Raw genomic sequence first — 54,697 nt, 5'->3', positions numbered from 1 at the left:
CGGGTCCTGTCGATGGCCGGCGGGGAGATCGGCCTGCCCGTCCTGCCCGCACTGCGTGACCGGCTCGCGGCGGCGGCCGGCGAGAACGCGTACGGCTCCGTCGCCGGGAGCGCCGCCCTGCGCACCGCCGCCGCCGGGTACTGGGGGCGGCGCGGTCTCGCCGTCGACCCGGGGCTGGTCGTGGCGGGCCCGGGCAGCAAGTCCCTGCTGTTCGCGCTGCTCCTGGCCATCGGCGGGGATGTGATCGTTCCGGTGCCGAGCTGGGTGAGCTACGCGGCCCAGGCCCGGCTGGCCGGGGCGCGCCCCGTCCCCGTGCCGGTCCTGCCGGGGCAGGGCGGGGTGCCCGACCCGGACCGGCTGCGCGAGGCGGTCGCCGACGCGCGGGCCGCCGGGCAGCACCCCCGGGCCGTGGTCGTGACCGTGCCGGACAACCCGACCGGCACGGTCGCGTCGGCCGCCACGGTCCGGCGGCTGGCGCGGGCGGCCCGCGAACTGGACCTGGTCATCGTCTCCGACGAGATCTACGGCGACCTGGTGTACGACGGCTCGGAGCCGGCCGTCTCCCCCGCCCTGCACGCGCCGGAGCGGACGGTCCTCACCACCGGGCTCACCAAGAACCTGGCGCTCGGCGGCTGGCGCACCGGCGTGGCCCGGCTGCCCGACAGCGAGCTGGGGCGCGCCCTGCACACCCGGCTCGTGGCGGTCGCCAGCCAGATCTGGTCGAGCCCGCCCGTGCCGGTGCAGACGGCCGCCGCGTACGCGTTCGGGGAGCCGCCCGAGGTCGTCGAGCGTGTCACGGCGAGCCGGCGGCTGCACGAGAGGGTGGTGCGCGCGGTCGCCGCCCGCTTCACCGCCGTGGGCGCGGAGCTGGCCCCCGTCGCCGCGACCTGCTACCTCTACCCGGACTTCGAGCCGCTGCGCGAGCACCTGGCCGCCGCTCACGGAGTGCACGACGGGGACGGGCTGGCCGGGCTGCTCTCCGAGCGGTACGGCGTCGGCGTCCTGCCCGCGAGCGCCTTCGGGGAGTCCGGACACCGCCTGCGCATCCGTGCGGCGACCAGTCACTTCTACGGCGAGAGCGACGAGCGGCGCACGACGGCGCTCCGGGCGGCGGACCCGCTCGCCCTGCCGTGGATACGGGGATCGGTCGACCGTGTCGGCGAGGTCCTGGCCGACCTGACGGGGGTCGCGGTCCCCGCTCCCGCCCCGCACGCCTGATCCACCCCACCCCACCCCACCCCACTCCACCCCACCCCACCCACCTCTCATCTCCCCTTCCCTCTCACTCACTCGCTCTCCTCACCTACGTATACGTACTCAAGGAGTCACTGATGTCCCACGCACACCTCCCCGTCCTCTTCGAGGCCCTGTACGACGGCAGACGTCACGTCGGTTTCGGCCGCCCCGAGGACGGCACGCCGCACACCCTCCACCGGGTCGAGGACGGTCAGGTGGCCGCCGCCTTCCTCGCCACCGACGGCTCGGAAGGGGCCCTGCGAGCCGCCCTCGTCGAGGGCGCGGAGACCACGGTCGTGACGGCCGGGGCCCCGGAGCTGCGCCTGTTGCCGCCGCTCCTGCCGGGGGCCTCGGGCAACGCCCTGCTGAGCGGCTTCATGGGCACGCACAAGAAGAAGTGGGGCGGCCGAACCGCCCCGGAGGGAGGCGAGTTCACCGCGCCCAAATGGTTCTTCAAGGGGTTCGGCGACTGGGTGAGGCTGCCCGGTGAGGACCTGGTCGTCCCCGCGCGCCCGGTCGCCCTCATCGAGGAGCCGGAGGTCGCGCTCGTCTACGTCAACGACGCCGACGGCACCCCGCACTACGCCGGCTACACCTTCGGCAACGACCTGTGCGACATCGGCCTGCACCGCCAGGACCCGGGCTACAACCCGTACTGCAAACTGTGCGACACCGCCCTCACCCCGTGGCTGTTCCTCGGCCCGCCGCCGCGCACGGTGACCGGCCGGGTGACGATCGTGCGGGACGGCGCGACGGCCTGGGAGGGCCCGTTCGACTGCGGCGAGGACGCCCTCTACTACCGGGTGCGGGACATGGCGGACCACCTGTTCACCTTCCCGGCCGTGCGGCGGCCCGGGCTGGTCAACTACGTCCTGCTGGGCGCCGACGAGGCCAGCTTCCACGACGGGTTCCGGATCGCCGACGGCGACCGGATCGCAATCGACGTGAAGAGCCACGGGGTCACCTTCGAGAACCGGGTGCGGTACGTCTCACCGGCCCCGTCCACCACTCCTGCGGCCGCCCCGGTGCCCGGCGCGACAGCGGCAGAGGCCCCGGCGACTGTCGCGACGGCATGAACACCGCGTGAAACAGGGGCGGTTGGCCTGTGCAGAGGCCCACCCGCGCAGGCACGCTCTGAGAGTCACCAGCCACCCCCCATCCCCGTCCCGTCCCGTCCCGTCCCGCTCCCCACCCACACACCCACCCCACCCAGCCCCGTCGCCGGACTTCGCAGGAGGAGACCGCACCGTGCCCGCCACCACCAAGAAACAGGTGCATCTCGCAGCGCAGCTGCCCGGCATCCACAACGTGACCGTCTGGTCGGACCCGCGCTCCGAGAGCCAGATCTCCATCGACTCCTTCATCCGGCTCGCGCAGACCATCGAGCGCGGCAGGTTCGACTTCTTCTTCCTCGCCGAGGGGCTGCGGCTGCGCGAGCACAAGGGGCAGGTCTACGACCTGGACATCGCGGGACGCCCGGAGAACCTGACCGTGCTGAGCGCCCTGGCCGCCACCACCACGCACCTGGGCCTCGCCGCCACGGTCAACGCCACCTTCAACGAGCCGTACGAGGTGGCGCGCCGGTTCGCCACCCTGGACCGGCTCAGCGGGGGCCGGGCCGCCTGGAACGTGGTCACCAGCTACGACGCGTTCACCGGCGAGAACTTCCGCCGGGGCGGCTTCCTCCCCGAGGCCGACCGCTACACCCGGGCCGCCGAATTCCTCACCACGGCCCGGGAACTGTGGGACAGCTGGAGCCCGGGCGACCTGAAGGCCGACGCGGCGGCGGGTGAGTTCATCGCCCCGGGGGCCGGCCGCTTCGCCCATCGGGGGCAGCATTTCGACATCTCCGGCCGGTTCACCACCCCGTCCGGGCCGCAGGGCCACCCGGTGATCATCCAGTCCGGTGAGTCCGACGCGGGCCGGGAGTTCGCCGCGTCCGACGCCGAGGTCATCTTCAGCAAACACAACCGGATCGACGTGGCCCGGGACTTCTACCGGGATGTGAAGCGGCGTCTCGCCGCGTACGGGCGCGGGCCCCAGGACCTGCTGATCCTCCCCACCGCCAACGCGGTGGTCGCGGACACCGACGAGGAGGCCGCCGCCTACGCGGAGGAGATCAGCCGCGAACTGGTCAGCCCGCAGACGGCCATCGCCCATCTGGAGGCGGTCTGGGGCCGCGACCTGTCCGCGTACGACCCCGACGGGCCGCTGCCGGACATCGAGCCCGAGGACGACGCCCACTTCCTGAAGGGCCACTCCGTCTTCCGCAAGGGCCGGGCGGAGACGGCCCGGCAGTGGCGCAAGCTCGCGGAGGAGCGGGATCTCTCCATCCGGGAGCTGGTCATCGAGGTCGGCGGACGCCAGACGTTCGTCGGCAGCCCGCGCACGGTCGCCGACGCCATGGACGACTTCGTCCAGACCGAGGGCGCGGACGGCTTCGTCCTGGTGCCCCATCTCACCCCGGGCGGCCTGGACGACTTCGTGGACCGGGTGGTGCCGATCCTCCAGGAGAAGGGCGTCCACCGCGACGCCTACACCGGCACCACGCTCCGGGACCACCTGGGGCTGTCCGGGGCGCCACGACCGGCCGGATGGGGCGGACCCGGACAGCCCCCGCGCGACGGGCACGACGACAAGGAGAGCTCCGCATGACCGGCACGACCGCCACCACGACCGGCGCCACCGGCCCCGGGGCCGCCCCCCTGCATCTGGCCGTCGCACTCGACGGGGCGGGCTGGCACCCGGCGGCCTGGCGCGAGGAGGGCGCCCGGCCGGGTGAGCTGCTCGACGCCGCGTACTGGGCCGACCTGGTCACCGAGGCCGAGCGCGGCCTGATCGACTTCGTCACCATCGAGGACGCCCTCGGCCTCCAGTCCGCTGCCTTCCATCTCCCCGATGACCGCACCGACCAGGTCAGGGGCAGCATCGACGCGGTGCTCCTCGCGGCCCACCTCGCTCCGCTCACCACGCACATCGGTCTGGTCCCGACCACCAACGTCACCCACACCGAACCGTTCCACCTGGCCATCGGCATCGCCACGCTCGACCACGCGAGCCGGGGGCGGGCCGGCTGGCGTCCGCAGATAGCGTCCCGCGCGGCGGACGCCGCCCACTTCGGCCGCCGCACCACACCCCAGCTCACCGAGGACGACGTGACCGACCCGGAGCGGATCTCCGAGCCGCTGCGCGCCCTGTTCACGGAGGGCGCCGAGGTGGTGGAGGCGGCACGCCGGCTCTGGGACAGCTGGGAGGACGATGCGGAGATACGGGACGCGGCGACGGGCCGCTTCATCGACCGGGACAAGGTCCACCCCATCGACTTCCGGGGCTCGGCCTTCAGCGTGAAGGGCCCGTCGATCACCCCGCGCACCCCCCAGGGCCAACCGCTGGTGGTGAGCCTCGCGCACGCCACCGTCCCGTACGAGTTCGCCGCGCTCGGCTCCGACGTCGTCGCCGTCACCCCGCATGACCGGGCGGGCACGGCGGCGATCCTCGCCCAGGTCGACCGGGCTGTCGAGCGCACCGGCCGGGACGTGGCGGAACGCCCACTGCGGATCTTCGCGGACCTCGTCGTCCTCCTGGACGACGAACCGGGCGCCGCGGCACGGCGCAAGGCCCGGCTGGACGAGGCGGCCGGGGCCGAACTCGCATCCGACGCCGAGATCTTCACCGGTACGCCCGCCGAGCTGGCCGACCTGCTGCTCGACCGGCGCTCCACCGGGCTGGACGGTTTCCGCCTCCGCCCGGCCGTCCTGCCGCACGACCTCACGGCGATCACCCGGGGCCTGGTCCCGGAGCTGCAGCGGCGCGGGGTGTTCCGCACGGAGTACACCTCCACCACCCTGCGCGGTCACCTGGGCCTGGCCCGCCCCGTCGGCCGCTACTCGACGGCGGGCTGACCTGGCGGCCACAGGGCATGGGCCGGTCCCGGCCGCCGCGCCCCGGTCCCGGTCAGCGGTGGCCGGGACCGGGGCCGGGACCGGGACGCGGTGGCCGGGTCAGGCCCCCGTCGTCGACCCCGGCCGGACGATCATCAGCACGACGACCGTCGCCCAGAGCAGGTTGAATATCCCGGTGGTCATGGCGAGCCGCGCCGCCGCCGACCGGCTTTCGGCGACCGGCGCGTCCATGAGCAGCTCGCGCTGGCCGGGCAGGACCATGGCCATCAGCAGGGCGGCGGCGATCGCCGTGAGCACGATCGACGCGAGCAGCCACGCATCGCCCAGCACCCCCATCTGCGCACCGGTGGCGAAGCCGAGGACGGGTACGGCGATACCGACGAGCGCGTACGCCCGGCAGATCTTGTGCAGGAACGCCGCCGTGCGGACGTCGTGGTCGTGCGGGCCCTCGCTGCCGGGCGCCGGTGGTCTGGCGTAGCGCGGAAACATCGAGGCCGCGACCGTGATCGGCCCGACCGCCAGGATCGACGCCAGAACGTGCAGCGAGAGCAGCAGCTTGGTCACGGGTCCTCCGAGGGGGCGTGCAAGGTCAACGGCAAGGTCAAGGTCAACGGCAACGGCAACGGCAACGGCAACGGCAACGGCAACGGCAACGGCAACGGATCGCGCGGCCGAGGACAGCCCGACCCATAGGTTGGCTACCAATGCATGGGGTGCCGCCCCAGGAATAGCACGATCCCGCCCTCAATAGATAGCCTGCCTACGCATCCATCCCGGACGCCGCACCTTTCATCCGGAGCGCCACCCCTTCCGTCCGTCCCCTCCATCCGGCCTTTCATCGGAACGCCGACCCTCCCGTCCGACCCTTCCGCCCGGCCTTCCATCGGAGCACTGGCCCTTCCCGGCGACCATGTGTAGCCTGCCTACGCATGAGACAGGATGCAGTACGCGGACATCTGGACGGTCTCCTCCTGGCGGTTCTCGAACCGGCCCCGCTGCACGGATACGCGATCATCACCGCGGTCCAGCGGCGCAGCGGCGGTGCGCTCGATCTGCGGACCGGCACCATCTACCCGGCGCTGAACCGGCTGGAGCGACTCGGCCTGCTGCGCAGCGACTGGGAGACGGAAGGCGGGCGCAAGCGCCGCTGTTACGCACTGACGGAGGCGGGAGCCCTCTTCCTGGCGGACGAGCGCACGGCGTGGCAGGACTTCACCGCCGCGATCGGCTCGGTCCTCAACCCCGTCACACCGCACCCGCACCCGCACCCGCACGGACAGGGCGCATGACCGCCGGCCCTCCGCGCGGCGACGGCGCCGACGACCTCGTGGAGCAGCACGTCGCCGAGCTGGACGCCCTGCTGAGCGGCCCCGCCCGGGCCAGGTCCCGCCTGGTCGAGGAGGCCCGCGACGGGCTCACCGAGACCGTGGCGGCGTACACGCGCGAGGGCGAGCCGTACGAGCGGGCGTTCCACCGGGCGGTGGCGGAGTTCGGTTCGGCGCGGGAGCTGGCCGCGAGCTTCCAGCGCGAACTGACCATCGCCCAGGCCCGGCACACCGCCCGCGCCGTCGCCCTCAGCGCCCCGTTCCTGCTGGCCTGCTGGTTCCTGGTGCGCAGCACCGGGGTCCCGCAGACCGCGGGGGTGCCCCGCGCCGCACACCTGCTCGCCACCCATCTGGCCACGGTCGCGGGGGCGGCGGTCCTGCTCTCCGCCGGGGCCCTGGCCGTCACCGGCGTACTGGCCCGCCGGTTTCCCGTTCCGCACCGGCTGCCCCTCACCGTCGCCTGGACGGGCACCGCCGCGAGCGTGTCCATGGCCGTGGCCACCCTGGCCCTCGCCACCGCGTCCGTCCTCGCCGAGAACTGGACCCTGACGGCGGCGGCCTGCGCGCTGGCCGCCGTCTCCCACGGGGTCGTCGCCGGCTCGGCCCGCGCCTGCCGCCGGTGCGCACGGCTGCCATCGGGGACGCCGGTCACCCTGTGACGGGCCGAGGCCGGGTGTGGCGGCCACCGGCAGGCCCGGCACCGGCCGGTCCGTCGCCGTGAGCGGACCGTACACGTCCACCCACCGGGACATCGACGGACGGGAGCCCGGGAGCGGCGAACCGGAGCCGTGAACGACGGACGGGAGCCCAGGCCCGACGGACGGGAGCCGTGAACGACGGACGGGAGCCCAGGCCCGACGGACGGGAGCCCAGGCACGGGCGAGCCCCGCGGCGACCGGGCCCGACCCCCGCCGCCCGACGACAGGGTGCCGTCCTCGATGTCTCCGCAATGTGAACGTTGTGAGGCGACTGGCAACTGGCGTGGCGGCCTTGACATTTCAAGGGTCGGCCGATGATAAGATCATCTTACTTCCAGTGGGCTGATGGCGTATGGGGGCATTCCGGGAGGGATGAAATCCTCGGCCCCACCTTCGGAGGGGCACCTCCCGAAGCGGCGCACGGTCGTGGCGAACCAGCCCTGACTGCGTGCCGCCTGACGGGGTGTCAAGCCGTTTCCGCCATGGCACTTGAAGTGAGTCTCATGACATTTCCACAGGGCCCAGTCATCTGGGCGCTGGTTGTCGTAGCACTGGTCGCCGCGGGTGCCGTTCTTCGGGCTCGCGCGACCAACGTCAAGCTCCGCAGACACCATGCCGAGCTGCGCCAGGAGCGCGACGCGCTCCTGCACCAACGGGACGAACTCCACGTCGTCCACAACGGTCTGCTCCAGCGTCAGTCCACCGAACTGGCGGAGGTCCGCAAGGACGCCGAGGAGGAGACCAAGGCCGTCCTCAAGGCGGCCGTCCGCACCCTCCAGGGCCTCGCGGACGAACAGCAGGTCGTGATCGAGAAGGCCCAGCGCAAGTACGGCGACGACCCCGGGATCCTCGCCGACCTGATGGCCATGGACCACGCCAACAGCCAGTTCGGCCGACGCGCCCAGGGCATCGCCGTACTCTGCGGCGGCTGGCTCGGCCGGCGCGAGACCGTGGCCTCCGTCTTCGACGTGGCCCGCAGCGCACAGGGACGGATCCGGCACTTCGACCGGGTCCGGGTCAACGGCCAGGTCAACTTCTCCGTCGTCAGCCGGGCCGTCGAACCCGTCGCCGTGGTCCTCGCCGAGCTGCTCGCCAACGCCACGAACTACTCCGCCCCCGGCACCCCGGTCGAGATCAACATCCAGGCGGTGCCCACGGGCGTCTGCCTCATCGTCGACGACGCCGGCCTCGGCATGGGCCAGGAGGAGAAGGACCGCGCGGCGACACTCCTCTCCCCCCGGGCCGCGATCAGCGTCTCCAGCCTGGGCATCCCGCCGCAGTTCGGGTTCGCCGTCTCCGGGATGCTCGCCGCCCGCTACGGCTTCCGGGTCTCGGTGGACTCCGTTTCCCCCTATGGAGGCGTACGCGCGGTGGTCCTCATCCCTGACGAACTGCTCACCACCGAGGCGCCGCCCGCCGCCGCGCCCGCCGAAACACCCGAAGCGGACCTTCCCCACACGCCGCAGGTCCGGCAGCCGGACCAGTGGCTGGCCCAGGCTCCGGCGCCCACCCCGCTCTTCCCGCCGACCCAGCAGCCCGACACCGCCACCCAGCAGCTGGCCCAGATCACCGCCACCGCCGGGGGACTGCCGAAGCGTCGCCGTAAGAGCCCGGTCTCCGCGGTGCCCTCGGCGGAACCGGAGCCCGTGCGCAGCAACGAGGAGACCGCCTCCCGACTGGGCGCGTTCCAACGCGGCACCCGGTCCGGACGCGACACGACGACGGAAGGACCCGAGTTCCAGTGAACCCCGATCTGTCCTGGGTGCTCAACGACCTGCTCCAGGTACCCGGCGCCCGGCACGCGATCCTGGTGTCCGCCGACGGCCTGCTGCTCGCCAACTCCAGCGAGATCGGCCGGGACGACGCGGAGACCGTCGCCGCGGCGATGAGCTCCATGCAGTCCCTCAGCCGGGCCGTCGCCCCCTTCATCGGAACCCGTGAGCCGGGCCGCTGGCGGCAGACGCTCCTGGAGTACGAGGACGGCTGGATCTTCCTGATCGCCGCCGGCACCGGCGCCTACCTGGCCGCCACCGCCGCCGCCGACGTGGACATGGAGGCGATGTCCTTCCGGATGCAGCAGCAGGTCCACGCACTGGGGAAGGCGATGACCACGCCGCCCCGCCAGAACGCGGGCAGCGAAATATGACGGCGCCGGGCGAGGAGCAGCAGGTCAGCAGCGGGTTCGTCCGGTCCTACGTCATCACCGGCGGGCGGGGGCTGCCCGACGCGGACGACCTCTCCCTCCTCACCCTGATCACCCTCGCCCCCGACCGCCAGCCGCCGCCCAGCCCGAGCCCCGAGGTCAAGGCGATCTGGGAGCTGTGCTCCGGCGGCTATCTGTCGGTGGCCGAGGTCGCCGGTCACCTCGGCCTGCCGGTCGGGGTGGCCCGCCTCCTGCTCCAGGATTTAAACCAGCAGGGACACCTGCTGCGCCGGAAGGCACCGCCGCCGGCCCAGCTCGTTGACAGGAAGATCCTCGAAGAGGTGTTGCATGGACTCCAAGTCCGGTTCGGCTGAGAGCATCTATGTGCCGGACGCGGTGCAGCGCGCGGCGAAGATCCTCGTTGTCGGGCATTTCGCCGTGGGCAAGACGACGCTGATCGGCACACTGTCCGAGATCACGCCACTGCGCACCGAGGAGCGGATGACCCAGGCCGCGGCCCAGGTCGACGATCTGCGTGGTGCCCCCGACAAGACGACGACGACGGTCGCCCTGGACTTCGGGCGTCTGACGCTCAGCGACGAACTGGTGCTGTACCTGTTCGGCACGCCTGGCCAGCAGCGGTTCGTGGAGCTGTGGGAGGACATGGCGCGCGGTTCGCTGGGCGCGTTGCTCCTGGTCGACCCGGCGCGGCTCGCCGACACGTTTCCCGTCATCGACCTGGTCGAGACGTACGGGCTGGAGTACGCGGTCGCCGTCAACAGCTTCGACCCGTACTCGCAGCACGCCGAGAACGAACTGCGCGAGGCGCTCGACCTGTTGCCGGACACCCCGGTCGTCTTCTGTGACGCCCGGGACCAGAACTCCTCCGCGCAGGCCCTGATCATCCTGGTCCGCCACCTTCTGGCGCACGCGGCCTGACCCACCCCCAGACGTACCCCGAGCCGGGGCCGACCGGGCCCCGCGATCACACCGAGGAAGCCGACATGGACCCGCAGCCGGGAGCCACCCCGTACAGCGCCCCCGCCGGGTGCCCCATGCGCCAGCAGCAGACGTCGCTGTACGGACCGGAGTTCGCCGCCGATCCGCACCGCTTCTACGACGAGGCCCGGGCGCACGGCCCCGCCGCGCCCATCGAGCTCGCGCCCGGGGTGGACGCCACGCTGATCGTGCAGCACGAGGCGGCGCTGCGGGTGCTGCAGAACCCGGCGCTGTTCGCCCGGGACGCGCGGCGCTGGGCGGCGCTGCGCGAGGGCGCCGTCCCCATGGACAGCCCCGTCGTGCCGATGATGGCGTACCGGCCCAACTGCCTCTTCACCGACGGCGCGGAGCACCTGCGGCTGCGCAAGGCGGTCACCGAATCGCTGTCGCGGCTCAACAGCTCCAGACTGAGCAGGGACGTCGAGCGGATCGCCGACTACCTGATCGACCAGTTCATCGAGCGCGGCACCGCCGATCTGCTCAACGAGTACGCCAAGCTCCTGCCGCTGCTGCTGTTCAACCAGCTCTTCGGCTGCCCCGGCGACATCGGCGACCGGCTGACCCGCTCGATGTCCGCCATCTTCGACGGCGAGGACGTGCTCCGTGCCAACGCCGAGCTGACCGAGTGCCTGATGGAGCTGGTCGCGATCAAGCGCCGCCAGCCCGGCGAGGACGTCACCTCCTGGCTGATCCAGCACCCGGCGGGGCTGCGGGACGAGGAGCTGAAGGATCAGCTGGTGATGCTGATGGGCGCGGGTGTGGAGCCGGAGCGCAATCTGATCGCCAACGCGCTGCTGCTGATGCTCGCGGGCCAGACGCCGGGCGGGCCCGAGCGGCGCGGTTCGGGGCTGCTCGTCGAGGACGCTCTGGACGACGTCCTGTGGAACAACCCGCCGATCGCCAACTACGCGACGCACTACCCGGTGCGGGACATCGAGCTGGACGGGGTCGTACTGAAGGCGGAGACCCCCGTACTGATCAGCTTCGCCGCCGCGAACAGCGACCCGGGGCTCACCGACGCCCGCCAGACCCTGAGCAAGGGCGCGCACCTGGCCTGGGGCGCGGGCCCGCATGTGTGCCCGGCCAAGTCGCCCGCCACACTGATCGCGCTGACCGCGATCGAGAAGATCCTCAACACCGTCCCGGACCTCGCGCTGGCCGTACCCGCCTCGGGTGTGGCCTGGCGGCCGGGCCCCTTCCACCGGGCCCTGGTGGCGTTGCCCGTACGGTTCACCCCGACGGCCGCGCGGCATACGGGGACCGGGACCCAGCCCCCGGCCCCGACCTCGGCCCAGCTGCCCGACCCGTTCCGGAACACGCCCTCCGCCTCTTCCGTGACACCCCGTCATGCACAGGAACCGGCCAAAAAGCAGAAGGGCTGGTGGAGTTCGTTCCTCGATGTGTTCCGCGTATGACCCACGGGCCGACAATTCGCCCACAGCAACGGGCATTTGGTGACGATTGCATGTGACGTGGGCAACAAGGAACGATGCTTGGCGTCGATATCCGAAGGGGTAGGTTCACTGCGGTAACCACGGGCCTAGGTCGAGGAACTCTGCGTGAGCATCACTGGCGGTACAACCAGGACGCCCGACGGACGGCGCGCGGTCATCGCTCTGCTCCGCAGACTCGGTTCCCCGGAAGGACGGGCCGAGCCGTACGGAATACTCGCGGAGCTACGGGCGATGGGTGACGTCGTCCGCGCTCCGTGGAACGGATATTTCGTCACCGGCTTCGACGCCTGCGGCCAGGTGCTCCGGGGCCGCAACTGGCTCGCCCCGGATCTCGGCTGGCAGCAGCGGCAGGACGACTCCAAGCAGTGGGACGCGATCGCGACCCGGGAGATGACCACCACGCTCGCCCGGCTCAACGCCCCCGAGCACACCTGCCAGCGGCGCTCACTGGGCAACCTCTTCGACCGTTCCACCATCGAACGCCTCGCCCCCGATGTCGAGCGCGACGCCGACCGGCTGCTGGACGAGCTGGCGGTGAAGCTCCGCGGGGGCGAGGCGGACTTCGTCTCCACCGTCAGCGAGCAGCTGCCGATCAGCACCATAGGCGGCTGGCTGGGGATACCGCCCGAGGACCGAGCGGCCATCCTGGAGATCACCCACGACCAGGTGTTCGCCCAGGAACTGCTCCCCACCAGATCGCAGCTCGCCGTCTCCGCGGAGGCGACCCTGCGGCTGCGGGCCTACTTCACCGATCTGGTGGCCCGCCGTCGGGCGGAGCCCCGCCACGACGTGCTGACCGGCTGGATCCACACGTGGGACGCGATGGAGCCGGACCGGGACCGGGCGGACGAGATCCTCTACCGGCTCACCATGTTCGTCACCATCGCCTCGCTGGAGACCACCGCGACACTGCTGTCCTCGATGACCTCCCTGCTGACCGAGCCCGGGCGGTGGGCGTGGCTGCGGAAGTACCCGGAACACATCGACGCGGCCGTCGACGAGGTCCTGCGCCACGACCCGCCCATCCAGATCAACACCCGGATCGCCGCCGAGGACACCGTCCTGGCCGGGGTCCCGATCAAGAAGGACAGCATGATCCACGTCCTGTACGGGGCGGCCAACCACGATCCGCGGCGGAACCCGGATCCGGGCCACTTCGACATTCTGCGCGGCGGCAGCCACCTCACCTTCGGCGGCGGGGTGCACTACTGCCTGGGCGCGGCGCTGGCCAAACTGGAGGCGCGGACGCTGCTGGCGCGGATGCTGGATCGTTTCCCCACCCTGCACACCGTCTCGCGGCCGGTGTACGCCCCCCGGATGGTCTTCCGACGGATCACCTCCCTGGGCGTGGCCCTGTGAGGCTCCCGCTCCCCGAGTTCCCCAGCCCGGGTGGCCGCTCGGCGACGGTACGCACCCGGCGCGAGGGACCCGTCCTCCAGGTGGAGCTGCACGCGCCGGAGACCGGCAACGCGGTGACCGAGGCGATGCTCGACGAGCTGCTGGACATCGTCGCCGCCCCGGACCCCGAGGTGCGGGTGCTGGTGCTCAGCGGCGCGGGGGACGACTTCTGCCTGGGCGGGGACCGCACCGAGTTCGCGTCGTGGCTGGAGGAGGATCCCGCCGGCCGGGGCATCCGGGTCGCCGGGGAGAAGGCCCGCCGGGTCTGCGAGGCGATCTCCGGCGGCCGGGCGGTGACCATCGCCCGGGTCCAGGGCAAGGCGGTCGGCGCTGGGTTCGCGCTGGCCCTCGCCTGCGATCTGCGGGTCGGCGCGGACACCGCCTCCTTCCGGCTGCCGGAGCTGGCGCTCGGGCTGCCGACCGCCTGGGGCGGGCTGCTGCCCCGGCTGATCCACGAGGTGGGCGCGGCCCGGGTCCGCGAGCTGATCCTCACCGGCCGGGCCTTCGGCGCCGCCGAGGCCTGCGAGCTGTCGGTGCTCCAGCGCGTGGTGCCCGAGGCGGAGCTGGACGCCGCGGTCGCCGCCTGGGCGAAGCCGGTGGTCCGCCGCCCGGAGGCCGCACTGCGGGTCACCAAGGCGCTGCTGAACTCCTACGCCGCCGCCACCCGGCTGGCCGACCCCTCGTTCCTCGACGCGGAACTGCTGGCCTCGGTCGCGGCAGCCACCCGGCGCTCTCCGGCGGGCGGCGACGGAGCGGGCGGGTCACACTCGTAGAAACCCGAGTGGGAGGACTCCGGCGTGCACGTACCGGTGTGGCTCTGGATCGTGTTCGCCGTGACCGTCGTCGTCTCGCTGACGGTCGACCTCCTGGCACACCGCAAGGCGCATGTCATCGGCTTCAAGGAGGCCGGGCTGTGGAGCGCGCTGTGGGTGGGCCTCGCGCTGGTCTTCGGCGGGGTCGTCTTCCTGACCCTCGGGAGCACCGCCGGAACGGAGTACACGACCGCCTGGTTGCTGGAGAAGAGCCTTTCGGTCGACAACCTCTTCGTCTTCGCGCTGATCTTCGCGTATTTCAAGGTGCCCCGGGAGTATCAGCACCGGGTGCTCTTCTTCGGCGTCATCGGCGCGCTGGTGTTCCGCGCGGTGTTCCTGACCCTCGGCGTCGCGGTGGTCAACCGCTTCACCTTCGTCCTGTTCCTCTTCGCCGCGATCCTTTTCTACAGCAGCTATAAAATCCTCAGCGGCCAGGAGGAGAACTTCGACCCGGGCAGAAGCTTCGCGGTGCGGCTGCTGCGGAAAATGATGCCGGTCCAGGACCACTATTCCGGGACGCACTTCGTCGTCCGCGAGGAGGGGCGGCGGGTCGCCACCCCGCTGCTGGCGGTGGTCGCCGCGATCGAGACGGCCGACCTGGTCTTCGCGGTCGACAGCGTGCCCGCGGTGCTCGCGGTCAGCGACGACCTGTTCATCGTCTACACCAGCAACGCCTTCGCGATCCTGGGGCTGCGGGCCCTGTACTTCCTGCTGGCGGGGCTGCTGGACCGGTTCCGCTACCTGAGCCACGGGCTGGCGGTCATCCTCGCCTTCATCGCGGTCAAGCTCATCCTCCAGGCCTCCCACAAGATGATCAGCACCTCGGTCCCGGAGATTCCGTCGCCGGTGAGCCTCGCGGTGATCGTCGTCATTCTGGCGGTTTCGGTGACTCTGAGCATGCGCCGTCCGGCGAAAAGCCCGGACTCCACGGACGCGTCCGACACCGATACGGGCGAGTAGGGTCACGGAAAGCAACACCATTCCCCGGCCATGCAAAGGGAAAGACTTTCCGAAATCTCCTGCGCCGCCTATCGTGAGTAAATGGCCAGCAAAGAGCGTGACACCCGGCAGCGGGCCGCTTTCATGTGCCCGACCTGCAAGGAACCCGTCCCTTCCGAGGTCCACCGCCACAAGTCCCTCGGGATCTTCGTCCCCGTCTGGCGCGCGGGGCCCTGCGAGAACCCCGACTGCGCGGACCACGTCGCCGAGGAGGTGCCCGTCCGGCACCGGACCGGCACCTCCTCGGCCGTCTCCCCTTCTCCCGGACTCCGCCCGACGCGCGGACCGGGCTCCGGCTGACTAGCGTTGGCTGTGCGGGCGGGGGCCCGTACGGGCGGGGCCGAGACAGGGACTCCAGGGAAGGACCGGGACCATGGCTGTACAACCTGAGGGCACTCCATGCTGGGCGGACGCCATGTTCGCCGACGTCGAGGGCGCCCGGAGCTTCTACGGTGACGTACTGGGCTGGACGTTCGGCGAGAGTGCGTCGGAGTTCGGCAACTACACGCAGGCGTACGCGAACGGCAAGGCGGCGGCGGCCGTCGTCCCCCCGATGCCGGGCGCGGAGGGCCAGTCGGCGTGGTGCCTGTACCTCGCGTCGCCGGACGCGGCGGCCACCGCGGAGAAGGTCCGTGCGAACGGCGGCGAAGTACTGATGGAGCCGATGCGGGTCGGCGACTTCGGCACGATGGCACTGGCCCGCGACCCCGGTGGGGCCGTCTTCGGCATCTGGCAGGCCGGGAGCCACGAGGGGTTCGAGACGGAGATGGGCGCTCCCGGCGGGTACTGCTGGGGCCAGATCTTCACCCGGGATCCGAAGAAGGTGGACACGTTCTACCCGTCGGTCTTCCCCTACACCGTGCGGAAGTTCGACGACGAGTCGATGGACTTCACCATGTTCGACGTCCAGGGGAAGACGGTCCTCGGCCGGATGGCGATGGGCGACGACTTCCCGCCGGAGGTACCCGCGTATCTGAACGTGCACTTCGCCGTGCCGGACTGCGACGCCGCCGTGGCGAAGGCGACCGAACGCGGCGGGGCGCTGCGGTACGGGCCGACGGACAGTCCGTTCGGCCGGTTCGCGACGCTCAGCGACCCGCAGGGCGCCACGTTCACCGTGATCGACGTGACCACCACCGAGGGCGAGATGCCGGCGTCGAGCCCGGCGACCTGACCCGGGGCCGTCACACCGTACGGGCCGCGACCGGAAAACGGGCGCGGCCCGTACGCGTGCCCGGCACGGCCCGTACACACACCCGCCGCGACCTCGTGGCCGCACCCGGCGCGACCTCGTGCCCGCCCCCCGTACGTTCCTCCGAGACCTCCCGCAGTTGCGATGGATCATCGTCCGGAGAATGGTAAATGCCAGCCCGATTGGCCTAGCGTGTCGCACATGCAGTCCTACACAATCGGTCAGGCAGCACGACTTCTCGGGGTCAGCCCCGACACCGCACGCCGCTGGGCGGATGCCGGCCGGGTCGCGACCCATCGCGACGAGGCCGGCCGCCGTCTGATCGACGGCCGCGCGCTGGCCGCCTTCTCGATCGAGGTCGGCCAGGGCACGGGCGGCGAGGACGAGGCCGGGTACACCTCGGCCCGCAACGCGTTCCCGGGCATCGTCACCGCGGTGAAGCTCGGCGACGTCGCGGCCCAGGTCGAGATCCAGGCCGGTCCGCACCGGCTCGTCTCGCTCCTGACCCGGGAGGCGGTGGAGGAGCTGGGGCTCGAGGTCGGCATGCGGGCGACCGCCCGGGTGAAGTCGACCAACGTGCACATCGACCGCGTCTGAGACCCGGCCGACGACGAGCATCCAAGGAGCCCACCCACATGTCCCTGTCGATCAACCGCCGCCGTGCGGCCGCCGCCGTCCTGACCACCGCCCTCCTGATCCCGCTCGCCGCCTGCGGCGACGACTCCGGCTCGGCCAAGGGCAAGAGCGAGGGCCCCGGCTCGGGGGCCGCGACGGGCACCCCCGCGGCCGACCTGACCGTGCTGGCCGCCTCCTCCCTGACCGACGTCTTCAAGGCCGCGGGAGCCGCGTACGAGAAGGAGAACCCCGGCGGCAAGGTGACGTTCTCCTTCGCGGGCTCCCAGGAACTGGCCGCACAGGTCAAGCAGGGCGCCCCCGCCGACGCGCTGGTCACCGCCGACACCAAGACGATGGACGGCCTCTCCGGCGAGACCGGGAAGCCGACCGTCATCGCCAAAAACCGCCTCGTCATCGCCACCGGTGAGGGCAATCCGGAGAAGGTCGAGAGCATCGAGGACCTCGCCGACCCGAAGCTGAAGGTCGTCCTGGCCGCCCCCGAGGTGCCGGTGGGCCGCTACAGCGCGCAGATCCTCGACGCGCAGAAGATCGAGGTGAAGCCGGTCTCCCAGGAGCCCAACGTCCGCGCGGTCCTGTCCAAGGTCTCGCTCGGCGAGGCCGACGCCGGGCTCGTCTACAAGACCGACGCCCGGGCCGCCACCGACAAGGTCGACGCGATCGAGATCCCGGACGCGGAGAACGCCATCGCCTCCTACCCGGCCGCCACCCTGAAGACCTCGAAGCACAGCGAGGCCGCCGCCGCGTTCGTCGCCTGGCTCTCCACGCCCGCCGCGCAGGAGATCCTTCGGGGGGCGGGCTTCCAGCAGCCGTGACCGCACCACCCCGGCAGGCCCGTGGCGACCGATCCGACGGGCCTGCCGGCACCGCACTCCGAGCCCGACGAGGTCACCGATGAAGCGTCCCGGCCGCCGCGCCTCCGGGGCCCGCCCACCCCTGCTGCTGACGGTGCCCGCCCTGCTGGCCGTGGCGTTCCTGATGCTGCCGCTCGCCGGGATCCTGGTCCGCACCTCCTGGGGCGAGCTCGGCGCCCACCTCACCGCCGAGGCCACCACCGAGGCGCTGCGGCTCTCGCTGCTGGTCTCCCTGTGGGCGCTCGGGCTCTCCCTGCTGCTCGGGGTGCCGCTGGCCTGGCTGCTGGCCCGGGTGCCGTTCCCCGGCAAGGCGTTTCTCCGCTCGCTGGTCCTGCTGCCGATGGTCCTGCCGCCCACGGTCGGCGGCGTCGCCCTCCTGCTGGCGTTCGGGCGGCGCGGGCTGCTCGGGCCCTGGCTGGAGGACACCTTCGGCATCACGCTCCCCTTCCACACCTCGGGGGCCGTACTGGCGGCGACGTTCGTCGCGATGCCGTTCCTGGTCATCTCGCTGGAGGGTGCCCTCGGCGGGCTGCGCCCCCGGTACGAGGAGACCGCGGCCTCGCTGGGGGCCTCGCCGGTCCGGGTGTTCCTCACCGTGACGCTGCCGATGGTCGCCCCCGGGCTGATCGCCGGAGCAGCCCTGACCTGGGCGCGGGCCCTCGGCGAGTTCGGCGCGACCATCACCTTCGCCGGGAACCTCCCCGGCACCACGCAGACCCTGCCGCTCCAGGTCTATCTGCTGCTCCAGGACTCGCCGGAGGCCGCCACCTCGGTGTCCCTGCTGCTCCTGGCCATCGCGATGGCCGTCCTGATCGCGCTCCGGGGCCGCTGGACCGGCACCCCGGGCGCCCACCGGGACCCCGACCGCCGGTCCGTTCCCGACCGCTCCGAAGGTACGGACGAGGCGACCGGCTCGTACCTGCCCGGCGGTACGGACTCGTACGGGGCCGGCGGTACGGAGAAGGCTCCCCGTACGACGAAGACGCCCGCGCCGTCCGAGACCTGGCCACTGCACGCCGACGTCACCGGCTTCACCCACCTCACGCTGGACGCCCCGGGCGGCACCACCATCGCGGTGGTCGGCCCCAACGGCGCGGGCAAGACGACGCTCCTGCGGGCCCTCCTCGGCCTCACGCCCCGCGCACACGCCGCCCTGCGCCTCGGCGACAGCGACGTCACCGGGCTCCCCCCGCACCGCCGGGGCGTCGCCTGGGTGCCCCAGGACGGGGCGCTCTTCCCGCACCTGAGCGCCCTGGCCAACACGGCGTACGGGCTCCGCGCCCACGGCGCGCCCCGGGCCGAGGCCCGACGCGAGGCCCAGGGCTGGCTGGACCGGCTCGGGGTGGGCCACCTCGCGCACCGGAAGCCCTCCCAGCTCTCCGGCGGCCAGGCCCAGCGGGTCGCCCTGGCCCGCGCGCTGGCGGCCCGCCCCCGCCTCCTGCTGCTGGACGAACCGCTCGCCGCCCTCGACCAGACGACCCGGTCCCGGGTACGCCACACCCTGCGCGGGCACCTGGCGGACTTCGGCGGGGTCTGCCTGATCGTCACCCACGACCCGGTCGAGGCCCTCTCTCTGGCCGGCCGGGTCCTGGTGCTGGAGGACGGCCGGGTCCTCCAGGACGAGCCGCCCGCCGAGGTCACCCGGCACCCGCGCTCGCCGTGGGTGGCCCGGATGCTCGGCCGCAACGCCTGGCCCGGCACCGCCACCGCCGACGGCCTGGCCCCGGAGGGCGGCGGACACCTCGTGGTCGCCGAACCCCTCCCGGCGGGCACGGACGCCCTCGCGGTCATCGCACCGGAAGCCGTCTCCGTACACCGGGAGAGGCCCACCGGCAGCCCGCGCAACGTCTGGCCCGGCACGGTCCGTGAGATCACCTCGGTCGGCAGCCGGCTGCGGCTGCTGATCACCTCCGCCGAGGCCCCGGACCTGGTCGCGGAGATCACCCCGGGGGCCGCCGCCGACCTCGGGATCGCCGACGGGAGCACCGTCTGGACCAGCGTGAAGGCCACCGAGGCGACGGTCGTCCCGCTGTAGGGCGACGGCCCTCCGCCACGGGCGCCCGAGCCCGAGGGAACCAAGATCCCGCCCCGCGCGTACTTCTGTACGTATGTACGTCCGGCCTCCGCACGTACGTTTCGCACGGCACCACTGCACCACGACACCACGAGAGACGGGGACCCATGTCGCTGTTCGGCAACGCCCACACGATCGACCCGGCCACCGCCCAGCAGGAGTACGCGCGGCTGCTGGGGCAGGGCGAGCAGATCCACGCCGCGTATCTGCTGGTCCGCGACAGCATCCTGTTCACGGACCGCCGGCTGATCCTCGTCGACAAGCAGGGCATCACGGGTAAGAAGGTGGAGTACCGCTCCGTCCCGTACCGCAGCATCACCCAGTTCTCCGTGGAGACGGCCGGGACGTTCGACCTCGAAGCCGAGCTGAACATCTGGGTCTCGGGCAACCCGGTGCCGCTCCGGAAGACGTTCACCAAGGGCGTCGACATCTACGAGGTCCAGGGGATACTCGCGCAGTTCGTCTCCCGGTAGTCCCACCCACGAGGGTCAGAAGTACGGGCGCAGCCGGGCCGTCGCCGAGTGCCCGGGGGCGGCGGCACGCAGCTTCGCGACGCGCTCGCGCAGTTCGGGCAGCAGCCCGTGGAGCGCGTCGCCCGGACAGCGGGTCTCGAAGCTGTCGCGGTGGCCGGAGATGACGTGCAGCCGGGCCACCTGGCCCTCGTCGAAGCGGCTCTCGTCGTTCGTCGAGACCAGGTCGACGGTGCCCAGCGGGTCCGCCCCGGGCCGCAGTTTCCAGGCGGCGAGCTTCACCAGCGCGTCCATCATCGGCTCGGGCACCTCGGCCCCCGCGCCGAAGTTCCCGATCGCCGCGATGCCGACCGTGTCGGTGTTGAACCCCTTGGTGTGCGCGCCGAGGACCGAGCGGCCGACCCCGCCGGCACGGCCCTCGTAGACGGTGCCGCAGCGGTCGACGAGGAAGTTGTAGCCGATGTCGTCCCAGCCGTCCTGCCGGATGTGGTCGCTCTGGACGGCCCGGATCAGGTCGGGGGCGTCCGCGCAGTCGTAGCCGCTGGGGTTGCCGGTGTGGTGGACGAACACCGCCCGCGCCGCGCCCGTGTAGTGCGGCCCCTCCCGGACCAGGTGCTCGTCCGCGTGCCACTCCCGGCGGCTGACGACGGCCGGCTGCGGCAGTCCGCGCGGCGGGCGGGGTCCGGAGGCCAGCTCCGTCCCCGGCGCGTGGAACGCCGGGCCGTCCCCGAACACCAGGAGTGCCAGGGGCAGGGCCAGAGCGCCCAGGACGAGTCGGCGGGACCACATGGACTTCACCCTGTGGCCTGACCTCCGGCTTCGCAGAGGAGCGAGCCGTTCGGGTGACGCACCACCGGGCCCCCGCAGGCCCTCTCTCGCGGCCCGAGCGTTCGGGCAGGCCTACCGGCGCGTGCCCCAGGAGGCACGGGACCTCACCACGCCTCGCCGCTCTCCGCCGTCCGGCCCGGAACGGCCCTGCCCCCGTCGCCCTCCTCCCGCCGCAGCAGCCGGAACGCCAGCAGGGGGAACACCAGCACCGACACCATCGCGGCGGCGACCAGGGCCGCGGCCTCGCCCGCCCCGATCACCTTCTCGTCCAGGCCGATCGCGGTGATCGCGACCACCAGCGGCAGACAGGTGGACGCGAACAGCCCGAGCGCCGACCGCGAGGCGCGCCCCGTCAGGTCGCGCGGGGCCAGCAGATACGCCGGAACCCCGCGCACCAGCAGGAACAGCACCAGGAAGACCGGCAGGAGCAGCAGCGGGCGTCCACCGTCCAGGAGCGCCGCGAGGTCGAAGTCGATGCCCGTGACGATGTAGAAGAACGGCACGAGGAAGCCGAAGCCGATTGCCTCGACCCGCTCCAGGATCGCGTCGCTGCGCTCGGGCACCGCCCCCTGGAGGACCAGCCGGGTCAGCATTCCCGCGGCGAACGCGCCGAGCAGGGTGTCCAGGCCGAAGACGTGGGCGAGGCCCAGCATCCCGGCGAGCAGCAGCATCACGAAGCGGACCGCGAACTGGCCGCTGGAGTGCAGCGTCACGGCGATGAGCCGGGCGAACCACGGCGGCCGGGGCCGCATCGCCCAGAACACCGCGCCCGCCGTGACGACCGCGAACACGGCCAGCACCGCGCCCGCCGCACCCGGGCTCCGGCCGCTGAACAGCAGGGCCATCGCGATGATCGGACCGAACTCCCCGACCGACCCGAACGCCATCACCACCGACCCGAACCGCCCCTCCAGCCGCCCCGAGTCCCGCAGGATCGGCAGCACCGCGCCCAGCGCCGTGCTGGTGAGCGCGGTGCCGATGACCAGGCTCTTCGCCAGGTCCGCCCCGCTGAGCAGCAGCGCGACGCCGAGCCCGGCGGCGAACGAGAGAACCCACGCCCCGCCGGCCCGGCGCAGGGTGGAGCCGCGCACCTCGGCGAACCGGATCTCGTAACCCGCCAGGAAGATCAGCATCGAGAGCCCGAGGTCGGACAGGGTGTCGATGACCTGGTCGTGATGGGCCCAGCCGAGCACATGGGGCCCGGCCAGGACGCCGAGCACGATCTCGAAGATGACGACGGGGACCGGCAGCCACCGCCCGGTCGCGTAACCGAGCAGCGGAGCGAGAACCGCCAGGGCCATGATCAGGACGAGGGTCCCGGGGTACTCCATCGCTCGTGTATAGCAAGGAACACCCCGGAATCAGCCGCTATGACACCATCCCGCACCCTCCCGCATCCCCTGGCGTCCCCCGGCGTCCCCCTGGAGTCCCCCTGGAGTCCCCTGCATCCTCCGGACCCTCCGCGCCCGGCCCGCCCGGCCCGCCCGACCGGGGTGGGGACACCCCCAGGAGAAGCCCCCATGAGCAGCCCACGGGCCAAGCCCCGAGCGGGCACCGGCCGTACCCCGGGCAGGTCTCGGACCGCACCCGTCACCCGTTCTCCCGCGTCGGCGTGCCCGGTGGCGGCCGGAGCCGTTGAATGCGAACTCCGGGGCGCCCCGGCACGGGGACGGGAAGCGTCGCTCCGGGAACGGGGCGGAAGGCAGGAGAACCGCATGCCGTCGTCACAGGCCCGCACGGACGGGACGGCCGCCCCGCGCCGCCGGGGAGCGCTGCGCCGCACCGGCGAGTGGTGCGCCCGGCACTTCGTCACCGTCCTCGTCCTGTGGGTGGCCGCACTCGCCGGGCTCCAGGTGCTCCAGCACGCGTACGGCGGCGACTACTCCGACGACTTCTCGCTGCCCGGCACCCAGTCCCAGGAAGGCCTCGACGTACTGAAGGCGCATGCGCCACAGGCGGGCGGCTACAGCGCGCAGGTGGTGCTGCACGACGCGGACAAACCGCTCACCTCCCTCTCCGACCAGGTCGCCACGGCCGTCTCCGACCTCCAGAAACTCCCCGACGTGCTGTCCGCGCAGAACCCGCTGCCGCCGGCCGGCTCCACCCCGCCCCCGGCGCCGGACCCGAACACGGGGCCGCTCTCCACGGACCAGAAGACGGCCTACATCACCGTCCGCTTCAGCGTGCAGCCCTCCACCTTCGACCCGTCCTATCTGGACGGGGTCGACAAGGCGGTGCAGCCGCTGCGGTCGGCCGGGGCGACGGTGGAGTACGGCGGGTCCCTCGGCGAGCTGGCCCGTCCCGAGCCGGGCGACCGCACCAGCGAGGCGATCGGCTTCGGGGTGGCGATCGTGGTCCTGCTGATCGGCTTCGGCAGTCTGCTGGCCGCCGTGCTGCCGCTGGTCACCGCGCTGGTCTGCGCCCTGTGCGGTCTCGCGCTGCTGGGGCTGCTGGCCGCCGCCGCGACCTTCGCGACCGTGTCCCCGACGCTCGCCACGATGATCGGTATCGGCGTCGGCATCGACTACGCCCTCTTCCTGGTCACCCGGCACCGGCAGAACCTGGTCGACGGCCAGGATCCGGTGAGAGCCGCCGGGAACGCCGCCGCCACCAGCGGGCACGCGGTACTGCTCTCCGGCTGCACGGTGATCATCGCGCTGTCGGGCCTGTGGGTCTCCGGCATCGGGTTCATCGGCAAGCTCGGCCTGGCCGCGGCGGTCACCGTCGTCACCGCGGTGATCGGCGCCCTCACCCTCGTCCCGGCGGTCCTCGGGCTGATCGGCCGCCGCATCGACCGGGTGCGCGTACGGAAACCGGTGGCCGAGACCGTCCCCGCGAAGGACGGCGAGGACGGCGAGGACGGCAAGAACGGCGCGGAGCCCGGCGGCTGGCACCGGTACGCGCAGCGGGTGGAGCGGCGGCCCTGGTGGTTCCTGGCCGGCGGGGTGGTGGTGCTGGCCGTCCTGTCCTTCCCCGTCCTCTTCATCCAGCTCGGCCACATCGGCGACGGCGCCGACCCGAAGTCGTTCACCGACCGGCGCGCCTTCGACCTGATGTCCACCGCCTTCGGCCCCGGCTCCAACGGCCCGCTGACCCTGGTCATCGACCAGAGCAAGGTGCCCTCCTCCGACCGCTCCGCCCTCGCCGACCAGGCGCAGAAGGCGCTGACGGGCGTCCAGGACGCGCAGGTGATCACCCCGCTGACCGCCACCTCGGACGGCGACGTGCTGACCGCCACCGCCTACTCGGTGGCCGCCCCGCAGGACGGGCGGACCACCTCCCTGACGAACCGGCTCACCGACGACGTGCTGCCGAAGGCCGTCGCCGGCACCGCCGCGAGCACGTACGTCACCGGCACGACCGCCGCCCAGGTCGACTTCCTGGACATCGTCTCCAGCAGGCTGCCGCTGATCATCGCGGTCGTCGTGGGCCTGGCGTTCCTGGTGATCCTCGCCGTCTTCCGGGGCCTGCTCGTCGCGGTGAAGGCCGCCGTGCTCAACGTCCTGTCGATCGCCGCCTCCTACGGGGTCGTGGTGGCCGTCTTCCAGTGGGGCTGGGGCGGCCCGGCCCTGGGGGTGTCGGGAGACGTCCCGATCGAGAGCTACGTCCCGATGATGATGTTCGCGATCGTCTTCGGGCTGAGCATGGACTACGAGATCTTCCTGCTGTCCCGGATCCACGAGGCCTGGGTGCGCACCGGGGATCCGCGCGCGAGCGTGGCTCACGCGCTGGAGATCACCGCCCGGGTCATCACCTGCGCGGCGCTCATCATGGTCAGCGTCTTCGCCGCGTTCGTCATCAGCGACAACATCGTCGTGAAGATGCTGGGACTCGGGCTGGCCGCCAGCGTGCTCATCGACGCCACCGTCGTACGGCTGCTGCTGGTCCCCGCGGTGATGACCCTGCTGGGCCGGGCCGCCTGGTGGATCCCGGGCCCGCTGGACCGGATCCTGCCGCACCTGGACGCCGAGGGGGGCGCGGAGCCGCCCGGGCGGGCCGGGCGAAAGTGACGAGCACCACAGTGGACGGAAGGAACGCCTCCGCGTTCTAGGGTGTCAGGATGCTCTCCCCCCTCACCACCGAGCAGCCGCGCCCCACCGCCGCTGCCGGCACCCCGGCGACCGGAAAAGCACCGCCCGACGGCCGTGACCACTTCTTCGACAACGCGAAGTACCTGGCGATCGTGCTGGTGGCGATCGGACACGCGTGGGAGCCCCTGCCCCCCGGCCGCCTCGTGGAAGCCGCGTACACCTTCGTCTACACGTTCCACATGCCGGTGTTCATCCTGATCGCGGGCTACTTCTCGCGGAACTTCGAACTGCGGCCGGACCGGGTGTGGAAACTGGTCACCAGTCTGCTGGTGCCCTACGTCCTGCTGGAGATCCTGTACACGCTCTTCCACCGGACCACGCGCGATCCGGACTTCGCCCTCTCGCTGCTGGAGCCCTACTGGCTGCTGTGGTTCCTGCCCGCCCTGTTCCTCTGGCGGCTGTCCACCCCGCTGTGGCAGACCGTGCGCTTCCCGGTGCTGGTCTCCCTCGCCATCGCCGCCCTGGCGACGGTGTCGCCGGCCGCTGACGGAAGCCTGCAGATCCAGCGCATCCTGCAGTTCCTGCCGTTCTACGTCCTCGGCCTGCGGCTGCGCCCGGAGCACTTCACGGCTCTCCGCTCCACCTGGGTGCGGGTCGTCTCGGTGCCGGTGTTCGTGGCCGGGATGCTGCTGGCGTACTGGCTGGTGCCCCGGACCTCGACCTCGTGGTTCTTCCGGAAGAACAGCACCGAGGAGCTGAGCGTCTCCCAGTGGACGGGCCCGACCACCACGCTCCTGCTGTTCGTGGCCGCGATCGTGCTGGGCGCGTGCTTCCTCGCCTGGGTGCCCAAGGGCCGCAGCTGGATGACCACGCTCGGCACCTGCACGCTGTACGGGTATCTGCTCCACGGCTTCGTCGCGCGGGGCCTGAGGTACGGCGGCTTCTACGACGACCCGTTCTTCGACACCACGATGGGCACGGTCGCCGTCACCCTGGGCGCGGTCGTCATCATGACCCTGCTGTGCACGCCCCCGGTCCGGTGGCTGCTGCGTCCGCTGCTGGAGCCGCGCATGGAGTGGGCCCGGCAGAGACCACCGGCCGCCCGCACGTCCTCGGACGCCGAACGGCCGGGGGGCAGGGGGAGGTTCAGTCCACGATGATGTTGTCGCCGAGGACCGAGACGTGCTCCAGGACGTCCTCCAGCGGATCGTCGATCTGGCCCGTCGAGATCAGGGCCACCTGCGGGCCGTTGTGAGCGTCGGTGTGCGTTTCGTCGGCGTGCGCGGCGGTGGCGGGCAGCGCGAACGCCACCACTGTCACGCCTAACGCGGTCAGCTTCCTCATCATGGCGGTGATCATCGCATGCCCCGCGACGCCCGAACACGGCGTCGCGGGGCCGGGAAGCAGGTCTCAGACCCCGTCGGCCCGGGGTACGGAGACCGCTCCGGGAGCCTCGCTCCGCGTCTCCGCCGGAGTGCCCAGGAGCGCGGAGGCCGTCTCCAGCGGGGTACGGGCGGGGGCCGGCGCGGGCACGGCCGACTCTGCGGTACGGCAGGTGAAGCCGAGCTTGGACAGCGCCCGGACCACCTCGGCGGAGCTGAAGTCCCGCCGGTCCTGCCGGGTGATGACCTCTCCTACCTGCTTGACGGGGTAGACACGGCGGCTGATGACCACCGCGTCGCCGGTGACGGGTTCGGGCTTGATGCCCTTCATCGAGTCCTCCACCTCGTTCTTGAACAGATCGAACGGGAAGCGGGCGATGACACAGCGCATGGTTCCTCAACTGGGGTCGAGTGCACGGGGACGTGTCGGGTGCACGGAGGGGACGTGAAGGAGCCCGGACGAGGGGCTCGGTGCACGCGCCGGAGGGTTCGCCGGGCGTGCGGGGTGGCCGGCGGCGGACCGTCGGCCGCCCGGATTCACGCGGCGCGGTTGTTCCGGCGCTGCGTGGCGGCCGCACGGGCCTCGGGCGTCGGCACACCGGGACGACGGCCACGGGCCGGAGCCCCGCTGCCGCCGCGCTTGGTGCCGCGGCCCATGAACGCGCCGCCGCGGCTGCTGCCACGCTCCTTGGCCGGGGCGGAGATGACGACCGGGACGCCGGAGGGCGCCTGCGCACCGGTGATCCGGCTCAGCTCGGCCTCGCCGGAGCGGACCTGGGCGATCTGCGGGGTGATCCCGGCATCCGCCATCAGCCGGGTCATCTCGCGGCGCTGGTTCGGCAGCACCAGCGTGACGACGCTGCCGGACTCCCCGGCGCGGGCGGTACGGCCGCCGCGGTGCAGGTAGTCCTTGTGATCGCTCGGCGGGTCCACGTTGACGACCAGGTCGAGGTTGTCGACGTGGATGCCGCGCGCCGCGACGTTGGTGGCGACCAGCACCGTGACGTGCCCGGTCTTGAAGCGCTCCAGGGTGCGGGTGCGCTGCGGCTGGGACTTGCCCCCGTGCAGCGCCGCGGCCCGGACCCCGCTGTGCAGCAGGTGGTCGGTGAGCTTGTCCACCGCGTGCTTGGTGTCCAGGAACATGATCACGCGGCCGTCGCGGGCCGCGATCTCCGTCGTGGTGGCGTACTTGTCCGCGCCCTGGACGTACAGGACGTGGTGCTCCATCGTCGTGACGGCGCCGGCGGCCGGGTCGACGGAGTGCACGACCGGGTCCTTCAGATAGGTCCGCACCAGCAGGTCGACGTTGCGGTCCAGGGTGGCCGAGAAGAGCATCCGCTGCCCGTCCGGGTTGACCTGGTCGAGCAGCTCGGTGACCTGCGGCATGAAGCCCATGTCGGCCATCTGGTCGGCCTCGTCGAGGACGGTGATGGTGACGCGGTCCAGGCGGCAGTCGCCGCGCTCGATCAGGTCCTTGAGGCGGCCCGGCGTCGCGACGACGACCTCGGAGCCACCGCGCAGCGCGCTGGCCTGGCGGCCGATGGACATGCCGCCGACGACGGTGGCGATGCGCAGCTTCAGCGACCGGGCGTACGGGGTGAGCGCGTCGGTGACCTGCTGGGCCAGCTCCCGGGTGGGGACGAGGACCAGGGCGAGCGGGCGCTTGGCGTCGGCGCGGCGGCCGGCGGTGCGGGCCAGCAGCGCGAGGCCGAAGGCGAGCGTCTTGCCCGAGCCGGTGCGGCCGCGGCCCAGGACGTCCCGGCCGGCCAGCGAGTTCGGCAGGGTGGCCGCCTGGATCGGGAAGGGCACGGTCATGCCCTCGGCGACCAGCGCCGCCTTCAGCGGTGCGGGCATCTCCAGCTCGCCGAAGGTCTCGGTGGCGGGGAGGGCCGGGGTGACGGTCACCGGCAGGGCGAACTCGCCCTTGAGGCCGGAGGCGGAGCGGCGGCCGTAGCCGCCGGACCGGCCGGAGCCGCCGGAGCGCTTGGGTCCGCCGCCGAAGCCCGCGGCGCGGCGCTCGCCGCCGCCACCGGAGTAGCGGGGGGCGCCACCGCCGGAGCGGGTGCGGGAGAATCGGTCGTTCGAGCGGGGCGTGCGTTCGCGGTTCATCCAGAACCTTTCCTCGATGGGGCACGTATCGAGGGATTCTTTTTCGGGAAGCGACCGTGAACGGCACCCAGAATCGCAAGAACGAGCCGATGAAATGACAAAAGAAAACGAAGCCCGGCCGCCGGGAAACAGTGCACCGGACGCGGCTTCGTCGGGGGGCGCGCGGAACGGGCCCCGGAAACGACAACGAGCTGGGGCCCGCACCCCAAGGTGCGGGCCCCAGCTGCGCAGTACTACCTGAGTGATCAGGCGGGGGTGATGTTCTCGGCCTGCGGGCCCTTCTGGCCCTGCGTGACGTCGAAGTTCACCTTCTGGCCCTCCTGCAGCTCGCGGAAGCCGGAGGCGGCGATGTTGGAGTAGTGGGCGAAGACGTCGGCGCCGCCGCCGTCCTGCTCGATGAAGCCGAAGCCCTTTTCTGCGTTGAACCACTTCACGGTGCCAGTAGCCATGTCATATCTCCTTAGGGGCAGAGCCCGCGGGCCCACACTGTGCGGACCCCACGTCGCCGCGATGATTACCCCGTCCGGAAGAACACCGGAAATACAAAAGTGCGCCTACCGACATCCGACCGGCAAGAGCACTTGAAGTTTTTGGGAACCACAACTGCAACTGAGATCAACAGTAGCACGATGGGGCCGGGAGAGGCGGGTGCCTAATATCACCGGCCGCGTCGGAACAGATCGGAAGAGAAAAGCCTCATCGCACATTGCGCGAAATTCTATGCTGACGAATGCAGATATCTTCGGGGCCGCGCAGGACCCGGCGCACGGAGCGGCGGAGCGGGCCGGGGTCCGGCGCGCGGTGTCGGCGCGGCGGCGCTCAGCGGTCGGCGGGACCGCCGGAGCGGGCGGACCGGCCGCGCAGCTCCTCGTTGAGGCGCAGCGCCTCCTCCAGCTGGTCCTCCAGGATGACGATGCGGCAGGCGGCCTCGATGGGCGTGCCGGCGCCTACCAGGTCGCGGGCGCGGGCGGCGATGCGCAACTGGTAGCGGGAGTAACGGCGGTGGCCGCCCTCGGACCGCAGCGGGGTGATCAGCCGGGCCTCGCCGATGGCCCGGAGGAACCCCGGCGTCGCGCCGATCATCTCCGCGGCTCGCCCCATCGTGTAGGCGGGGTAATCGTCGTCGTCGAGCCGGTCGGTGGCGTGCGAGGGGGTCTCCGGGGGCATCTGCACCTCTTCCGTCACGCGCGACCGGAGGAGCCGGGCGCCGTACGCCTGCGGGGTGCGCCTCTGCTGCGTACCACTGATTCACGTGACTGCACAAGAAAGCCTAATCGCCCGGCAAGGCCATGTCTATCGCGACTGGAACAGATTTGGGCCACCGGGAAGGGCGCGGCGGGTCCACCCCTGCGGCTCACTGACCGACCCGTCAGTTGTCGTCGGGAGGACCGCGGGGCCATAATGCACGCGTAGCCCTTCACGCATCCCCCGTCGTGAAGGGCTACACCCCTGTCCGGAGCCCTGTTCCGGGCGTCGCGGGGCACAGGATCACTCACGGGCAAGGGACTCCCCTCGCGGTCCCCTGCCCGTGTTTTTTCGAGTTAACAGTGACGTAGAGTGTTTGCGCAAGCTCAGTTCCGACTCCGAGGTGATCGTGGAGGCCCGGATGGCCATGGACGACGGCGGCGAACGCGGCCCGGAACCCGTCGAGCCCCCCGGTCCGGACGAGCTTCCCCGCCTCGACTCGCTGCGGGAAAAAGTCGAGTACATGGTCGAGAAGACCTTCCCCGGACAGAAGATCTCGGGCCGGGTCTTCGCCGAGCTGGTCCGCGACCGCGGCGGCTCGCTGTCGCACAGCTACTTCTCCAACATCCTGGCCGGCAAGGTCACCCAGCCGTCCGAGGACATCCTCAAAGCCCTCGGCCTGGGCTTCGGCGTGGACTGGCGCTTCTTCAAGGAGGAGTCCGAGGTCGTCGACGACGTCGTCGCCGGACTCCAGTTCCTGGCCAAGCGGCGCACCGGGGAGATCAGCGGCCTGGCCGGCCGGGGTCTGGACGACGACGGGCTCCCGCCGGAGCTGCTGCGGTTCGCCCTGTCGCTGCTGGAGGACGCGACCCGGGAGAAGGACGGCCCGGGGGGAGGAAGCGGCGGCCTGGATTCCGCCCTCGACCACCGCCCAGCGGGTCCGACGGCGTAGCGTCTTGGCCATGTCCCTGCGGAAACTGCGGAAAGAGTGCGAGGCCGGGCTCGCCGACCTGCCCATCCCGGTTCCCTTCACCCTGGACGGGCTCGTCGCCAACATGGAGGAGGCGAGCGGGCGCACGATCCGGCTGCACGAGATGCCGGACCGCCTCGCCCGCGTCAACGCCGCCTGCGGGCTGCGTCTGAAAGCGGGCGGCACCAGCCTCGTCCTCTACCGCCGCAGGCCGACCGCGTACCAGACGCAGCATGTGATCCTGCACGAGCTGTGCCACGAGTGGTTCGACCACGGGACGACGCTCGACGCGGAACAACTCCGCACGCTCCTCCCGGTCTTCGACACCTCGCTGATCGCCCGGATGATCTCCCCGGCCGCCGCCGCGACCTTCGCCTCCGGCGGCGGCACCGTCCAGGCCCGGGCGCAGTACGCGACCCATGACGAACGCATGGCCGAATTCGGTGCCTCCCTGATCCCCCGGATGGCGCGGGACCTCACCACCGATGACATGGTGGGGCGCCTGGACAACTCCCTGTCCCGCCCGGTGGCCCGCCGACGGCGTGGCCTCTTCCCCGGAAGACGGCCCAGCGACATCTGACACGTGCCACCGCCCCACCCGCGCTCCAGTACCCCGACCCCGCCCCCGACCCCGAGGACGAACACCGCCGTGACCCCCCTCGATCTCGCCGGCTACCTGATAGCCGGCCTGATGACGGCCGTTGCCCTGTGGCGTATGCCCGCCGCCCTGTGCGGCGACGAGGAGGACCGCAGACGCCGGGCCCTGTGGGGCTGCTACGCCGGATTCGCCATCGCGCTGTGGACGAAGACCGAGGTCGTGCGCATCGGCCTCAACAACAGCGCCGTCACCGACCTCGCCGTCCTCATCAAGCACTACACCGCCACGGTGGCAATTCTGGCCATCCTCAGCTACATCGTGGCCATCTACGGCAGCTACCCCGAGGCGGGCGAGGTCCCCCGCCACGTACGGTTCGCGCAGTTCGTCCAGAAGCTGGCGGCCAAGGCCTCCGTCGCCACCCTGATCCTGCTGACCGTCCTCTTCTTCACCGTCGTCGACCGCTCCGAGCCCTCGGACCGCTTCGTCTCCGACCACGCGGGCGAGTGGGGCGCCACGCTCTACATGAGCGTCTTCTACCTCTACCTCGGGGCCGCGTCCGCCGTGTGCGCCTTCCAGTGGGCGCTGGCCACCCTCGACACCCGGCGGCGCCATCTGCGCATCGGGCTCGGGATGATGACGTTCGCGATGTTCATCGGCGTCGGCTACACCGTCAGCCGCACCCTCTTCCTGTGGATCAGCGTGGTGGACGAGCCGAGCGAGGCGTTCGCCCTGCGGTTCGACCAGGTCACCGAGGCCGCGCAACTGGTGCTGTTCGCCTTCTTCGCCCTCGGCGCGTCCGTCCCCGCCTTCGCGGCCGGCGCCCGCCGGGCCCGACTGTGGCGGGCCCAGGTCCGGCTGCACGCCCTCTGGTACGAGCTGATGGCGGCGTTCCCGGACCAGCCGTTCGACCCGCCCGCCTCGCTGGCCCGCGAGCTGACCCGGTTCAACGTCCCGGCCGACCTACGGGTGGACCGCTGGGCCGCCGACATCGCGGACGCGGCCGAGAAGCTGCGCCACTACGTGCCCGACGGGCTGCTCGTCGCCGCCGAACGGGCCGCCGCCCGCGACACGGACGACCCGCGCCGGGCCGAGTCCCTCACCGACGCCTACTGGATCCGGGCCGCCCTGCTCGCGAAGGACTCCGGCGCGCCCGCCGGGGGCGCCGCGACGGTCGCCGCCCAGCACGCGGCGGACCAGGACGGCGAGGTGGCCCGGCTGGTCCGGGTCGCCGCCGCGTACCGGACGGTCGGCGAGGAGTGCGCCCGCGCGGTCCTCGTGGCGGCGACGGCCGAGACCACCCGCACGACGGAGAAGAGCGCATGACCGGCACCACGACCGGCGAGGGAATCCCCACCGCCTCCGCCCGGACCGCGTCCGTGGCACGCGCTGTCACCGACGTCCTCCAGCCGCGCAACGCCCTGCTGGCGGGCATGCTCGGCATCGGCCTGGCGGCGGCGGGCGACTGGTCGGGGCTGCTCTGGGGTTTCCTCGGGGCGCTCTGCGCCGGGCTGATCCCGGCGGGGTACATCGAGTGGGAGCGCGGGCGCGGCACCTGGGGCGACCGCCATGTGGTGGACCGCACCAAGCGGGCACCGATCTTCTTCGTGATCCTGGGCTCGATCGGCGCCGGCTCGGTGGTGATGGTGCTGGGGAACGCGCCCACCGGCATCCTCGTCGCGATGCTCGCGCTGTGGGTGATGACGATCGGCCTGCTGGCCGTCAACACGGTGTGGAAGATCTCGGTCGACTCGGCGGTGGCCTCGGCGTCCGTCTCCCTCCTCGCCGTCGTGCACTCCCCCTGGTGGATCGCCGCGTACACGCTGACCGCGGCGGTCTGCTGGTCCCGGGTCGCCCTCGGCTACCACACCGTCGCCCAGACCGTGGCGGGCGCGGGCCTGGGCGCGGCGACGACGGTGGCGTACGGGTTCGCCTGAGGGCGCCCGGGACGGGGTCGGCTCGGTGCCTCGCGGCCGTCCCGATTGCGGGGGCGGCGGACACCCGGTTACGTGTACGGGGAGGGCACGCCCGCGAACGGGACGGCCCGCAGGCTGGAGGTACCTCCGATGGCGAAGAACCGGTCCGCGCCCGCCAAGGGCCTGCGCGGCAGCAAGGCCGGGCTCGTGCTGAGCTTGGGCGGCAGCGCGCTCGCGGTCATCAGGGCGTCCAAGCAGGTCCGCCGGGCCAAGGGCACGCACGACGGGCTGAACACCGCCGACGCGGTGGCGGGGCTGCTGCCGCTGATCACCTCGGCCGCCCTCGTCCTGCGGCAACTGCGCGCCCGACGCCGGGAGGGCCCGGAAGCGGCCTGAGGACCGACCACCCGCCGGCTCAGCCCGAAAGGCCGGAAATCGCCCCGGCCCCGGTCACTGAACAGCCACTCGTCGGGGTACGACTGTGCCGTGCCGAAACCTTTCGAGATCACCGCGGCCCGTGCCGAGGACATCGTGACGCTGGGCGACTGGGCCCACGAGGAGAGCTGGAACCCGGGCCTGTACGACGGCGGGGTGTTCTTCGCGACCGACCCCGGCGGCTTCCTGTTCGGCCGGCTGGACGGCGAACCGGTCACCTCCGTCTCCGTCGTCCGTTACGGCAGCGACCACGGCTTCCTGGGCTTCTATCTGACCCGCCCCCACCTGCGCGGACAGGGCTACGGGCTGCGGACCTGGCAGGCCGGGACCGCCCGGCTCGCCGGGCGCACCGTCGGACTGGACGGGGTGCCCGCGCAACAGGACAACTACCGCCGCTCCGGATTCCGTACCTCCTGGAGCAACGCACGGTTCGAGGGAACGCCCCCGCCCCCGCAGGACATCGCGCCGCCGCCGGGCACCGAACTGGTGGACGCCAGGAGCGTGCCGTTCGACCTGCTCGCCGCCTACGACCGCCGTTACTTCCCGGCCGCGCGGGACACCTTCCTGGCCTCCTGGATCACCGCTCCGGGGCGCACGGCCCTGGCGGCGGTCCGGGACGGCGAGCTCCAGGGCCTCGCGGTGCTGCGGGCCTGCCGCGCCGCGTCCCGGATCGGCCCCCTGTACGCCGCGTCCCCCGCCGTGGCGGCGGCCCTGGTCGGCGCGCTCGCGGCCACCGCCCCGGACACCCCGGTCGCCATCGACGTACCCGACGTCAACCCGGCGGCGGTGCGGCTGGCCGAGGAGCTGGGCCTGACCCCGTCGTTCGACACGGCGAGGATGTACAGCGGCCCACAACCGGTCATCGACCCACGCGGCCTGTACGGCATCACCAGCCTCGAACTGGGCTGACCCGGTACCGCGCGGCGGCCCCACCGGCACCGGCACGATCCGGGCCCCGGCGGCTCCATCGTCGGCCGCCCCCTCCCGTACCGCATCCGCAGTACGGGAGGTCAGCGCGTGGCGCCCGTCCGGTCCTGGAACGGGCCGGGGCCGGGGCCGAGATCGGCGTCCAGGTCGACGGTGCCCTCGGTGGCCTCGGCGGTGGGCGGCAGGGCGAGTGCCGCGCCGACCGGGCCCGGCAGACTGCCGGAACCGAGCAGCCCGGTGACCAGCGCGGTGGTGAGCCGGTGCCAGGCGGCGGCCCGGCGGATCATGGCGTGGTCACCGCCCCGGACGGTGACCATGCAGCTACGGGCTCCGGCGCGACGGGCCCGGGCGGTGAGGGACTGGGTGGCCTGGGGGCTGGTCATCCGATCCCGGTTGCTGTGGACGAGGACGACGTCACGGCCCGCGAGCTGGGTGACCGGATCCCCCGGCGGACACCAGGGGGCGAGCCCGACGACGCCCCGCACCAGCGGGTGCCCGGCGGCGCGGAGGGCGGCGCGCGCCCCCATGGAGTGGCCCAGGAGCACCACCGGCAGCTCCTCGCCCGCTTCCTCCCGCAGTGCGTCGAGGGCGGCCACGGCGTCGTGGAAGGGGTCCGCGCGGGAGCCGTTCCAGCCCCGGTGGGTGTACCGCACCTGCGCCACCAGGATGTCCTCGCCGGCCGCGCGGGCGGCCCGGGCGACGGCTCGGACGAAGGGGCGCATCCGGGTACCGGGCAGATTCAGCAGCCCCGACGGCGGCGGTTGGGTGCCGGTCTCACGGCCCCCGTGCAGAACGAGAACCGCTGCCGAAGGCGGTCGTTGGGCCACGCGTACCTCCAAGGTGCGGGTGCGGGGCACGCTGCCCCTCTCCCCGTATTCGGCGCGGAGGCCGCGCCGGATGGGCGTACGGATCGCCGGGCCGACGGGAGCGGAGTGCCGTCCACCGTCACAGGGTCCAAGTGCCGTCCACTGTACGGTCACGGTCGCGGAACCATCCGTGCCTCCACGCCATCCCCGTATACGACAGCGAAGGAGCCTTCCATGGCATCAGGCCCTCAACTCGGCAGTGCGGCACCGGACTTCACCCTCCCGGGCGGAGTCCTGGCGGGCGATGCCTTCGAGCGCGCCGACTACCGGCTGTCGTCCGCCCGAGGCCGGTCCGTGGTGCTGGCGTTCTACCCGGGTGACAAGACCAGCGTCTGCACGAAGCAGCTGTGCTCGTACTCCTCGGGCATGGAGGCCTTCGAGGGCCTCGACGCCGATGTCTGGGGAATCAGTCCACAGGGTGTGGACAGCCATGAGTCGTTCGCCCGCTCCTTCGCTCTGCGCATGCCGCTGCTGGCCGACGAGGGCCGGGAGACCGCCAGGGCGTACGGGGTCTCCGCGCCGGGCATCGGGGTGCGGCGGGCGGTCTTCCTCATCGGCCCGGACGGGGTCCTGCGCTGGAAGCACGTGGCCCTGCTCGGTGCGACGTTCCAGTCGCTCACCACACTCACGGACCATCTGTCCGGCATCAAAGACGCGTAAAGATTGCCGGAATCCGGCAGTGACCGAAGTGGGTGCTGTATGGGATCATCCAGCCAGATCGACGGAAAACGCTCGGGGAAAGTCGACAGCGGGAGCGACAGGGGAGTGATCGCGTGACCATCTTTCTCGGTCTCGGCATTGCGGGGATCGTGCTGCTCGCGCTCTCCCTGATCCTCGGGGGGATCCTCGAAGGGCTCTTCGACGGTGTTCTCGACGGCCTCTTCGACGGGCTGCTGTCGCTTCCGGTGATCGCCGGCTTCATCTCGATGCTCGGCTTCGGCGGAGCGATCGTGCTCGGCTCGACGGGCGCCGGAATGCTCGTGGCCACGGTCATCGGCGTCGCCGCCGGCCTGGTGGCGGCCTGGCTCACCTGGAAACTCAGCAAGGCCCTGATGCGCGACCAGACGCATACCACCCCGCGCGGCTCCGACCTGATCGGCACCTCGGGGTCCGTAGTGACGGCCATCCCGGCCGAGGGCTACGGCGAGGTGCTGCTGCGACTGGGCGGTCAGCCCGTGAAGTACGCGGCCAAATCGGCCGCGCCCGTCGCGCGCGGGACCGAGATCTGGGTGGAAGAGGCACTGTCGACCACATCGGTCGCGGTCCGCCCGGTGGAGCGCTGACCACCCACCCACACCGATCCACCCGGACGACCCACCGCTACGCGGCACACCGCACCGGTCAACTCCACAGCACCGCCACGCTCCACAACAATCTGCCGTCCCCCACGGGAGGCAGGGGGGACACATCACATGAGTCCAGTAGTGATCGCCGTCATCGGCATCGTCGTACTCCTCGTTCTGCTCGGTCTCGTCGTCATCACGCGCTACAAGGTGGCCGGGCCCAGCGAGGCGTTCATCATCACCGGCCGCCGCGGCAAGAAGTCGACGGATCCGGTCACCGGACAGACCAGCATCGACAACAGCGGCCAGAAGGTCGTCGTGGGCGGCGGCGTCTTCGTCGTGCCGTTCGTCCAGCAGAAGTTCACCCTCGACCTGTCCAGCCGACACATCCCGATCGCCGTACGCGGCGCGGTGACGCTGCGCGGCGTCAAGTCGAACCTCGAAGGCGTCGCGATCGTCAAGGTCGGCGGCAGCGAGGACGCGATCCGCGCCGCGGCCCAGCGCTTCCTCCAGCAGCAGGACGGCATCGTCGGCTTCACCCAGGAAGTGCTCTCCGGCGCGCTCCGCGCGATCGTCGGCCGTATGTCGGTCGAGGACATCATCCGGGACCGGGCCGCGTTCGCCGGGCAGGTCGCGGAGGAGGCCGAGGCCAGCCTCTCCGGCCAGGGCCTGATCCTGGACGCCTTCCAGATCCAGGACATCACCACCGAGGGCTCCTACCTGGAGGACCTCGGCCGCCCGGAGGCAGCCCGCGCCAAGCAGGAGGCGGACATCGCCGAGGCCATCGCGAGGCGGGCCTCGGAGCAGGCCCGGCTGAAGGCGGCCGAGGAGATCGCCATCGCCGAGCGGACGTACTACCTGAAGCAGGCCGAGATCAAGGCCGAGACGGAAGCCGCGGCCGCCAAGGCCAACGCCGCAGGTCCGCTCGCCGAGGCCGCGCGCCAGCAGGAAGTGCTCCAGGAGCAGGAGAAGGTCGCCGAGCGCCAGGCCGCGCTGACCGACCGCGAGCTGGACACGAAGGTCCGTAAGCCCGCCGACGCCGCCCGCTACCAGGCCGAGCAGGAGGCGGAGGCCCGCCGCATCGCCCAGGTCAAGGAGGCCGAGGCCGACGCGGAGCGCTCGCGCCTGACCGGTCAGGGCGAGAAGCTGCACCGTTCGGCCCTGGCCGACGCGGTCCGCATCGAGGGTGAGGCGGAGGCCGCGTCGATCGCCGCCAAGGGTGCCGCCGAGGCGGAGGCCATGCAGAAGAAGGCCGACGCGTTCGCGCAGTACGGCGACGCGGCCGTCCTCCAGATGCTGGTCGAGGTCCTCCCGAGCATCGTGGCGAAGGCCTCCGAGCCGCTGAGCGCCATCGACAAGATGACGGTCATCTCCACGGACGGCGCGAGCCAGTTGGCCCGTACGGTCACCGACAACGTCTCGCAGGGCATGGAACTGCTCAGCTCGACGACGGGCGTGGACCTGGCGTCCCTCCTCCAGAACCTGAAGGGCCGTACGGGAACGGTGCCCGCTCCCACGTCCCCGGACGCTCCGGAGACGGGCTCCTCGACCTCGAAGAACGGCGAGATCGAGATCAAGGGCTGACACGCGAGGCGTCTGCCAGGGGCTCAGCCCCTTACCCCGTGCCCGTGCCCGGCGGCGACCCGTTCACCGCCGGGCACGGGCACGGCTGCGTCGGCATCGGGGCCCTCCGCCTGCCGGGCGGCGGCAGCGGCGGTGGCAGCGGCCAGCCTTCCCCGCCACCCACCGAGTTGCTCCCGCGCCTGCCAGTCGTCGGCATCGCCCCCGAGATCGGCGATGCGGTGCTCGGCCCAACGGTTCCAGGCGGCGGCCTGCCGGCAGTCGGGGCACTCGGTCTCTCCGGCCATGGCCCGGAAGACATGCTCGGTGCCGGGCCCGGCGCAGATGACGAGCGGCGCGACGTACCGGGGGACGGCGGGCGGGGGCGGCGGAGGCGGCGAGGTCAGGGGCGCCGACTCCGGCTCCACGCCCGGCGCGGGCAGGACGGCCTCGGGCATCATCAGCTCCAGCCGGTGCCGCAGGAACCCCACGGCGCACCGGACCCCGTCCTGCGGCAGATTGCTGCTCAGCACCCGCCGCAACTCGCCCCCGGACACCCCGCGCCGCATCCACTCCACCACCTGCTCGACCAGCGAACGAGCCTGGGCAACGCCGAGCCGAAGCTCACGGCTGGCATGGCGAAGCGACAACAACACCCGCTCGGCCTCGACGCCTTCGGGCGACAACGGCTCCAAGCCCGCCCCCGCACGAGGGGTTTCGGTGGGTGGGTGGGGAAAGTTCTTCTCCCGTTCTTCGTCTACCGGTAGTTGATGACCGGCCCTCCGGGACCCCGGCTGACCGACGGTCGGAAACCGCGCACTCGGAGACGGGGCAACACCACCACCGACACCTCCATCGACACCGATTCCGGCATCGCACCAGAGCGCGACAGCCTCACCCTCGGCCAACGGCACATTGGCGAACACCTGCTGGGTCACCCAACGCCCGCGCTCCCCACAGAACCGCCGCTCATGCACGAACCCGCACAGGACCAACTGCTCCTTGGCCCGCTGGAACGCCCGCCCTTTGATGCCCAGCTTCCGGGCATGCTCGGACAACGCCAGATGTGTGCCGCCGTCCGGCAACCCCTGAACGTAGAGAATCAGAACCTTCGCGTCACTGCACAGACGCGGATGACGCACGACGTCGTGCGAAGCCTTCGTGTAGCGCCGAGAGGGCGCGATAGCATGCCAGAGCATCCCGGTGGACTCCGTGTTTCCACTAGTTGGGTGAAGGCCCTCGGCACGGTGCTCGAACACCACCGGGGGCCGCCCCATGCGCGGGAGCACACAGAGCGTGATGACACAATCACGTTAGCGCAGCACACAGTTCGCGATGGACCATCGGCTCAACATGCCACCCGAACGGGGACACGAACCGGCCTGCCGTGGAGAGAATTCAGCGGGGGCCGGCCACGCTCCCCCGGCGGAGCGGATGGCGCACAAGGAGGCCGACGGATGAACCGACCACTGCTCTTCCTCGACGTGGACGGCCCGCTCAACCCCTATGCCGCGCAGCCCGAGCGACGCCCCGACGGCTACGTCACGCTCAGGGTGCCGCTGGGCAACGGAAGGCCGGGAGACGACAGCGTCCTCCCAAGCCGACGACGGCCCCTGCGGGTCTGGCTCAACCCGGGACACGGGCCCGCCCTGCTGCGACTGGGCTACGAACTGTGTTGGGCCACCACGTGGATGGCCGAGGCGAACCGGTGGATCTCCCCGGCACTCGGCCTGCCCGAACTCCCCTTCGTGGACTTCGGCGACGCCCTGTTCCGAGAACGCCCCGACGGAGTCCACTGGAAGACGGGCCCCTTGGTGGACTACGCCGCCGGCCGCCCCTTCGCCTGGGTCGACGACGAACAGGGCGACCCGGACCACACGTACGTGGCCGCGCACCACGAGGGCCCCGCCCTTCTCCACCACGTCAACCCGAGAATCGGTCTGCGCGAGGGCGACTTCCACACCCTCACCGACTTCGCACGCGCCCTGAACAGGCCAGAGGGACCCGGAGGCCCCGATCCGGGCTGAGCACGCGCGGACGCCCTGATCCAATGCAGAAACACCGACCCGGTCCGCTCAGGACCATCCCTTCTCAATGGCGTCGAAAATGTCGGCATCGGTTTCCTGCTGCCAGACCGGAAGACCGGGCCAGTCCGCGACATAGCCCGGCTTGGGATCATCGAAGTGCCTGAACATCTGGGCCGTCCAGCAGGTCGCGACGAAACGCCCGCGCTGTTCACGCGAAAGCCGGGAAGCATGCCCGTCGCTGATCTCGACGAACCGGCGCACCTGCTCGTACACAGCCCCGGCCGCTTCGCGCTCCCACTGCGGGGTGTCCTCCCACGGGGTGACGTAACCGGCCTTCGGCTCGCCGGGGAAATGGCGGCGCACTCCCGCGATCCAGGCTTCCCGGAACAGTCGTGCACCCTCGGTCTGCGACATGCCATTCCCTCTCGTCACGGTGTGCTCAGCGCGGCGATCTCCGCCCCCAGCTCCGCCACGCGATGGTCACGGCTCAGAGGACCGAACTCGCCGTACAGGTTTCGGAGTCTACGGACGACGTATCCGGATCCGGAGGCTCGCGCCAGCGCGACGGCCTCCTTGCCGTACGCGACGACCTGCTCGGGATCCCGGCGCCTCGCCCCGATCGCCGCCAGGTCCGTCAACACCGCACCCCTGCGCCGGTAGGACTGTCCCGGCGCCAGGGCTGTCTGCTCCAACGCCCTTGTCAGGGCGTCCTCCGCACGATCCAGACGCCCGAGCTGTACGTAGCATGATCCCCGCTCCTCGGCCAGGCGCGCGCCGTCGAACCGGAGCCACCCCCTGTTGACGCTGTCCGAGGCGAGATCGCGAACGGCCTCGGCGCGCCCCATCGCGCGCTCACACGCGTCCAGGTCGCCGAGCGCGGCATAGACCTCGGCCTGTACGGATGCGACCCAGTGGCGGGTCGAGAGATTCTTGTCGCCCCGGCCGGCGAGACGTTCGGCAGCGCCGAGCAGTTGCGCGGCCGAGCGGTAGCGCTGCTCGGACATGTCCACGTAGGCATGCCGGACGAGCGCACACGCCCACAGGTCGTACGCCTGGGCGTCCTTGCTGACCGAAGCGGCCAGAGTGTAGGAAGCCACGGCATCGGAATACCGATTCCCGTCGAACGCCACCTCGCCCGCCAACTGAAACAGATCCGCCGCCACGTTCAGCAGGGCCCGAGTACTTCCATGACGGCCCGCGAGAGCCTCGTTCAGCGTATCGAGCTGATCGCGCACCACGGGGTACACGGACTCCTTGGAGCGCGACCGTTGGTAGACCTGCCAGAGATGGCTGGTCATCCGGGCGAAATCGGCGGGCACGCCACACCGGACCCCCTGGTCCAGCGCTTCGGCCTCGTCCACAGGCAAGACGGTCAGTGCGCCACTGACGGTCAGGATGCGCAGGAACTCGCGGCGAATCATCTCGTCAGGGTCTCCCGCGTTCGGGGGCTCACTGGATGGGTGCCCGACGGCTTCCCGGCCGATGGTTCGTGGCTGCGCCAGGAAGGCGTCCAGTTCTTGAAGGCTGACTTCGAGGGCAGCGGCCAGGCCTCGCCGCTGGAGTGGCTGCGGTCTGGTCCGGCCGCTCTCCCAGCGTCCGACCGTTGTGCGGTCCACACCGACCAACTGGGCGCACTTCTCCTGACTGTAGCCCAAGGCCCTACGCCGCTCCGCCAGTCCCATGGCACCCGCTTCCCGCAGCTCCGACGCCTCCGACACTCGTGCACGAATCTGCATCAAGAGTGCCGCAACGATGCCGTGGATACCGCCGACTCCCTGCGCTTTCCTGGTTGTTGACCCGGACGAGTGCCGGACTGAGCGAAGGAGTCCGCATCATGCCCAGGAGAGACGAGACCTCTGCGTACGAGCCCCCGGGCGACAGGCAGACCCCCCACCTCATCACAGAACCGCGCGTCCTCCTGAGGCTCAGAGTGTCCCGTGACTCAGGCCGAACGTGGGGACAGGCCACAGAAGTACGGGAGGACGAGAACCTGCCGCCTCTGGACAACCCAGGTGCCCTTCCTCCCTGCGCCTGCCTCCGTTGCTCTCCTCGGACGCCCCGAGCCGAAGACCCGCCCGCGAGGTTGTCGTGATGAAGTGCGTCCACTGGCACCACCTGCCGCTCGACCTGACGCGGGAGGCACGTAGCAAGGCACCGGGTGCACACCTGGACAGAGCCGTCCAGTGCTACCTGTCCACCCACGAGGGCGACGAGCACTACGGCTTCCTCACCGAACTCGACGGGTACGGGACCGCCCTGTGGCTGCGCTGGTACGGAGAGGACAAGGTGGAGGTGGTCACCCTCCCGGACTGCCCGACGCTGAGCACCGGTGCGAACGGAGACGGCTGCTGCCTTTTCGCCGGTCACGTCCAGCATCACACTTGGGAAGACGCACAGAAAATGGCCTGACGCGCCAATTGAACGCGAGTCCTCACCACGGCCGGTACCTCGTCGCACGGCTCGGAACTCGTGCTGGGACGCGGATTCCCCGATCGCCGCACGAGCAGTTCGTCCCGATCCGTCGGGACGTGGACGTGGCGAGGGCGGCGGGCCTGCCCCATGTGGCGGGCCGCACGGGCTCGACGAGGCGTCTCGCAGAAGGCAACGCCTCGTCGCCGCTCATCCCGCGGTGCGGCTCCGCGCGCCCGGGGTACTCAGCTCTCCCCCCGGTCCCGCCCCACCGCGTACAGGTGGCTGTCCCGGAACTGCTCCGCGCCCAGGGTCCGGCCCACCATGATGACCGCCGTCCGGATCACCCCCGCCGCCTTCACCTGCTCGGCGATCGACTCCAGCGGGCCCCGCAGGATGATCTCGTCCGGGCGGGACGCCATCGCCACCACCGCCGCCGGGCAGTCCGCCCCGTAGTGCGGGAGCAGCTCCTCCACCACCCGGTCCACGTACCGCGCCGCCAGGTGCAGCACGATCAGCGCGCCGCCGCGGCCCAGCGTCGCCAGGTCCTCGCCCTCCGGCATCGCCGTGGCGCGCTGCGCGACGCGGGTCAGGATGACCGTCTGACCGACCGTCGGGACCGTCAGCTCACGCTTCAGTGCCGCCGCCGCCGCCGCGAACGCGGGGACTCCGGGCACCACTTCGTACGGGACTCCCGCCTCGTCCAGCCGCTTCATCTGCTCGTTGACCGCGCTGAACACCGACGGGTCGCCCGAGTGCAGCCTCGCCACGTCGTGGCCGTCCGCGTGGGCCCGGACCAGCTCGGCGGTGATCTGCTCGATGTCCAGGTTCGCCGTGTCGATCAGGCGGGCGTCCTTCGGGCACTCGGCCAGCAGTTCCACCGGGACCAGGCTGCCCGCGTACAGGCAGACCGGGCTGGCGGCGAGGATCCGGGCGCCGCGCACCGTGATCAGGTCGGCCGCGCCGGGGCCCGCGCCGATGAAGTACACGGTCATGGTCTGTCTCCAATGTGCGAACTTGTCTCTGAAGCCGTGGGTTTGGTCACCGACCACTGCGTCACGGGCATCGCCTGACGCCAGCCGGTGAAGCCGCCGACCGGAACGGCGTGGGCCACCGCGAGGCGCACCAGCTCGCCGCCGTGCGCCTTGTGCCGTTCGGCCAGCAGCGCCTCCGACTCCAGCGTCACCGTGTTCGCGACCAGCCGGCCCCCCGGCCGCAACGCCTCCCAGCACGCGTCGAGCAGGCCCGGCGCGGTCAGGCCGCCGCCGATGAACACCGCGTCCGGCGCCTCCAGTCCGGCCAGCGACGCGGGGGCCGGACCGGTGACGACCGTCAGGGCGGGGGCTCCCAGGCGGTCCGCGTTACGGGTGATCCGCTCGGCCCGCACCGGGTCCCGTTCCACGCTCACCGCCCGGCAGGACGGGTGCGCCCGCAGCCACTCGATCGCGATCGAGCCGGAGCCTCCGCCCACGTCCCAGAGCAGTTCGCCGGGCGCGGGCGCCAGGGTCCCGAGCGTGGCGGCCCGGATGTGGCGCTTGGTGAGCTGGCCGTCGTGTTCGTACGCCGCGTCCGGCAGCCCCGGCACCGCGCCCAGCCGCAGCGCTGCCGCCGACGCCCGGCACTCGACCGCGATGACGTTCAGAGGGTCCGCCGGCGCGTGCTCCCACGTCTCCGCGAGGCCGTCCACGTACGCCTCGCCCTCGCCGCCCAGTTGTTCCAGCACCCGCAGCCGGCTCGGGCCGAAGCCGTGGGACGCCAGGAGCGCGGCGACCGTCGCGGGCGTGCCCGCGTCCGCGCTCAGGACCAGCAGCCGGTGGCCCTCGTACAGCGACGCCGCGAGACGCGCCGCCGGACGGCCCACCAGCGTCACGACCTCCGTGTCCTCCAGCGGCCAGCCGAGGCGCGCGCAGGCGTACGAGACGGACGACGGGTGCGGCAGCACGCGCAGCCCCTCCGGCCCCAGCTCCTCCGCCAGCGCGCGCCCGATCCCGTAGAACATCGGGTCCCCGCTGGCCAGCACCGCGATCCGGCGCTCCCGGTGCTCGGCGAGCAGCCGGGGAACAGCCGGCCTCAACGGGGACGGCCAGCTCACCCGGGCGCCCGCGCACTCCGGCGGCAGCAGGTCCAGCTGACGCGCCCCTCCGATCAGCACCTCCGCCGCGCACAGCGCCTCCCGTGCCGTCCCGGACAGGCCGGGCCAGCCGTCCGCGCCGATCCCCACGACGGAGACGGGGTGCGGAAGGACAGCGGGGGCAGGGGCGGCAGACACGGTCGGGACCTCGTTCAGCGGGGGAGGAGGAAGAGGAGGAGGCGGGCTCAACGCTGCCGAACTTTACTGAACCTCGCGTTCCACCCCCTCCGGCGGGTGAATCCGAAAGAAACTTCGCGCGTGGTGTCGAGAACCCCGGACCGGCCCCGACGTCCCCTGTGCAAGAGGAAAAACGAACCACGAGCGAACAAGCGACCAGGAGGCGACAATCATGAAGTATCTGGTGATGGTGCAGGGCAGCCAGGCGGACTACGACGTGCAGGCCGGCAAGGGCGACGCGGACAGCCCGGTCTGGGACGAGAAGGCCATGCGGGAGATGTTCGCCTACATGGGCAGCGTCAACGACGACCTCGCCGAGTCGGGCGAGCTGGTCACCGGCTACGGGTTGCGGGAGCCCGCCTCGGGCCGGGCCGTCAGCCTCGACGCCGAAGGCCGTCCGGTGGTCTCGGACGGGCCGTACAGCGAGACGAAGGAGCTGCTCGCCGGGTTCTGGGTGCTCGACTGCGAGAGCCTGGAGAGGGTGACCGAGATCGCGGCCCGTGTGGCACGCTGTCCGCAGCCGGCCGGGGCGCCCGACTACCCGGTGCTCATCCGGCCCATCGAGGGCGGGACCGGCGACTGACACAACACCCGAGGACGCGGATGGACCGTACGACCGACGTCATCATCGAGGACCTGCTGCGCCGCCACGCGCCGCAGGTCCTCGGCGCGCTCGTACGCCGGTACGGGCACTTCGACCCGGCCGAGGACTCCGTCCAGGAGGCCCTGATCGCGGCCGCCGAGCAGTGGCCGCGGGACGGGATCCCCGACAACCCGCGCGGCTGGCTGATCCGGGTCGCCTCCCGCCGCCTCACCGACCGGTTCCGCAGCGACGAGGCCCGTCGCAGGCGGGAGGAGACGGCGGCGGCCCTCACCCCGGCGGACGCGTTTGTCGCGCCGCCGCCCGGGGAAGGCCCATCCGGCCTGGGCCGGGCCCCCTCCGAGGACGACACCCTCACCCTGCTCTTCCTCTGCTGCCACCCCTCGCTCACCCCCGCCGCCCAGATCGCGCTCACGCTGCGCGCGGTCGGCGGTCTCACCACGGCGGAGATCGCCCGCGCCCACCTGGTGCCGGAGGCGACGATGGCGCAGCGGATCAGCCGGGCCAAGCGGACGGTGCGCGGTACGCGGTTCCGGCGGCCGGACGCCCACGACCTCGACCAGCGGCTCGGCGCCGCGCTCCAGGTCCTCTACCTGATCTTCAACGAGGGCTACACCGCCACCGCCGGCCCCGACCTCCACCGCACGGACCTGGCGCGCGAGGCGATCCGGCTGACCCGCGCCGTCCGCCGGCTGCTGCCCCACGAGGGTCGGGTGACCGGGCTGCTGGCGCTGATGGTCCTCACCGAGGCACGCACCCCGGCGCGCACCGGGCCGGACGGCGAGCTGATCCCGCTCAACGAACAGGACCGGGCGCTCTGGGACCGTACGGCCGTCGCGGAAGGCACCGCGCTGGCCGAGGAGGCCCTCGCCCAGGGGCCCGCCGGGGACTACCAGCTCCAGGCCGCGATCGCCGCCCTCCACGACGAGGCGGAGCGCGCCGAGGACACCGACTGGCCGCAGATCCTCGCCCTCTACGACCTCCTCGTGCGGCGCACCCCCGACCCCGCCGCCGCGCTGGGCCGGGCGGTCGCCGTGGCCATGGCGCACGGGCCCCGGGCGGGGCTGGCGGCGGTCGACGCCCTGACGGGGACGGCGGAACACCACTACCGGCTCGACGCCGTACGCGGGCATCTCCTGGAGCGGGCCGGGGAAGCGGACGCCGCCCGGGCCGCCTACCGCGCAGCCGCGGACGGCACGCTCAGCGAACCCGAGGCCCGCTATCTGCGCAGGCGCGCGGACCGGCTGAACCCGTAACAGGCGCCCCCGGCCTCCCCGGTGGGGCGGTTCACTCCCGCCTCCCGAAGAACTCGATCTCCGCGACCGCCGTCCGCCGGTCCTTCCCCGAGCCGTACGCCGAACCGACCGTGAGCCGGGCCTTGACCGTGTCCGAACCCCGTACGTCGAAGGTCTGCTGGCCCGCCTGGTCGCGCAGCCGGATCGTCCGGTCGGTCCGCTCCCCGTCCTTCGACGTCAGCTCCACCGTGAGCCGCGCCGGGCGGCCCTGCGCCAGGAACTCGTCCTGGCGCGCCGACACCCCGGAGAACACCACGATCTTCATCATCCGCACCGGCTGTGCGAAGTCGCACTCCAGGTACTCCCCGACGCCTTCGCCGGTCTCCTTCGGCGCCCAGTAACGGTTGTTGAACCCGTCGAACGCCGCCGCCGCCGGGTGCCCGCGCGCCTCGCCGGAGCCCCGGCAGACGGCGGGCGGCACGGACTCCGGGGTACCGGTCTCCTCCTTGGCGAAGCCGAACAGGCCCGAGAGATGCGGCAGCGCGAACCAGACACCCACCGCCAGCAGGATCAGCACGATGGGCAACCCGACCCTCGGCCGCCGCCACCCGCGCCGCGGACGCGCCCCCGCCACGCGCGTCTGCCGGGGCCGACCGCGCAGGATCCGCCGCCACCACGGCAGCCGGGGCCCGGGGGCGGGCCCCGGGTCCAGGAGCAGGGCGCAGCGGACGCACAACGTGCGGCCCGGGGCGTTCTCCGTACGGCAGTTGGGGCAGACGACCGGCGCGCCGACGGGCTCCGGGCCGGGCGGCCCAGGGGCGGGGTCCGGCCCGGCGTCCGGCCACGCGTCCGGCCCGGGAGCCGGACCGGGCGGGCTCTCACCCGGACGCCGGGTTGTGTTCGGCGTGTGGGGTGCCTGGGGTGTGTTGGGTGCCTGGGGGGCGTGGGGTGTGTCAGGTGCCTGGGGCGCGTGGGGCGTGTCGGTTGCCTGGGGTGTGTCCGGCGCGTGGGGCGCGTGGGGTGTGTCGGGGGCCTGGGGCGCATGAGGCAGGGCCGGCGCGTTCGGCGCGGGCGGTGCCTCTCCCTCCTCCCACCCCAGGAACGCCTCGCACGCCACACAGAACTCCCGCCCGGGTGGGTTCCGGTGCCCGCACTCGTCGCAGATCACAGCAGCTCCAGCGTGAATCCGACGTGCGCCGGGACCTCGGCCCCGATCAGCTCCTCCAGCCGCACCCGGTCCGGCTGCCGGACTCCGGCCCGGTCACCGTCACCGTCCCCTCCGGACGCCCGGATCCGGATGGTCACCCACGGGAGGTCCTGGCCCGGCAGCGCGGTGCCGGGCCCGGTCGACCAGGCGGTACCGCCGCTCTCGACGATCTCCGGTTCCGTACCGGTCTCCAGCCGGAGCGCCTCCGCCAGGCCGCCCACCGTGCCACGTCGGGCGTGCCGCGCCACCGCGCCGCGCACCGCCGCCCGGCGCAGCTCCGGCGGGCTGCCCTCGTGGGGGTCGACGGCCACCCACCGGGCCAGCCAGTCGAGGAAGTCGTCGGGGGCGCTGCGCGGGTCCAGGTGCGCGGGCAGGTTGTCGATGGAGAGGAGGACGGGTGCGAGGACGTCGTCCAGGGCGGCCAGGAACCGCTGGAGGAAGTCCTGTTCCAGGTAGACGGCGGGGAGCCGGTCCATCAGGGGGTGCGGGGTCGGCAGCCCCGGGATTCCACCACGCATCGGATCAGGCCCCCCTCACCCGGAGCTGGTGCTCGTAGCTGAAGACCAGCGCGTGCGGGTCCAGCGCGATCTTCGCGGTGGCGTCGGTGCGTTCGCCGGTGACCGGGTCGGCCCGGTACAGGCGGACGTCCTCCACCAGGTCGACCCCCGGCACCCGCTGGAGCACGGCGAACGCCTCCCCGGACTGGACGGGCCTGCCGAACGGCCAGCCGTCCCCGCCCGGCCCGCCGGTGAGCGGGTTGAAGTACCCGTACAACGCGGCCAGCGCACTCTCGCGGACCCTCTCCGCGAGAGCCCCGCGCTCCGCCTGGACCAGGGCGACGACGGTGACGCCCTGGTAGAACGGCGGCTCGACGACCAGCCGCGCCCCGATCGGCCGCCGGGCGTCCAGGTGACCGGCGATCAGGGCGAGCGTGTTCGCGGGCGGGATCAGCTCGTCGAACTCGATCCGGCCCTGCTCGTCGCCGCTCCCGGCGGGGACGACGAGCAGCCGCACCCCGCCCGCGTCGGAAGCCTCCGCGCCGTCCCGTGCACCGGCCCGGATGCAGTGGACCCGGGCCGCGTCCGGGGCGATCTCCCGGGCGAGGAGCTCGTAGTCGTGCGGGACGACCGCCCGGTGCAGGGTCCGCAGGGTCATGGGCCCGCGCACCCGGGCGCTGTCGACGCTCTCCCCGTCCACGCCGCCGAGCGCCGGGCGACGGTTCTCGACCCGGGCGACGTAAGGGATCGCGCTGCGCAGGACGCGGAGCGTGGAGCGGGCGACGTTGCCGCGCAGCCCGCCGCCCCTGCGGTAGGAGCGGACCCGGACGGTGGCACCCTTGACCGGGACCCGGCCGTAATGGCGTACGGAGCCGTCCCGTTCGCGTACGGCGGGCCCGAACTCGACGCGCCCCGTGTTCGGGTCGAGCGTGACGTGCCGGTCCTCGGGGGCGGAGTGCGCGAAGTCGTCGACCCGGGGCCAGCGGGTGACGTCCGAACCTCCGCCCGTGGTGCCGGCGGCGGCCGGGTCCGTCACCTCGACCACGAACTCCCCCGGCACCACCGGGGGCCGGGCCAGCCGGAACACCTGCCCGGGAACGCCCTCCGCCTGCCCCAGCACCTCGTCGGTGACGGTCTCGGCGTGCTCGGCCGCCACCGTCGCGCCGATGGTGAACGCGGTGATGCCACGCACGACGGGCGGGGCCATGTACCTCGGCTGCCCCGGCTCCGCCTCGATCAGCCGGCAGCGCAGCCAGCCCCCGGTGCGCCGGACGACGGCCGCCGGGACATGGGTTCTCGGCAGGTGGAGGATCAGCTCGCCGGACCGGTTGAAGCCGCCCGTGTCGTCCTTCTCCACCTCGCAGACCGCCCAACTCGACCCGTCCCAGGCCTCCCAGAGGATCGGCGGCCGTGCCGGATCGACGCCCACGCCGTCCACCGTGCAGTCCAGCCGGAGCGCCAGTACGCCCGCGGGCACGGCGGCCGACAGGCCGACGTACAGACAGTCGCCGGGGGCGGGCGTCGCACCGAAGACGGGCACGTCCCGGCCGAGTGCCAGCTCCTCGGTCCGGTCGACGGCCTCCCCGGGCGAGGGCCAGGTGGCCAGGTGGGCGAAGGCGCACGGCGCGATGGAGAGCGGCTCGGAGGTGGTGAAGACGACCGCCTCCTCCGTCTCCGTACGGACGGTGGCGACTTCCGTACCTGCGCGGACCAGCACGGGTTCCGGGCGGGGCGCGGAGAGCCGGAACGTCACCTCGGTGTGGGCGGCGGTCGGCGGGTGGAGCCTTACCCCGATCAGGTCGAGGAAGGTCAGATAGCTCTTCTCCGGGACCCGGTTCACCCGGTAGACGAGCTGGTCGACCATGGTCGCGAACGCCTCGATCAGCGTCACCCCGGGATCGGAGACGTTGTGGTCGGTCCACTCCGGGCAGCGCTGCTGCACCAGGCGTTTCGCCTCGTCGACCAGGCCCTGGAAGGTGCGGTCGTCCAGATGCGGGCTGGGCAGGGTCATGCGCCCATCTCCTCGTCGTCGGCCGGTCCCCCGGTCGTCCCGGTGTGCTGCGGGATCACGTAGAACGGGAAGACGAGGTTGCGGGGGTCGTTCGCACCACGCACGGTGTAGCCGATGTCGATGTAGAGGACGCCGTTGTCGGCCTCGTCGAACCGGACGACGACCTCGGTCACCTCGACCCGGGGCTCCCAGCGCTCCAGCGCGAGCCGCACCTCGTACGCGAGCTGCCCGGCGGTCCCCGCGTCCGCCGGGGCGAACACGTAGTCGTTGACCGCGCAGCCGAACTCCGGCCGCATCGGCCGCTCCCCCGGCGAGGTCGCCAGGATCAGCCGGATCGACTCCTCCAGCTCGTGCTCGCCGCGCACCAGGGCGATGGACCCGGTGGCGTCCGTGCGCGGCGGGAACGCCCAGCCCGCGCCGATGAACTGCTGTCCCATGGGTCCGGTTCACCCGCCGATCAGTACGGTCGGGCAGCCGGACACCACCGGGGAGCCGCAGCCCGCCAGGTCTCCGACGCGGGCGGCCGGCCGCCCGCCGATGAACACCGTCGAACTGCCGGGCGGCGCGAGGACGGTCGGCGGATGGGCGGCGGGCGAGGAGCACAGGTGGGCGGTCCCGACGGTGGCGGCGGGCCTCCCGCCGATGAGCACGGACAGGACCCCGGGCGGCCCGACCGTGCCGGGATGGCCCGTGGGGTCGCCGACCCGGGCTGCCGGGGCGGCTGTTGCGTCGGACATGCGTGCGCTCCTCCCGTCCACGTCTGGGACAACGTCAGTTGAGCTTGATCACGGGCGAGTTGACCGTCACCGAACCTCCGCTCCTGATCTCCGTGCGGCGGCTCCCGTCGACCGTGACCTCACCGCCCCGCACCTCCACCGGGCCTTGGGCCGCGATGCCGACCTTTCCGTTTCCGCCGTCCACGGACACACCCTTCCTCGCGGTCAACGTGACGCTCTCACCGGCGAGTTCGAGTGCCCCGCGTCCCGCGTCCAGGGCGACGCCGTCGGCCGCCCGGATGGAGATCCGCTCCTTGGCCTCGATCGTCACGCTGCCATCGCTGCCGATGACGATGGCGGTGCCCCTGCGGTCGAGATCGATGGTGAGCTTGCCGTCGCCGGTACGGAGGCGGACGCCCTGCGGGCCGTTCGCCGCGTCCAGCAGCTCCAGCTGGTTTCCGCTCTTCGACGCGAAGGCGCGGCGGTTCACCGCGCCGGTGGTGGGATCGACGAGTTCATCCCCACCACCGCCACTGCCCGCGCCTCCGGAACCACCGGAACCACCGGATGCGCCGGATGCCCCAGGGCCGCCTGGAGCACCCGAGGCACCGGCGGATGGGCTCCCGCCGCCCCCGCCCCCCGGCCGGTCCTGCCCGTTGTACAGACCCGCCAGGACGTACGGCCGGTCCAGATGCCCGTGCTCGAAGCCGACCAGCACCTCATCGCCCACCTCCGGGATGAACGCCTCCCCGCCCCCCGTCCCATTGGCCTGCGCCGTGCGCGCCCAGTCACTCGCGTACTCGTCGGACAGCCACGGGAACCGCACCTTGACCCGCCCCGACCCCTCCGGGTCCTGCGTGTCCGTCACCGTCCCGCTGACCAGCCCCGCACACCGCGAACCACCCGCTGCCGCCGGGGAGCCGCCCGTCAGCCCGTACACCGAACGCTCCTGCTGCCCCGACACGGTGATCCAGGTCTCGTACCCGCGTACGGCGTCGAAGACATGGCGCGAGGTCGTCACCGTGTACCGGCCCTCGAACGGCGCGCCCACCGCGTTCAGCGCCACCGCGGTGCCCGCCCGCACCTCCGGGTTCCCCCGGATCACCGCCTCCAGCTCGGCGAACGACCCGGCGATCCGTTCCGCCAGCGCCTTCGCCGCCTGGTCGACCTGGGCCTGTGTCCCGTACGCCGCGTCGGTCACCACGAACCGGGCCTCGCCGAACGGGGCCGACACGTCCGCCGCCGTCACCCCCAGCTCCAGCGTCGGGGACGAGCCAGCCGGGGCCCGGCCCACCAACGGCTGCTTCGCCCGGACGTCCCAGCCCCGCACCTCCACCTCGGAGACCTGCTCGGCGGCCGACACCCCGGCCCGGCAGCTCAGCAGATTGCTGCCCAGCTCCAGGACGAGCGGATCGCGGTCGGCGCGCGCCGAGGCGTCGGGCGCGCCGCCCGCCTCCGCCGGCTTCGTGACGTGGAGCTGCCCGTCCCGTACGTACGCCTGCGCGCCCGCCTCCTCCGCGAGGCCGCGCACGAACTCCCAGTCGGTGATGTTGGGCTGGGCGATATGTTCCAGTACGGGCCCGGCGATGTCGACGGGGCCCGGCTTCAGCCCGGCGCGCTGGGCGACCTGGCCGCAGACGTCAGCGAGGGTCATGTTCTGGTAGCTGGCCACCCGGCGCCCCCGGAACAGCCGGTGCGACTCGTCGAACCCCCGGACGACGGTGAACGTGCCGGACTCGTCGAGCTCCACCTCCAGCGCGGTGACGACCCCCTCCAGCAGCGGCTTCGGGGCGGTGTCGCCGCCCGCGCGGGCCAGCAGCCGGGCCTCGGTGCCGATCTTCAGCCCGGCCTGTTCCAGGAACACCCGATCGGGGTCACGGAACCGCAGCAGAAACAGGTCGGGAAGCGTACGGCTGTCGTCGACATAGCCCTCGACCAGCGTGTTCACGAACTTCGCGGGCAGCGGCGTACCTCCGAACTCCACCGTCAGCGCCGTGGAGACCCCCTGCCCCGCCATCAGCCCCGCCCCCGATCCCGGCGGCCGGCCCCGGTGGCGCCCCGACCCGCCTCGTCCCGGAGCCGGGCCGCCTCGTCCCGGAGCCGGGCCAGCTCGTCCAGGGCGGGCAGCAGGAGCTGGGTGCCGGGGGCAAGCCGCATCGGGTCGTCGATCCCGTTCGCCTCGGCGATCACCCGCCAGGCCCCGGGGTCCCCGTACTCCTGGTGGGCGAGCGAGGGCAGCGAGTCGCCCGAGCCGACGCGGTGGACGCGCCGGGCGGCCAGCACGCCCGAGGTCGGGTTCTGGCCGGGCGTCTCGCCGCTGATCTCCTCCATGGTGACCTGGCAGACCGCCCGGATCGGCACGCCCGAGGTCGTGAACAGGGTGTACTTGGCGGCGACTTGGCTGACGTAACCGGGAAAGCCCGTCAGTCCGCCCCAGTGGAAGACCACCCACGGCGGGGACGACCGCTGCTGCTGCCGGGTCTCGGCCGTCGGCACACAGCACGCGAAGAGCTGCTCCACTGAGGTGACGACCCGGGTGTCCTGGGTGTCGCTGGCGTCGAAGAACATCTCGACGGTGAGCTTGCTGGGCTGCGATCCCTGATATTCCGGTGGCCCCGAACTCTTCGCCCCCTTCGCCGGACTCCGCTTCCAGGACGCCGCCTTGGTGAGGCTCAGCTCCTTGGGGTTGAACTGGAAGTCGATCCGCCCGCACGGCCCGCCGGGCGTCAGCCCGCCCCCGGTCGGCGGGGTCCGCAGCTCCAGGTAGGCGTGCTCCAGCTTGGGCCGCGCCGAACCGCCCTTCGCCGCCGAGGCCACCCCCGACGTACCGGCCGCGCTGAACGCGATGGGACCCGCACCGCTCATCGCCCTCAGCCCTCCATCACGTAACCGTGGTGGGCGATCTCGATGGTCTCCATCGCGACCTTGGGCGATTCGGGCGTGAACGAAGGCCCGGTCCACCGCACCGGCACGACCTCCAACAGCCCCCACTGGGCGACCTTCTGCCCGTCCCCGGTGCGCGCCTCGATATGCGCGGTCTTCCGGCTGAACCCGGTGGTCATCGTGGCGAACCAGCGCGCCACCTTTTCCGTCTCCCGGGTGAGCGGGCGCGACAGCTTCACGTTGGAGTACTTCAGCCGGGTCGGCAGCTGCCACAGATGCCCGTTGTTGCCGCCCTCCTCCCGGGTTTCGAGCACCACTTCGCAGCCGAGGCCCTCGCACGTGTTGAACGACCCGAGCTCGATGTCGTCGATGGTCACGACGAAGCAGACGCTGACGGCGGGGTCGCTGTCCTGGGCGGTGGCCATGACACGTACCTCTCAGTTCGGTCGAGCAGCCGGGCGGGCGATCGGGGCGTTCAGTGGCGGGTGTTGATGAGATGACCGGCGCGTTCGCGTTCCAGCCGGAGA

Annotated in this window: 59 protein-coding genes (2 of these 59 cut by a window edge); 36 read left to right on the top strand and 23 right to left on the bottom strand. The window is 72.2% G+C overall.

Annotated features, from left to right (window positions below):
• The 4 genes from ACZ60Q_RS09010 to ACZ60Q_RS08995 form a co-directional block, all read left to right on the top strand.
• A protein-coding gene (locus ACZ60Q_RS09010) for a pyridoxal phosphate-dependent aminotransferase (RefSeq protein WP_469631279.1) crosses the window boundary here: on the top strand, positions 1-1,218 show its 3' portion. 57 nt of this gene lie to the left of the window's left edge; 1,218 of the gene's 1,275 nt are visible here — the last part of the coding sequence; the start codon falls outside the window, past its left edge; it ends in the stop codon at positions 1,216-1,218.
• A 113-nt stretch (positions 1,219-1,331) separates the two neighbouring features.
• The gene (locus tag ACZ60Q_RS09005) at positions 1,332-2,312 is read left to right on the top strand and encodes a fumarylacetoacetate (FAA) hydrolase (protein WP_469630470.1); all 981 of its coding nucleotides are present in this window, start codon (positions 1,332-1,334) and stop codon (positions 2,310-2,312) included.
• Positions 2,313-2,484: 172 nt separating this feature from the next.
• Positions 2,485-3,891: an NtaA/DmoA family FMN-dependent monooxygenase gene (locus tag ACZ60Q_RS09000; protein WP_469630468.1), complete on the top strand. Its 1,407-nt coding sequence runs from the start codon at positions 2,485-2,487 to the stop codon at positions 3,889-3,891.
• A complete protein-coding gene (locus tag ACZ60Q_RS08995) occupies positions 3,888-5,138 on the top strand; it encodes an LLM class flavin-dependent oxidoreductase (RefSeq protein WP_469630465.1) in 1,251 nt (416 codons plus the stop codon). Before ACZ60Q_RS09000 ends, ACZ60Q_RS08995 begins: the two co-directional genes overlap by 4 nt.
• A 99-nt stretch (positions 5,139-5,237) precedes the next feature.
• On the opposite strand, the gene ACZ60Q_RS08990 is transcribed toward ACZ60Q_RS08995, so the two are convergent.
• Positions 5,238-5,702, bottom strand: coding sequence for a hypothetical protein (locus tag ACZ60Q_RS08990; RefSeq protein ID WP_469630462.1), 465 nt, complete (start codon positions 5,700-5,702; stop codon positions 5,238-5,240).
• On the opposite strand from ACZ60Q_RS08990, the gene ACZ60Q_RS08985 reads away from it, so the two are divergent.
• From ACZ60Q_RS08985 to ACZ60Q_RS08905, 17 genes are all read left to right on the top strand, one after another.
• Positions 5,676-5,831: a hypothetical protein gene (locus ACZ60Q_RS08985; RefSeq protein WP_469630460.1), complete on the top strand. Its 156-nt coding sequence runs from the start codon at positions 5,676-5,678 to the stop codon at positions 5,829-5,831. The two genes, ACZ60Q_RS08990 and ACZ60Q_RS08985, sit on opposite strands and share 27 nt — an antisense overlap.
• Before the next feature lie 236 nt (positions 5,832-6,067).
• Positions 6,068-6,427, top strand: a complete 360-nt coding sequence (locus ACZ60Q_RS08980; RefSeq protein ID WP_469630458.1) for a PadR family transcriptional regulator — start codon at positions 6,068-6,070, stop codon at positions 6,425-6,427.
• Positions 6,424-7,122 (top strand): permease prefix domain 1-containing protein, encoded by a 699-nt coding sequence (locus ACZ60Q_RS08975; protein ID WP_469630455.1) that lies wholly within the window; start codon positions 6,424-6,426, stop codon positions 7,120-7,122. The genes ACZ60Q_RS08980 and ACZ60Q_RS08975 overlap by 4 nt, the downstream gene beginning before the upstream one ends.
• A 542-nt stretch (positions 7,123-7,664) precedes the next feature.
• Complete coding sequence (locus ACZ60Q_RS08970; protein WP_469630452.1) at positions 7,665-8,906, top strand: ATP-binding protein; 1,242 nt, start codon at positions 7,665-7,667, stop codon at positions 8,904-8,906.
• On the top strand, positions 8,903-9,307 hold the full coding sequence (locus ACZ60Q_RS08965) for a roadblock/LC7 domain-containing protein (protein ID WP_425977576.1): 405 nt from the start codon (positions 8,903-8,905) through the stop codon (positions 9,305-9,307). The genes ACZ60Q_RS08970 and ACZ60Q_RS08965 overlap by 4 nt, the downstream gene beginning before the upstream one ends.
• Complete coding sequence (locus tag ACZ60Q_RS08960; RefSeq protein WP_469630448.1) at positions 9,304-9,678, top strand: DUF742 domain-containing protein; 375 nt, start codon at positions 9,304-9,306, stop codon at positions 9,676-9,678. The genes ACZ60Q_RS08965 and ACZ60Q_RS08960 overlap by 4 nt, the downstream gene beginning before the upstream one ends.
• Positions 9,653-10,243, top strand: a complete 591-nt coding sequence (locus ACZ60Q_RS08955) for a GTP-binding protein (RefSeq protein ID WP_469630446.1) — start codon at positions 9,653-9,655, stop codon at positions 10,241-10,243. Before ACZ60Q_RS08960 ends, ACZ60Q_RS08955 begins: the two co-directional genes overlap by 26 nt.
• A 65-nt stretch (positions 10,244-10,308) precedes the next feature.
• A complete protein-coding gene (locus ACZ60Q_RS08950) occupies positions 10,309-11,718 on the top strand; it encodes a cytochrome P450 family protein (RefSeq protein ID WP_469630443.1) in 1,410 nt (469 codons plus the stop codon).
• Between the two features lie 270 nt (positions 11,719-11,988).
• On the top strand, positions 11,989-13,116 hold the full coding sequence (locus ACZ60Q_RS08945; RefSeq protein ID WP_469631276.1) for a cytochrome P450: 1,128 nt from the start codon (positions 11,989-11,991) through the stop codon (positions 13,114-13,116).
• On the top strand, positions 13,113-13,928 hold the full coding sequence (locus tag ACZ60Q_RS08940) for an enoyl-CoA hydratase/isomerase family protein (protein WP_469630442.1): 816 nt from the start codon (positions 13,113-13,115) through the stop codon (positions 13,926-13,928). The genes ACZ60Q_RS08945 and ACZ60Q_RS08940 overlap by 4 nt, the downstream gene beginning before the upstream one ends.
• Positions 13,929-13,952: 24 nt before the next feature.
• Entirely contained in the window at positions 13,953-14,927 is a 975-nt protein-coding gene (locus ACZ60Q_RS08935) for a TerC family protein (protein WP_469630439.1), read from the top strand.
• A gap of 81 nt (positions 14,928-15,008) precedes the next feature.
• Entirely contained in the window at positions 15,009-15,266 is a 258-nt protein-coding gene (locus tag ACZ60Q_RS08930; RefSeq protein WP_469630436.1) for a hypothetical protein, read from the top strand.
• A gap of 73 nt (positions 15,267-15,339) precedes the next feature.
• Positions 15,340-16,140 (top strand): VOC family protein, encoded by an 801-nt coding sequence (locus ACZ60Q_RS08925; RefSeq protein ID WP_469630433.1) that lies wholly within the window; start codon positions 15,340-15,342, stop codon positions 16,138-16,140.
• Positions 16,141-16,359: 219 nt separating this feature from the next.
• Positions 16,360-16,755 (top strand): TOBE domain-containing protein, encoded by a 396-nt coding sequence (locus ACZ60Q_RS08920; RefSeq protein ID WP_469630431.1) that lies wholly within the window; start codon positions 16,360-16,362, stop codon positions 16,753-16,755.
• 38 nt (positions 16,756-16,793) lie between these two features.
• Positions 16,794-17,606 (top strand): molybdate ABC transporter substrate-binding protein, encoded by an 813-nt coding sequence (modA, locus tag ACZ60Q_RS08915; protein ID WP_469630429.1) that lies wholly within the window; start codon positions 16,794-16,796, stop codon positions 17,604-17,606.
• A gap of 79 nt (positions 17,607-17,685) precedes the next feature.
• Positions 17,686-19,680 (top strand): ABC transporter permease, encoded by a 1,995-nt coding sequence (locus tag ACZ60Q_RS08910; protein ID WP_469630426.1) that lies wholly within the window; start codon positions 17,686-17,688, stop codon positions 19,678-19,680.
• Positions 19,681-19,826: 146 nt separating this feature from the next.
• A complete protein-coding gene (locus tag ACZ60Q_RS08905) occupies positions 19,827-20,192 on the top strand; it encodes a PH domain-containing protein (protein WP_469630424.1) in 366 nt (121 codons plus the stop codon).
• Between the two features lie 15 nt (positions 20,193-20,207).
• On the opposite strand, the gene ACZ60Q_RS08900 is transcribed toward ACZ60Q_RS08905, so the two are convergent.
• Together ACZ60Q_RS08900 and ACZ60Q_RS08895 are read right to left on the bottom strand one after the other, a co-directional pair.
• Positions 20,208-20,978, bottom strand: coding sequence for a peptidoglycan recognition protein family protein (locus tag ACZ60Q_RS08900; protein WP_469630421.1), 771 nt, complete (start codon positions 20,976-20,978; stop codon positions 20,208-20,210).
• Positions 20,979-21,121: 143 nt separating this feature from the next.
• Positions 21,122-22,348: a cation:proton antiporter gene (locus ACZ60Q_RS08895; RefSeq protein WP_469630418.1), complete on the bottom strand. Its 1,227-nt coding sequence runs from the start codon at positions 22,346-22,348 to the stop codon at positions 21,122-21,124.
• Between the two features lie 384 nt (positions 22,349-22,732).
• On the opposite strand from ACZ60Q_RS08895, the gene ACZ60Q_RS08890 reads away from it, so the two are divergent.
• Entirely contained in the window at positions 22,733-25,027 is a 2,295-nt protein-coding gene (locus ACZ60Q_RS08890; RefSeq protein ID WP_469630416.1) for an MMPL family transporter, read from the top strand.
• 50 nt (positions 25,028-25,077) lie between these two features.
• A complete protein-coding gene (locus ACZ60Q_RS08885; protein ID WP_469630414.1) occupies positions 25,078-26,208 on the top strand; it encodes an acyltransferase family protein in 1,131 nt (376 codons plus the stop codon).
• On the opposite strand, the gene ACZ60Q_RS08880 is transcribed toward ACZ60Q_RS08885, so the two are convergent.
• From ACZ60Q_RS08880 to ACZ60Q_RS08860, 5 genes are all read right to left on the bottom strand, one after another.
• Entirely contained in the window at positions 26,195-26,395 is a 201-nt protein-coding gene (locus ACZ60Q_RS08880; RefSeq protein ID WP_469630411.1) for a hypothetical protein, read from the bottom strand. The two genes, ACZ60Q_RS08885 and ACZ60Q_RS08880, sit on opposite strands and share 14 nt — an antisense overlap.
• A 63-nt stretch (positions 26,396-26,458) precedes the next feature.
• Positions 26,459-26,821, bottom strand: coding sequence for an SCO5918 family protein (locus ACZ60Q_RS08875; protein ID WP_469630408.1), 363 nt, complete (start codon positions 26,819-26,821; stop codon positions 26,459-26,461).
• A 146-nt stretch (positions 26,822-26,967) separates the two neighbouring features.
• Positions 26,968-28,539 (bottom strand): DEAD/DEAH box helicase, encoded by a 1,572-nt coding sequence (locus tag ACZ60Q_RS08870; RefSeq protein WP_469630405.1) that lies wholly within the window; start codon positions 28,537-28,539, stop codon positions 26,968-26,970.
• A gap of 245 nt (positions 28,540-28,784) precedes the next feature.
• Positions 28,785-28,988, bottom strand: a complete 204-nt coding sequence (locus tag ACZ60Q_RS08865) for a cold-shock protein (RefSeq protein WP_015609674.1) — start codon at positions 28,986-28,988, stop codon at positions 28,785-28,787.
• A 370-nt stretch (positions 28,989-29,358) separates the two neighbouring features.
• Positions 29,359-29,706, bottom strand: coding sequence for a MerR family transcriptional regulator (locus ACZ60Q_RS08860; RefSeq protein ID WP_469630402.1), 348 nt, complete (start codon positions 29,704-29,706; stop codon positions 29,359-29,361).
• 394 nt (positions 29,707-30,100) lie between these two features.
• Between ACZ60Q_RS08860 and ACZ60Q_RS08855 the strand changes: the two genes are divergently transcribed.
• The 6 genes from ACZ60Q_RS08855 (at position 30,101) to ACZ60Q_RS08830 (ending at position 34,549) form a co-directional block, all read left to right on the top strand.
• Positions 30,101-30,676, top strand: coding sequence for a hypothetical protein (locus tag ACZ60Q_RS08855; protein ID WP_469630400.1), 576 nt, complete (start codon positions 30,101-30,103; stop codon positions 30,674-30,676).
• Positions 30,677-30,686: 10 nt separating this feature from the next.
• The gene (locus tag ACZ60Q_RS08850; protein ID WP_469630398.1) at positions 30,687-31,274 is read left to right on the top strand and encodes a toxin; all 588 of its coding nucleotides are present in this window, start codon (positions 30,687-30,689) and stop codon (positions 31,272-31,274) included.
• 69 nt (positions 31,275-31,343) lie between these two features.
• Positions 31,344-32,615, top strand: coding sequence for an MAB_1171c family putative transporter (locus ACZ60Q_RS08845; protein WP_469630395.1), 1,272 nt, complete (start codon positions 31,344-31,346; stop codon positions 32,613-32,615).
• Positions 32,612-33,226, top strand: a complete 615-nt coding sequence (locus ACZ60Q_RS08840) for a hypothetical protein (RefSeq protein WP_469630393.1) — start codon at positions 32,612-32,614, stop codon at positions 33,224-33,226. The genes ACZ60Q_RS08845 and ACZ60Q_RS08840 overlap by 4 nt, the downstream gene beginning before the upstream one ends.
• A gap of 129 nt (positions 33,227-33,355) precedes the next feature.
• A complete protein-coding gene (locus tag ACZ60Q_RS08835) occupies positions 33,356-33,601 on the top strand; it encodes a hypothetical protein (protein ID WP_469630390.1) in 246 nt (81 codons plus the stop codon).
• Positions 33,602-33,691: 90 nt separating this feature from the next.
• On the top strand, positions 33,692-34,549 hold the full coding sequence (locus ACZ60Q_RS08830) for a GNAT family N-acetyltransferase (RefSeq protein WP_469630388.1): 858 nt from the start codon (positions 33,692-33,694) through the stop codon (positions 34,547-34,549).
• 101 nt (positions 34,550-34,650) lie between these two features.
• Here ACZ60Q_RS08830 and ACZ60Q_RS08825 read toward each other — a convergent pair whose 3' ends face one another.
• Entirely contained in the window at positions 34,651-35,394 is a 744-nt protein-coding gene (locus tag ACZ60Q_RS08825; protein ID WP_469630385.1) for an alpha/beta fold hydrolase, read from the bottom strand.
• Between the two features lie 213 nt (positions 35,395-35,607).
• Between ACZ60Q_RS08825 and ACZ60Q_RS08820 the strand changes: the two genes are divergently transcribed.
• The 3 genes from ACZ60Q_RS08820 (at position 35,608) to ACZ60Q_RS08810 (ending at position 38,300) form a co-directional block, all read left to right on the top strand.
• Complete coding sequence (locus ACZ60Q_RS08820; protein WP_469630382.1) at positions 35,608-36,093, top strand: peroxiredoxin; 486 nt, start codon at positions 35,608-35,610, stop codon at positions 36,091-36,093.
• Positions 36,094-36,206: 113 nt separating this feature from the next.
• Complete coding sequence (locus ACZ60Q_RS08815) at positions 36,207-36,716, top strand: hypothetical protein (RefSeq protein ID WP_469630379.1); 510 nt, start codon at positions 36,207-36,209, stop codon at positions 36,714-36,716.
• 129 nt (positions 36,717-36,845) lie between these two features.
• A complete protein-coding gene (locus ACZ60Q_RS08810) occupies positions 36,846-38,300 on the top strand; it encodes a flotillin family protein (protein ID WP_469630376.1) in 1,455 nt (484 codons plus the stop codon).
• 23 nt (positions 38,301-38,323) lie between these two features.
• Here ACZ60Q_RS08810 and ACZ60Q_RS08805 read toward each other — a convergent pair whose 3' ends face one another.
• Positions 38,324-39,475 (bottom strand): hypothetical protein, encoded by a 1,152-nt coding sequence (locus tag ACZ60Q_RS08805; RefSeq protein WP_469631273.1) that lies wholly within the window; start codon positions 39,473-39,475, stop codon positions 38,324-38,326.
• 258 nt (positions 39,476-39,733) lie between these two features.
• Between ACZ60Q_RS08805 and ACZ60Q_RS08800 the strand changes: the two genes are divergently transcribed.
• Positions 39,734-40,303, top strand: coding sequence for a hypothetical protein (locus ACZ60Q_RS08800; protein WP_469630373.1), 570 nt, complete (start codon positions 39,734-39,736; stop codon positions 40,301-40,303).
• 48 nt (positions 40,304-40,351) lie between these two features.
• On the opposite strand, the gene ACZ60Q_RS08795 is transcribed toward ACZ60Q_RS08800, so the two are convergent.
• A complete protein-coding gene (locus ACZ60Q_RS08795) occupies positions 40,352-40,717 on the bottom strand; it encodes a hypothetical protein (protein ID WP_469630371.1) in 366 nt (121 codons plus the stop codon).
• Between the two features lie 14 nt (positions 40,718-40,731).
• Positions 40,732-41,985: a helix-turn-helix domain-containing protein gene (locus tag ACZ60Q_RS08790; protein ID WP_469630368.1), complete on the bottom strand. Its 1,254-nt coding sequence runs from the start codon at positions 41,983-41,985 to the stop codon at positions 40,732-40,734.
• Positions 41,986-42,394: 409 nt separating this feature from the next.
• Here ACZ60Q_RS08790 and ACZ60Q_RS08785 point away from each other — a divergent pair, with 409 nt between their 5' ends.
• Positions 42,395-42,712 carry a hypothetical protein gene (locus ACZ60Q_RS08785; RefSeq protein ID WP_469630365.1) on the top strand — a complete coding sequence of 106 codons (318 nt, stop codon included), beginning with the start codon at positions 42,395-42,397 and terminating at the stop codon, positions 42,710-42,712.
• A gap of 245 nt (positions 42,713-42,957) precedes the next feature.
• On the opposite strand, the gene cobM is transcribed toward ACZ60Q_RS08785, so the two are convergent.
• Both cobM and cbiE read right to left on the bottom strand, forming a co-directional pair.
• Entirely contained in the window at positions 42,958-43,707 is a 750-nt protein-coding gene (gene cobM, locus ACZ60Q_RS08780) for a precorrin-4 C(11)-methyltransferase (protein WP_469630364.1), read from the bottom strand.
• The gene (gene cbiE, locus ACZ60Q_RS08775) at positions 43,704-44,981 is read right to left on the bottom strand and encodes a precorrin-6y C5,15-methyltransferase (decarboxylating) subunit CbiE (protein WP_469630361.1); all 1,278 of its coding nucleotides are present in this window, start codon (positions 44,979-44,981) and stop codon (positions 43,704-43,706) included. Before cbiE ends, cobM begins: the two co-directional genes overlap by 4 nt.
• Positions 44,982-45,192: 211 nt before the next feature.
• Here cbiE and ACZ60Q_RS08770 point away from each other — a divergent pair, with 211 nt between their 5' ends.
• Together ACZ60Q_RS08770 and ACZ60Q_RS08765 are read left to right on the top strand one after the other, a co-directional pair.
• Entirely contained in the window at positions 45,193-45,603 is a 411-nt protein-coding gene (locus ACZ60Q_RS08770; RefSeq protein ID WP_469630358.1) for a YciI family protein, read from the top strand.
• 20 nt (positions 45,604-45,623) lie between these two features.
• Positions 45,624-46,877, top strand: a complete 1,254-nt coding sequence (locus ACZ60Q_RS08765; RefSeq protein WP_469630355.1) for an RNA polymerase sigma factor — start codon at positions 45,624-45,626, stop codon at positions 46,875-46,877.
• 31 nt (positions 46,878-46,908) lie between these two features.
• Here the strand turns inward: ACZ60Q_RS08765 and ACZ60Q_RS08760 are convergent, their stop codons facing one another.
• From ACZ60Q_RS08760 to ACZ60Q_RS08720, 9 genes are all read right to left on the bottom strand, one after another.
• The gene (locus ACZ60Q_RS08760; protein ID WP_469631271.1) at positions 46,909-47,433 is read right to left on the bottom strand and encodes an NADase-type glycan-binding domain-containing protein; all 525 of its coding nucleotides are present in this window, start codon (positions 47,431-47,433) and stop codon (positions 46,909-46,911) included.
• Positions 47,434-48,020: 587 nt separating this feature from the next.
• The gene (locus tag ACZ60Q_RS08755) at positions 48,021-48,581 is read right to left on the bottom strand and encodes a phage tail protein (RefSeq protein ID WP_469630354.1); all 561 of its coding nucleotides are present in this window, start codon (positions 48,579-48,581) and stop codon (positions 48,021-48,023) included.
• Between the two features lie 4 nt (positions 48,582-48,585).
• Complete coding sequence (locus ACZ60Q_RS08750) at positions 48,586-50,571, bottom strand: putative baseplate assembly protein (protein WP_469630351.1); 1,986 nt, start codon at positions 50,569-50,571, stop codon at positions 48,586-48,588.
• A complete protein-coding gene (locus tag ACZ60Q_RS08745; RefSeq protein WP_469630349.1) occupies positions 50,568-51,008 on the bottom strand; it encodes a GPW/gp25 family protein in 441 nt (146 codons plus the stop codon). Before ACZ60Q_RS08745 ends, ACZ60Q_RS08750 begins: the two co-directional genes overlap by 4 nt.
• A 9-nt stretch (positions 51,009-51,017) precedes the next feature.
• The gene (locus tag ACZ60Q_RS08740) at positions 51,018-51,308 is read right to left on the bottom strand and encodes a PAAR domain-containing protein (RefSeq protein ID WP_469630346.1); all 291 of its coding nucleotides are present in this window, start codon (positions 51,306-51,308) and stop codon (positions 51,018-51,020) included.
• A 34-nt stretch (positions 51,309-51,342) separates the two neighbouring features.
• Entirely contained in the window at positions 51,343-53,304 is a 1,962-nt protein-coding gene (locus tag ACZ60Q_RS08735) for a VgrG-related protein (RefSeq protein ID WP_469630343.1), read from the bottom strand.
• On the bottom strand, positions 53,304-54,152 hold the full coding sequence (locus tag ACZ60Q_RS08730; RefSeq protein WP_469630340.1) for a CIS tube protein: 849 nt from the start codon (positions 54,150-54,152) through the stop codon (positions 53,304-53,306). Before ACZ60Q_RS08730 ends, ACZ60Q_RS08735 begins: the two co-directional genes overlap by 1 nt.
• Positions 54,153-54,157: 5 nt before the next feature.
• Positions 54,158-54,595 (bottom strand): phage tail protein, encoded by a 438-nt coding sequence (locus ACZ60Q_RS08725; protein WP_018488496.1) that lies wholly within the window; start codon positions 54,593-54,595, stop codon positions 54,158-54,160.
• Between the two features lie 50 nt (positions 54,596-54,645).
• On the bottom strand, positions 54,646-54,697 hold the 3' end of the coding sequence (locus ACZ60Q_RS08720; protein WP_469630337.1) for a hypothetical protein. It continues 491 nt past the right edge of the window; the window shows 52 of its 543 coding nt (coding positions 492-543); its start codon lies off the right edge, out of view; it ends in the stop codon at positions 54,646-54,648.

The sequence above is a fragment of the Streptomyces sp. NPDC104313 genome (assembly GCF_055583985.1).
Note: the sequence above shows the minus strand (reverse complement) of the source record. Positions and strands in the feature narration are given on the sequence as shown.

What these genes read in the sequence shown, in the direction of transcription:
- ACZ60Q_RS09005 (WP_469630470.1), top strand. Translation starts at nt 1,332, where the DNA reads ATGTCCCACGCACACCTCCCCGTCCTCTTCGAGGCCCTGTACGACGGC.
- ACZ60Q_RS08995 (WP_469630465.1), top strand. Translation starts at nt 3,888, where the DNA reads ATGACCGGCACGACCGCCACCACGACCGGCGCCACCGGCCCCGGGGCC.
- ACZ60Q_RS08980 (WP_469630458.1), top strand. Translation starts at nt 6,068, where the DNA reads ATGAGACAGGATGCAGTACGCGGACATCTGGACGGTCTCCTCCTGGCG.
- ACZ60Q_RS08975 (WP_469630455.1), top strand. Translation starts at nt 6,424, where the DNA reads ATGACCGCCGGCCCTCCGCGCGGCGACGGCGCCGACGACCTCGTGGAG.
- ACZ60Q_RS08970 (WP_469630452.1), top strand. Translation starts at nt 7,665, where the DNA reads ATGACATTTCCACAGGGCCCAGTCATCTGGGCGCTGGTTGTCGTAGCA.
- ACZ60Q_RS08960 (WP_469630448.1), top strand. Translation starts at nt 9,304, where the DNA reads ATGACGGCGCCGGGCGAGGAGCAGCAGGTCAGCAGCGGGTTCGTCCGG.
- ACZ60Q_RS08955 (WP_469630446.1), top strand. Translation starts at nt 9,653, where the DNA reads ATGGACTCCAAGTCCGGTTCGGCTGAGAGCATCTATGTGCCGGACGCG.
- ACZ60Q_RS08950 (WP_469630443.1), top strand. Translation starts at nt 10,309, where the DNA reads ATGGACCCGCAGCCGGGAGCCACCCCGTACAGCGCCCCCGCCGGGTGC.
- ACZ60Q_RS08945 (WP_469631276.1), top strand. Translation starts at nt 11,989, where the DNA reads ATGGGTGACGTCGTCCGCGCTCCGTGGAACGGATATTTCGTCACCGGC.
- ACZ60Q_RS08930 (WP_469630436.1), top strand. Translation starts at nt 15,009, where the DNA reads ATGGCCAGCAAAGAGCGTGACACCCGGCAGCGGGCCGCTTTCATGTGC.
- ACZ60Q_RS08925 (WP_469630433.1), top strand. Translation starts at nt 15,340, where the DNA reads ATGGCTGTACAACCTGAGGGCACTCCATGCTGGGCGGACGCCATGTTC.
- ACZ60Q_RS08920 (WP_469630431.1), top strand. Translation starts at nt 16,360, where the DNA reads ATGCAGTCCTACACAATCGGTCAGGCAGCACGACTTCTCGGGGTCAGC.
- modA (WP_469630429.1), top strand. Translation starts at nt 16,794, where the DNA reads ATGTCCCTGTCGATCAACCGCCGCCGTGCGGCCGCCGCCGTCCTGACC.
- ACZ60Q_RS08910 (WP_469630426.1), top strand. Translation starts at nt 17,686, where the DNA reads ATGAAGCGTCCCGGCCGCCGCGCCTCCGGGGCCCGCCCACCCCTGCTG.
- ACZ60Q_RS08905 (WP_469630424.1), top strand. Translation starts at nt 19,827, where the DNA reads ATGTCGCTGTTCGGCAACGCCCACACGATCGACCCGGCCACCGCCCAG.
- ACZ60Q_RS08900 (WP_469630421.1), bottom strand. Translation starts at nt 20,978, where the DNA reads ATGTGGTCCCGCCGACTCGTCCTGGGCGCTCTGGCCCTGCCCCTGGCA.
- ACZ60Q_RS08895 (WP_469630418.1), bottom strand. Translation starts at nt 22,348, where the DNA reads ATGGAGTACCCCGGGACCCTCGTCCTGATCATGGCCCTGGCGGTTCTC.
- ACZ60Q_RS08890 (WP_469630416.1), top strand. Translation starts at nt 22,733, where the DNA reads ATGCCGTCGTCACAGGCCCGCACGGACGGGACGGCCGCCCCGCGCCGC.
- ACZ60Q_RS08885 (WP_469630414.1), top strand. Translation starts at nt 25,078, where the DNA reads ATGCTCTCCCCCCTCACCACCGAGCAGCCGCGCCCCACCGCCGCTGCC.
- ACZ60Q_RS08880 (WP_469630411.1), bottom strand. Translation starts at nt 26,395, where the DNA reads ATGATGAGGAAGCTGACCGCGTTAGGCGTGACAGTGGTGGCGTTCGCG.
- ACZ60Q_RS08875 (WP_469630408.1), bottom strand. Translation starts at nt 26,821, where the DNA reads ATGCGCTGTGTCATCGCCCGCTTCCCGTTCGATCTGTTCAAGAACGAG.
- ACZ60Q_RS08870 (WP_469630405.1), bottom strand. Translation starts at nt 28,539, where the DNA reads ATGAACCGCGAACGCACGCCCCGCTCGAACGACCGATTCTCCCGCACC.
- ACZ60Q_RS08865 (WP_015609674.1), bottom strand. Translation starts at nt 28,988, where the DNA reads ATGGCTACTGGCACCGTGAAGTGGTTCAACGCAGAAAAGGGCTTCGGC.
- ACZ60Q_RS08860 (WP_469630402.1), bottom strand. Translation starts at nt 29,706, where the DNA reads ATGCCCCCGGAGACCCCCTCGCACGCCACCGACCGGCTCGACGACGAC.
- ACZ60Q_RS08850 (WP_469630398.1), top strand. Translation starts at nt 30,687, where the DNA reads ATGTCCCTGCGGAAACTGCGGAAAGAGTGCGAGGCCGGGCTCGCCGAC.
- ACZ60Q_RS08840 (WP_469630393.1), top strand. Translation starts at nt 32,612, where the DNA reads ATGACCGGCACCACGACCGGCGAGGGAATCCCCACCGCCTCCGCCCGG.
- ACZ60Q_RS08835 (WP_469630390.1), top strand. Translation starts at nt 33,356, where the DNA reads ATGGCGAAGAACCGGTCCGCGCCCGCCAAGGGCCTGCGCGGCAGCAAG.
- ACZ60Q_RS08820 (WP_469630382.1), top strand. Translation starts at nt 35,608, where the DNA reads ATGGCATCAGGCCCTCAACTCGGCAGTGCGGCACCGGACTTCACCCTC.
- ACZ60Q_RS08810 (WP_469630376.1), top strand. Translation starts at nt 36,846, where the DNA reads ATGAGTCCAGTAGTGATCGCCGTCATCGGCATCGTCGTACTCCTCGTT.
- ACZ60Q_RS08805 (WP_469631273.1), bottom strand. Translation starts at nt 39,475, where the DNA reads ATGCTCTGGCATGCTATCGCGCCCTCTCGGCGCTACACGAAGGCTTCG.
- ACZ60Q_RS08800 (WP_469630373.1), top strand. Translation starts at nt 39,734, where the DNA reads ATGAACCGACCACTGCTCTTCCTCGACGTGGACGGCCCGCTCAACCCC.
- ACZ60Q_RS08795 (WP_469630371.1), bottom strand. Translation starts at nt 40,717, where the DNA reads ATGTCGCAGACCGAGGGTGCACGACTGTTCCGGGAAGCCTGGATCGCG.
- ACZ60Q_RS08790 (WP_469630368.1), bottom strand. Translation starts at nt 41,985, where the DNA reads ATGGGACTGGCGGAGCGGCGTAGGGCCTTGGGCTACAGTCAGGAGAAG.
- ACZ60Q_RS08785 (WP_469630365.1), top strand. Translation starts at nt 42,395, where the DNA reads ATGAAGTGCGTCCACTGGCACCACCTGCCGCTCGACCTGACGCGGGAG.
- cobM (WP_469630364.1), bottom strand. Translation starts at nt 43,707, where the DNA reads ATGACCGTGTACTTCATCGGCGCGGGCCCCGGCGCGGCCGACCTGATC.
- ACZ60Q_RS08770 (WP_469630358.1), top strand. Translation starts at nt 45,193, where the DNA reads ATGAAGTATCTGGTGATGGTGCAGGGCAGCCAGGCGGACTACGACGTG.
- ACZ60Q_RS08765 (WP_469630355.1), top strand. Translation starts at nt 45,624, where the DNA reads ATGGACCGTACGACCGACGTCATCATCGAGGACCTGCTGCGCCGCCAC.
- ACZ60Q_RS08755 (WP_469630354.1), bottom strand. Translation starts at nt 48,581, where the DNA reads ATGCGTGGTGGAATCCCGGGGCTGCCGACCCCGCACCCCCTGATGGAC.
- ACZ60Q_RS08750 (WP_469630351.1), bottom strand. Translation starts at nt 50,571, where the DNA reads ATGACCCTGCCCAGCCCGCATCTGGACGACCGCACCTTCCAGGGCCTG.
- ACZ60Q_RS08745 (WP_469630349.1), bottom strand. Translation starts at nt 51,008, where the DNA reads ATGGGACAGCAGTTCATCGGCGCGGGCTGGGCGTTCCCGCCGCGCACG.
- ACZ60Q_RS08740 (WP_469630346.1), bottom strand. Translation starts at nt 51,308, where the DNA reads ATGTCCGACGCAACAGCCGCCCCGGCAGCCCGGGTCGGCGACCCCACG.
- ACZ60Q_RS08735 (WP_469630343.1), bottom strand. Translation starts at nt 53,304, where the DNA reads ATGGCGGGGCAGGGGGTCTCCACGGCGCTGACGGTGGAGTTCGGAGGT.
- ACZ60Q_RS08730 (WP_469630340.1), bottom strand. Translation starts at nt 54,152, where the DNA reads ATGAGCGGTGCGGGTCCCATCGCGTTCAGCGCGGCCGGTACGTCGGGG.
- ACZ60Q_RS08725 (WP_018488496.1), bottom strand. Translation starts at nt 54,595, where the DNA reads ATGGCCACCGCCCAGGACAGCGACCCCGCCGTCAGCGTCTGCTTCGTC.